We start from the raw sequence: 55,667 nt of genomic DNA on the forward strand, positions 1-55,667 counted from the left end.
ACTTCTCGTCGGGCTCGTGGAAGAGCTTCGCATCGTCGGCCACGGGCGTGCCGAGCTCGTGCAGCCACACCGTGTCGGGGCGCCATGCGTCGTCGACGGTCGTGTAGACGATGAACCGGCCGTCGGGGGAGAAGGTCGCGCCGGCGAACGTGTCGGGGATCTCGTCGGCGAGTTGCTCGCCCGTCGCCAGGTCGCGCACGCGCACCGTGTACCGCTCGTCGCCGGCGACGTCGACGCCGTAGAGCATCAGGGTGCCGTCGTTGGAGACCTCGAAGCTGCCGAGCGAGAAGAACTCGTGCCCCTCCGCCTCGACGTTGCCGTCGAGGAGGATCTGCTCGCCGGCCACCTCGACGTCGGGCGAGAGCTCGGGCGGCGTCCAGTCGTCGGGCGAGGCGAGCGGCGCGCGGCACTGGATGCCGTACTGCTTGCCTTCGAGGGTGCGGCCGTAGTACCACCAGTCACCGCGACGGGTGGGCACCGAGAGGTCGGTCTCGAGCGTGCGTCGCTTGATCTCGTCGAAGATCCGGGTGCGCAGTGTCTCGAGGTGCTCGGTCCGCTGCCGGGTGTACGCGTTCTCCGCCTCGAGATGGGCGATGACCGCGGCATCCTCCTTCTCGCGGAACCACTCGTACCGGTCCTCGACGTCGTCGCCGTGGTGGGAGCGGACGGTCGGACGGATGCCGGCGACAGGGGCGGAAGGGACGGGGACGGAGTCGCTGAGAGTCACCGTTCCACGCTAGTCGCCCTGGAGTTGACCGTCAGGGTCGCCGATGTAGGATTCTTCCTGGCCGGTTGCCGGTTCCTGAATCCTTGGTGAACTGTTCGTTCGTCGCGCCGATCCCGTCGGCACCTCTCCTTTCACACCCCTCACCGAAAGCGAACGGTGGAAACCGCAACCCTCATCATCGTTCTGGTGATCGCGCTGGCGCTGTTCTTCGACTTCACGAACGGCTTCCACGACACGGCGAACGCGATGGCCACGCCCATCGCCACCGGTGCGCTCAAGCCCAAGACCGCGGTGCTGCTCGCCGCGAGCCTCAACCTCGTCGGCGCGTTCCTGTCCACCGAGGTCGCGCAGACGATCTCGGGCGGGATCATCAACGAGGACCAGATCTCGCACGACATCTTCCCCGAGATCATCCTGGCGGGCCTGATCGGCGCCATCACGTGGAACATGCTCACGTGGCTGCTGGGCCTTCCCTCCTCGTCTTCGCACGCCCTGTTCGGCGGGCTCATCGGCGCCACGATCGTGGGCGTCGGGGTCAGCGCCGTCAACTTCGGCGTGGTGATGTCGAAGGTGATCCTCCCCGCGTTCATCGCGCCGGTCACGGCAGGGATCATCGCCTTCACCGCCACCAAGCTCGCCTACGCGCTGACGCGTCGCTACGACAGCAAGCCCGACGGACGCGACGGCTTCCGGTTCGGCCAGATCTTCACGTCGTCGCTGGTCGCCCTCGCCCACGGCACCAACGACGCGCAGAAGACGATGGGCATCATCACGCTCCTGCTCATCACCGCCGGGGTGCAGTCCGCCTCGGACCCCGAGCCGCAGACCTGGGTGGTGTTCGCCTGTGCGATCACGATCGCGCTCGGCACCTACATGGGCGGCTGGCGCATCATCCGCACGCTCGGCAAGGGGCTGACCGAGGTCAAGCCCGCGCAGGGCTTCGCGGCGGAAGCGTCGACGGCATCCACGATCCTCGCCTCCAGCGCCCTCGGCTTCGCGCTGTCGACCACGCAGGTCGCCTCCGGGTCGGTCATCGGCTCGGGCCTCGGGCGCCGCGGCTCGCAGGTGCGCTGGCGCACCGCCGGGCGCATCATGGTGGGCTGGGTGCTCACGCTCCCCGCCGCGGGTGCGGTGGGTGCGGCGGCCGCGCTCATCGTGGTGTGGCTCCCGGTGTGGGGCGTCATCATCGACGCCGTGCTCGCGGTCGTGATCATCCTCTTCCTCTTCATGCGCTCGCGTCGCGATGAGGTCACCGCGTCGAACGCGATGAGCGAGGTCGCCGACTCCGGCCGGGCGGTCAAGGTCAAGCGCAACCCGCCCCCCACCCGCCGGCAGCGTGCGATCGCGCGTGACGAGGCGCGTCGCGTGGCCGCGGCGCAGGCGGCGGAGAAGAAGGCGGCCAAGGCGGCGAAAGCGGCAGAACGACCTTCGCGCGGACCGAAGGACGGTGGCTCGCGATGACGATCAACTGGCTCGCATTCGTTCAGGTGTTCATCGCCGCCTTCGCGTCGGCCGTGCTGGTCGTCGGGTTCTACGCACTCGGACTCCGGCTGCTGGTGCGGGCAGGGCGCCCGCCCGTGGTCGCCCCTGCCGAGTTCACCGACGCGATCACGGTGATCTCCGAGAAGGAGGCGCGTCGGGCGGAGAAGGCCGCGGCCAAGGCGGCCAAGCGCAACCCGCTCACCGACGGGCAGAAGCGTCTCGCGCTCGCCGGTGCGTACCTGTCGTTCGCCGTCTGCGGTGCGGCGGTGCTGGGCGGACTGCTCCTCATCGTCTTCAACCACTGACGTCCCCGCGCCGCAAGAGCGCTGTCGCCGCCAGCGCCTAGGCTGAGCGCATGGTCGCCATGCCCCCTGCGCCTGTCCAGTTCGGTCACCATCCGCCCGCGCGACGCACGCTGCTGCACATCAGCGACACGCATCTGCTCGCCGGCAACCCGCCGCTGGGCGGGCGCTTCGACACCGCGGCGAACCTCACCCGCACGCTTGCGGCGGCCGAGGCCACCGGCATCCGTCCCGATGCGATCGTGTTCACCGGCGACCTGACCGATCTCGGCGAGCCCGAGGCGTACCTGGCGCTGCGTGAGGCGGTGGAGCCGGTCGCCGAGCGGCTGGGGGCACCGGTGGTGTGGGTCGCGGGCAACCACGACGAACGTCCCGCGCTGCGGCGCGACCTGCTCGGTCTCGCGCCCACACAGGAGCCGATCACCGGCGTGTGGGACCTCGGCGGGCTGCGGCTGATCGCCCTGGACTCGACGGTTCCGGGGTGGCATCACGGCGACCTCGACACCGCCCAGCTCGACTGGCTGCGCGCGATGCTGGCGACCCCGGCCCCGCTGGGCACGATCCTCGCCCTGCACCACCCGCCGCTGCCCAGTCACGTCCCCTTCTTCGACATCCTCGAGCTGCGCGATCAGGGGCGACTGGCCGAGGCGATCGCGGGCACCGATGTGCGCGCCATCCTCGCCGGGCACCTGCACTACTCGACCAGCGGGACGTTCGCGGGCGTGCCCGTCAGCGTGGCCGCCGCGACCTGCTACACGATGAACCTCGCCCGGCCCGCGGCCGAGGTGAACGGCATGGACGCGGGGCAGTCGTTCCATCTCGTGCACGTGTACGACGACACCATCACCCACGCCGTGGTGCCGGTGGTCGAGGCGCCGACGGCCGACCTGTTCTCCGCGGAGTGGGTGGAGCGGATGTCGCGCCTGACGCCCGAGGAGCGCCTCGAGGCGTTCTCCCGCAAGCGCGCGTGAGCACCGTCACCGGGTGCGTCGTCGACCTCCCCGGTGTATGACGGAGGGGGGTGGGATGTACGCCGCGTACAGGCCGGTGCACCCGAGGCGCGGGTAGGGTCGAAGGCATCCCCACACCGCTGTGAACTACCCACGAGGACTGCAGACATGGCTCTGGACGCAAAGATGCGAACCCGCACCGAGACCGACTCCCTGGGATCCATGGAGATCCCCGCCGACGCGTACTGGGGCATCCACACCGCCCGCGCGCTGGAGAACTTCCCGATCTCGAAGCGACCGATCTGGGTCTACCCCGATCTGGTGCGCGCGCTCGCCATGGTCAAGCAGGCCTCCGCCCGCGCCAACAAGGAGATCGGCGTCCTCGACCCGGTCAAGGCCGACCTCATCGATCGCGCCTCGCAGCTGGTGATCGACGGCCAGTACCACGACGAGTTCGTCGTGGGCGTCATCCAGGGCGGCGCCGGCACGTCGACCAACATGAACGCGAACGAGGTCATCACCAACATCGCGCTCGAGCTCGCCGGCCGCGAGAAGGGCGACTACGCCTTCCTGTCGCCGATCGACGACACCAACCGCAGCCAGTCGACCAACGACGTGTACCCGACCGCCATCAAGGTGGGTCTGGGACTCGACCTGCGCACCCTCCTGGAGGAGCTGGACCTGCTGCGTCAGTCGTTCCTCGCCAAGGCCGTCGAATTCCACGACGTGCTGAAGGTCGGTCGCACGCAGCTGCAGGATGCCGTGCCCATGACCCTCGGGCAGGAGTTCCACGGCTTCGCGACCACGCTCGGCTACGACTACCAGCGCCTGAACGAGAACGCGTACCTGCTGTACGAGATCAACATGGGCGCCACGGCGATCGGCACCGGGATCACGACCCACCCCTCGTACGCGCCCGCCGTGCTGCGGCACCTCCGTGCGATCTCGGGCCTGGACCTGGCCACGGCGAACGACCTGGTCGAGGCGACGAGCGACACCGGTTCGTTCATGTCGTTCTCGGCGTCGCTCAAGCGCAACGCGATCAAGCTCTCCAAGATCTGCAACGACCTGCGACTGCTGTCGTCCGGTCCGCAGGCGGGCCTCGGCGAGATCAACCTCCCGGCGCGCCAGGCCGGCTCGAGCATCATGCCGGGCAAGGTGAACCCGGTGATCCCCGAGGTCGTGAACCAGGTGGCGTTCTCGATCGCCGGCGCCGACCTCACGGTGACGATGGCCGTCGAGGGCGGGCAGCTGCAGCTGAACGCGTTCGAGCCGGTGATCGCGCACTCCATCTTCCAGTCGATCACGTGGCTGCGCCAGGCGATGTACACGCTGCGCGTCAACTGCGTCGACGGCATCACGGCGAACCGCGAACGCCTCGGCGCGATGGTCGGCGCCTCCGTCGGAGTGGTCACCGCCCTCACCCCGTTCATCGGGTACGCCGCGTCGGCAGCCCTCGCGAAGACCGCCCTGCTCACCAACCGCAACGTCGCCGACCTCGTCGTCGAGGCGGGCCTGATGTCGCGCGACGAGGTCATGAAGCAGCTCTCGCCCGCTCGTCTGTCTGGGCTGGAGACCGTCACCGCCGCGATCCCGATCGTGCAGGCCGCGGAGGACGTCGTCGCGGACGCCACCGCCGACACGCACTGACGCGGTTGCCGCGGCCCGCTCCGGATCGATAGCGTCGGGGGGACTCGAACGAAAGGCGAGAAATGACCGATCCGCAGAACCCGGCCGCACCCGAGCAGCCCGAGCAGCCCGCGTCGCAGCCGTCTGCGCCTCAGGAGCCCGTCGCGGCCCCCGCGCCCGCCGAGGCTCCGGCCGCACCGGCCGAGCCCCAGCCGGTGGCTCCCGCCGCCGCGGAGCCGGTGGCCCCGGCCGCCGCCGAACCGGTGGTCCCGGCCGCCGCCGAGCCGGTGGCTCCCGCTCCGGCCCAGCCCGAGTACGCCGCCGCGGCTGCCGCCGCTCCGGCCGCCCCCGCGTACGCCGCGGCCCCGCCCGCGTACCCCGCCGCACCGCCGGCCGCATATGGCGCCCCGGCCGCGGATGCGCCGGTCCCGGGAAAGACGCTCGGCATCGTGGCGTTCATCCTGTCGTTCTTCGTGCAGCTGGTCGCGCTGATCCTCGGCATCGTCGCGCTCGTGCAGAGCCGCAAGGCGGGCGTGAAGAACGGTTTCGCCCTCGCCGCGATCATCATCTCGGCAGTGCTCATGGTGGTGGCGATCATCGTCACGATCATCATCGTCTCGGTCGTCGTCGGCGGTCTCGCCGCGGCGTGCAGCGAGCTCGGGACCGGTGTCTGGGTGCTGGAGAACGGCGCCACCATCACCTGCAGCTGACGCAGATCTCATCGTCGAAGGGCGGGTCCGCATCGCGGGCCCGCCCTTCGCGTGTCCACGCGGGGGGTGGCGGGCTCAGTCGAGGATGCGGCAGTGCGTCGTGAGCGCCCCGATGCCGTCGATGCCCACGGTGACCGTCGAGCGGTCGCGCAGGAAGACCTGCGGGTCTCGCGAGTACCCCGCCCCGCCGGGGCTGCCGGTGGAGATGAGCGTGCCGGGCAGCAGCGTCGCCGAGCGCGACAGGTGCGAGATGAGCGTGGACACCGGCCGCACCATCTGCGCGGTCGTGGCATCCTGCAGGGTCGTGCCGTCCAGCACGGTCCAGATGTGGAGGGCCTGCGGATCGGGCACCTCGTCGGCGGTCACCACGAACGGCCCGGTCGGGGTGAATCCGTCGAACGACTTGCAGCGCGACCACTGCGCCTCCGAGTACTGGATGTCACGCGCGGTGATGTCGTTGACCACGGTGTACCCCCACACGTGGTCGAGGGCGTCCTCGGGGGAGACGTCCTTCGCAGGCGTGCCGATGATGACGCCGAGCTCGGCCTCGTAGTCGACGGATTGGCTGAGCGCGCGAGGCCAGACCGTGGTGCCGTCGTGCCCCGCGAGGGAGTTCGGCCAGAGCACGAACACCGTCGGCGTCGAGTCGGTCTTGAGCCCGAGCTCGCTGGAGTGCGCCGCGTAGTTCAGCCCGATCGCGAGGATCACCGGAGGAGCGAGCACCGCCGAGGCGAAGCCCATGCCCTCGAGCGGATGCCGCTGCCCGAGCGGCGCCGTCTCGCGCACGCGCGCGAGCAGTTCGTCGCCGCCGGCGATGAGCGCCTCGAGCGTGCGCGGCGCCCCGTCGAAGAGGCGCTCCACCAGGACCGCCTCGTCGCCGTCGATCACCGCGAGCCGCGGCTCGTCCGATCCGGGCGGCACGACGTGGGCGAAGCGCATGCTCCCAACCTAGTCGGGGGTGCACCGCGACGTGCTGTCCACAGCGCGGGCATCCGGGGTCGGACGACGGCTCTAGGCTGTGCGCATGACGGTCGATCCCGGCGCCGCACCACAGCGGCCCTCGCTCACTCCGCCGGAGTTCGCCTCCGCTCTCGCGCAGCCCCGCCTCGCCTCGCCCGCGGCCATCGTGCCGCCGGCGACGTCGCCGGCACCGGTGCAGGTGCCCGCCGCGGTCGCGGCACCGCGCCGGGGAGTGGCGGCGTCGGTGTGGATCGTCGGCATCCTGGTGCTCGTCCTCGTCGTGCTCGTCGCATACTTCCTCAACGCGATGGGCCCGGGCGCGTCGTTCGTGGGGATGCTGCTGGCCGTCGTGCCGCTGGTGGGCGTGGTGTTCGCCGTGCGCATCGTGGACCGCTGGGAGCCCGAGCCCCGCGGGCTGCTGGTCCTCGCCGTCGCGTGGGGGGCGATCGCCGCGGTCGGCATCGCGCTGGGCGTCGACTGGGTGCTCGCATCGCTGTTCGGCCCGGCGGTCGGCGCACGCGAGGTGCTGCAGACCGTCGTCCAGGCCCCCGTGGTGGAGGAGTTCGCGAAGGGTCTCGGCGTGCTGCTCATCTTCGCCACCGCGCGCCGCGCGTTCGACGGCCCGGTCGACGGCATCGTGTACGGCGCCCTCGTGGGTGCCGGGTTCGCGTTCACCGAGAACATCCAGTACTTCGCGCTCAGCTTCATCGAGGGCGGCGCGGCCGAGACGACGTCCACCTTCTTCCTGCGCGGCATCCTGTCGCCGTTCGCGCACGTCATGTTCACCAGCGTCACCGGGTTCGCGCTCGGACTCGCGGCGCGCCGCGGCCTGACGACCGGGCAGGCGATCGGCCCGTGGCTGCTCGGCCTCGCCGGCGCCATCGCCCTTCACGCGTTCTGGAACGGCTCCGCCATGTTCGGCGACTTCTTCTTCCTCTACCTGACGCTGCAGGTGCCGCTGTTCATCGGGTTCATCCTCGGGGTCGTGGCGCTGCGGCGCGAGGAGTCGCGGCTGACGAAGCGGCGACTCGGCGACTACGCCGCCGCCGGCTGGTTCACGCCGCAGGAGGTCGACATGCTCGCCACGTCGTCCGGCCGCAAGGCCGCGCTGGCGTGGGCGCGGACCCTCCGCGGCGACCGCACGGCCCTCATGAAGAGCTTCATCGCCGACGCCACGGCGCTGGCCGCGACACGGCAGCGCGCCCTCACCGGGCGGGACCCGCAGGCGGCCGGTGAGGAGAGCGAACTGCTCGCACGGACCACGGCGACACGCGCTGCGATGTTCGCGCCGTAGTCCGGGCGGGACGCCCCCGTACAAAGACTCAGCGCTCGGTGCCGCGGCGATGCCTGCGTGTCTACCGAGCGCTGAGTTGACCTGAGACCAGGATGCCGGGTGCCTCGCGCGAGTGTCAAGGGAGCCGCGCCGGTTCCCCTGACGGCGAACTCACATGATCCCGGACGGCTGCAGATGGTTGGATGGTGGCATGACTGACGACCGCACCAAGCCTGAGATCGACGCACCCGCCGGCCCGGCTCCGGCCGAGCTCGTCGTCCGCGACATCGTCGTGGGCGAGGGCGCCGAGGCGAAGCCCGGCGACACCGTGACCGTCCACTACGTGGGCGTCGAGTACGAGACCGGCGAGGAGTTCGACTCGTCGTGGAACCGTGGCGAGAGCATCCAGTTCCCGCTGCGCGGCCTCATCCAGGGCTGGCAGGACGGCATCCCGGGCATGAAGGAGGGCGGCCGTCGCGAGCTCGTCATCCCGCCCGCGCTCGCCTACGGTCCGGCCGGCGGCCACTTCCTGGGCGGAAAGACCCTCATCTTCGTCATCGACCTCATCAAGGTCGGCTGACAGAGACCGATCGATCCAAGGGAGCGGGTGCTGCGGCATCCGCTCCCTTCGTCATGTCCCGCGCGAGGAATTTTGCATTCACGGGAATAGACATGACCTGTGCACGCGTTGTCACCCATCGAGCCTGTCGTCGCACCCGCGACGACCACCCCCCATCAGAAGGACGACAATGACCGACACCACCACGATCGACGTTCCCGGCTACAAGGCGGGCACCTGGGTGCTCGACCCCGCGCACAGCGAGGTCACCTTCAGCGTGCGCCACATGATGATCTCGAAGGTGCGCGGCACGTTCGGGATGAAGAGCGCGACGCTCATCGCGCCGGAGAACCCGCTCGAGGCGCGCGTCGAGGCGAGCGTGGACGTCACCTCGCTCGACACCAAGGACGAAGGCCGCGACAACCACCTGCGCTCGGTCGACTTCTTCGACATCGAGAACCACCCCACGATGGAGTTCCGCTCGACCGGTGCGCGCGTCCAGGACGGCGACTTCCTCGTCGACGGTGACCTCACCATCCGCGGCGTCACCAAGCCGGTCACCTTCGAGTTCGAGTTCGGCGGCTTCGGCACCGACCCGTGGGGCAACTACAAGGCCGGCGCGACGGCCAAGACGGTCGTGAACCGCGAGGAGTTCGGCCTCACCTGGAACGCCGCCCTCGAGACCGGTGGCGTGCTCGTCGGCAAGGACGTCACGATCACGCTCGACCTGCAGGGTGCGCTGCAGCAGGACTGACCCGCACCGTCGGGCGAAGAGCGGATGCCTCCACGGCATCCGCTCTTCGCATTGCTCGCGCGGGCGAGAGTCAGGTGCGGCGGCGCGGGCGCAGGCGGTCCTGAGCGAGCAGGATGCCGAGGAACACGATGAGCGCGCCGGCCGGTTCGTTCCACGTGATGGTCTCGCCGAGGATGAGGATGCCGAGCACGACGCCGACGACGGGCGTGATGTAGGTCACCGTCGATGCGCGGGTCGGCCCCCACGCGCGGACCGTGTTCTGGTTCCACACGTAGGCGATGCCGGTCCCGAGGCAGCCCAGCAGCACGAGACTGATCACGATCGGGACGTCCAGGCGCACGGGCGTGAGCACCAGGAACGGTGTGAGGATCGCCATCACGAGGCCCGCCATGGCGATGTAGCCGAAGGTGAAGGCCAGGGCCGACATCCCGGTGTTCGAGACGAAGCGCCGCATGTACGCGAAGCTGAAGCCGTAGCTCGCGGTCGCGCCCAGGATGGCGAGCTCGGCGACGAGGCTGCCGTCCAGCGCGACGCCCTGCCAGGGTGCGATGATCACGATGACGCCGAGGATGCCGACGCCGATGCCGACGACCTGCAGCGCCTTGAGCCGCTCGACGCGGAACACGAGCCACGCCATGATCGCGGTCATGATCGGGGTGGTGGCGTTGAAGATGCTGGCCACGCCGGAGCTGACGTGCTGCTGCGCCCACGAGAACAGCAGGAACGGGATGACGCAGAAGGTGAGTCCCAGCACCAGCAGGTGGGCCCACACGCGCAGACTCCGCGACAAGTGCTCGCGGCGCAGCAGCACCAGGATGCCGAGCGTGAGGGTGCCCAGCAGGATGCGCGTCCACGCGACCTGGGCGGGCGAGATGCCGGTGAGCGACACCTTCATGAACAGGAAGCTCGACCCCCAGACGATGCCGGCCAGCACGAACTGGACCGTGATCCAGCGCGGTGCGGGCAGACGGTCTGCGCGCACCGGTGCGGTCGTCCGAGTCGAGGTCACGGCCCCACGGTACGCGCGCCTGCCGACGCCGACGTCCGCGAGCGGCTGCGACGTCCGAAATCCGCCGATGTGCGGCGGTCAGGCTACGGCGCGGGGTTCTCGGCGTCGTAGGCGCGGAAGCGCGGACTGAACCGCACCAGCGTCGCGACCAGGGCGATGATGACGAAGCCGCCGAGCAGCGGCGGGAACCACAGCGCGGTGAGCGTCGCGAGGGTGCCGGCGTACAGCGCCCCCAGTCGCGGGCCGCCGGCCACCACGACGATGAAGATGCCCTGCAGTCGCCCGCGGATCGCGTCGGGCACGGCGGCCTGCACCATCGTGTTGCGGAAGATCGAGCTGATGTTGTCGGCCGCCCCCGATACGGCCAGCACCAGGCAGGCCAGGGCGATGAGGACGAGGTTGGGGGTGCCGGGCTCGCTGCCGGCGGGGGCGAACCAGCCGAGCGCCGCGGCGCCCAGTACGAGCCCGAGCACGGCGATCGTCCCGCCGTACACGAGGATCGCGCGCTCGATGCCCCGCCCCTGGCGCCGGACCGCGCCGACGCGGCCGGAGAACAGGCTCGAGGCGAACGCTCCGGCGGCGACCGATGCGGTGAGCACACCGGTCGTGATGGGACCGCCGCCCAGGAGCACCGCCCCGATCGCGGGGAACAGCGACAGCGGCTGCCCGAAGGTCATCGCGATGATGTCGAGGATGAACTGCAGCCGGATGTTCGAGGCCCGCTTCAGGAACCGCCAGCCGTCGCGGAGGGACTCCAGCCCTGGCCGGACCGTCTCACCCTCGGGGCGCAGCCGCGGGAGCGTCCACAGACCGAGGAACAGCGACGTCATCAGGATCACGTCGAGCGTGTACGTCCACGCGTAGCCGGTGAGCGCCACCAGCACGCCGGCCAGGGCCGGCCCGGCCATCACCATGATCCCGACCGTGATGCCGCCCAGCGCGGAGGCCGCGGGAAGCAGGTCGCGGGGGAGGAGGCGGGGCACGATCGCCTGCCGCGTCGCCAGCACGATGGAGTTCGCGGCGGAATTGACGATGCTGAGGGCGTACAGCCACCACACCGTCTCGAGCTGGGCCCACGCGAGCACCGCGAGCAGCGCCGTCGAGCCGAAGGTCACGGTCGCGGCGATGAGCGCGACCGCCCGGCGGTCGAAGGCGTCGGCGAGCATGCCCCCGTAGATGCCGGCGACGATCATCGGCACGAGGCCCGCGACCGCGATCATCGACACCGCGAACGTCGACCCGGTGAGGTCGTACATCTGCAGCATGATCGCGACGATCGTGAGCTGCCCGCCGAGGCCGGCGAGCGTGGATCCGATCCACATGCGAGTGAAGGCGGGACTGGTGCGGAAGGGACGCAGGTCGATGAAGTGGCTGCGATGCTCCCCGGCGCTCACTCCTCGACCTCGACGCGCTTGATGCGCGCGGTGTGCCCGCGGAGGATGCGCACGCGGCTGGGCGGCACCTCGAAGTGGTCGGCGAGCGCGCGGATCACGCCCTCGTTCGCGGCGCCGTCCACGGCGCGCTCCTCCACGAAGACGACGAGGCCGTCAGCGCTCTCTTCGACCAGCGGTCCGCGCCGGCTCCCGGGCTTGACGCGGACGGTGTACTGCACGGATCCGAGCGTACCCGGGCCCGACGGTGCCGGTTCGCCGCGGCATCCTGCGGCTGGTAGACTCTTCAGGTTGCCGTTGGATCGGCCGCGGAGAAAGAGAGCTCGCACATCGGGTGACGAGCACCGCGCAACAAGCAGAGAGGGGATCACCTATGGCACTGGAAGCAGACGTCAAGAAGGCGATCATCGAAGAGTACGCGACGCACCCCGGTGACACCGGATCCCCCGAGGTGCAGGTCGCGATGCTGACGCAGCGCATCAAGGACCTCACCGAGCACCTCAAGGAGCACAAGCACGACCACCACTCGCGTCGTGGGCTGTTCCTGCTCGTCGGTCAGCGCCGTCGTCTGCTCGGCTACCTCCAGGACATCGACATCAACCGTTACCGGTCGCTGATCGAGCGTCTCGGACTCCGCCGCTAATCGCAGCCAGCGTTCAATCGCGCAAAACATTCTTGGAAGGCCTCCCCACGGTGTGGGGAGGCCTTCATCCATTCCGCCGTGCGCCGGACGTCAGGCTGATGCCGCCGCTCGCGCCGCGACGAGATCCGCGTGATGGATGGCTGCGACGTCGGGGTGCGCGCGCAGCCGGGACTTCAGCGCGTTCTCGCCGTAGAGGGCGTGGATCGGGTTCGACGGATCCTGTGTGACTCCGCGCGCCTGCGCCGCGAGCTCGTCGGGCAGCTCGATGAGCGGCAGGCGCTTGTCGAGCGCCGGGTTGAAGAAGAACGGCACCGAGATGCGGTCGTCGGGGTAGCGCGGCGAGATCACGCGGTGCTTCGTCGCGATGAGGTAGCCCTGCGTCGCGTACTCGAGGAGCTCGCCGATGTTCACGACGAACGCTCCGGGCACCGGGGGAGCGTCGACCCATTCCCCGTCGCGCTCGACCTGGAGGCCCCCCTTGCCGGGCTCGACCCACAGCAGTGTCAGGACGCCCGAGTCCTTGTGGGCGCCGACTCCCTGCTGGGGCGTCGGATCCTCCTTGCCGGGGTACCGGACGATCTTGATGAGCGTCGACGGCTCGCCGAAGTGCTCGTCGAAGTAGTTCTCGGGTGCGCCGAGCGAGAGCGCCCAGGCGCGCAGCAGCTTGCGCGCGACACCCGACAGGTGGTCGTGCCACTCCGAGACGACCTCGCGCAGCTCAGGCTGCGCCTGCGGCCACAGGTTCGGCCCCACCAGGCGCGCGAAGTCCGGTGCCTGCGGGTCGGTGACCGCGTCGCGCTCGGGACCGATGTCGATCTGCTCGCGCCAGTCGACCTTGCCCTGCGTGCGCTCGCCGCCCACGCGCGTGTAGCCGCGGAAGTGAGGGCTGTTGACGTTCTCGATGGCGAGCTTGTCGGCCTCGGGGAGGGCGAAGAAGTCGCGTGCGGCCTGGTGCAGCCGGGCTTCGAGCTCGGGCGAGACGCCCGTGCCGGTCAGGTAGAAGAACCCGACGTCGTGCGTCGCGGCGCGCAGGTCGTCGCGGAACCGCGCGGCCGCCGCCGGCCCCGCGTCGAGCCGGGAGAGGTCGAGGATCGGCAGGTTCAGGTCGGTCATGAGGCGAGGGTAGGCGGATGCCGCGGCATCCGCCCGTTTGTTGCGAACGGTTAAGCGGGGGCCGCGCGGACGCTGCCGCGCGACCCCCGTGGCCGTCATGACCGGGCGAAGAACGCGCGGATGTCGCCGACGACGAGCTCGGGGACCTCGAGCGCGGCGAAGTGCCCGCCCCGCTCGAAGCGGCTCCAGTGCACGATGTTCGAGTTGTCGCGCTCGGCGAAGACCTTGATGGTCTGGAAGTCGTCCTTGAACACCGCGACGCCGGTGCGGGCGTCGCTCACGCGGGGCTCGGCATCCGCCAGCGCGTTCTCGCGGTACGCGCGGCTCATGCCGGCAGACGCGTTGGCGAACCACGCGACGCTGACCTCGGTGAGGATCGTGTCCAGCGGCACCAGCGAGGTGCCGTTGCCGAACGAGTTGAACAGCTCGGCGTACGCGAGGTGGCCGACGGGGGAGTCCGACAGGGCGGCGGCGATCGTCTGCGGACGCGACGCGTTCATCGTGTTGTACGCGCCCACCGACTGGAACCACTGCATGTGCTCGAGGCCGGCGTAGTCCTGCGGCTCGAGCTTCTCGAACTCGGCGGGGTCGCCCGAGGGGAACGAGAACAGCTGCAGCACGTGCAGCCCGAGGAAGCCCTCGGGGGCGAGCAGCCCCAGCTCGCGCGCGACCATCGCGCCGTTGTCGCTGCCGTGGATCCCGTAGGAGTCGTAGCCGAGCCGGCGCATCAGCGCGTCGTACGCGGCGGCGACGCGGGCGGTGGTCCACCCGGACTCGGCGACCGGCTGGCTGAACCCGAAGCCGGGCGCGTCTGGCACGACCACGTCGAACGCGTCCTCGGCCCGCCCGCCGTGGGCGACCGGGTCCACGAGCGGGCCGATCATGTCGAGGTAGTCGACGAACGAGCCCGGGTAGGTGTGGGCCAGGAGCAGCGGCGTCGCGCCCTCGTGTGGCGAGCGGACGTGCAGGAAGTGGATCGTCTGCCCGTCGATCTCGGTCGTGAAGTGCGGGTGCTCGTTCATCCGCGCCTCGGCGGCGCGCCAGTCGAAGCCGTCGCGCCAGCGGGCGACCGCCTCGGCGAGGTAGGTGTTCGGGGTGCCCGACTCCCAGTCTTCGGACGGCGCGGGCTGGGGGAGGCGGGTGCGGGCGAGACGGTCGGCGAGGTCGTCGAGGGCGGACTGGGGGACGTCGACGCGGAACGGACGGATGACGGCGGTGTCTGCGGTTGCGGTGTTCATGTCTTCGACGCTACGGTCTAAACAGGCAGGTTTTCTTCCTGATAAACGAACTCTTCACGAAAGCGCGAGATGGCGGACACCTCGGCGCGGATGCTGGCGCTCCTGGCTCTGCTGCAGTCGCGCCCGCGATGGCCCGGGCCGGAGCTGGCGGCCCGCCTGGACGTTTCGGTGCGCACCATCCGCACCGACATCGAGCGCCTGCGATCGCTGGGCTATCCGGTGGAGGCGGAGCGGGGGCGTGCAGGGTCGTACCGGCTCGCGGCCGGTGGCAAACTCCCGCCGCTGCTGCTCGACGACGAGGAGGCGGTGGCGGTGGCGATCGGCCTGCGCGTCACGCGCGGTGTCGCCGGCGTCGACGAGGCCGGCGCACGCGCGCTCGCGAAGCTGCTGCAGGTGCTGCCGGAGCGGCTGCGCCCCACCGTCGACGCGGTCGCCGCGACGATCGACAGCGGGCCGGAGAACATCGGCACCGACGCCCCCGACCCCGAGGTCGATCCGCGCGTGCTCAGCGCCGTGGCGCAGGCCGTGCACGCCGGCGAGTGGCTGCGCTTCGACGACCGCGGAGTCCCGCGCCGCGTCGAGCCGTACCGGCTGCTCAGCTGGCAGCGTCGCTGGTACCTCGTCGCCCGTGATGCCGACAGCGAGGAATGGGAGACCTTCCGGCTGGACTGGATCCAGCCGCGCATGCCCACCCGGCGCCGTTTCGAGCCGCAGCAGGTGCCGGGCGGCGACTTCACGGCGTTCGCGCTGCGCTCGATCGCGGCGGGCGGCTGGAACGTCCACGCCCGGCTGCGCATCGCCGCGCCGGCCGAGCGGGTGATCGCGCGCATCAACCCGACCGTCGGGGTGGTCGAGGCGGTCGACCACGACACCTCGGTGCTCGTCACCGGCGCCGACAGCCTCGAGACGATCGCGGCCTACATCGGCATGCTCGGCATGGACTTCACCGTCGACTCGCCCGTCGAACTGATCCCGCACCTGCAGCTGCTCGCCGAGCGATACGGTCGCGCGATCGCACCCTGACCCCGGCGGAGAGGGGATGCCGCGGCCCCGGCTGTCCGGTTTTCTCCGGCCCGTTCGAATGGACAATCCGCCGTCGGGTGGGTAACTTCGAAGGTAAGGCTCACCTTACGTTGGACCGTGCCTGACGGGCGGCGGGAAGCCGAGGTGCAACGAAGCGCCGTGTCATCCGCACGAACTTGGGAACCCCGTTGCTCGCCACCTTCCTCATCGGCCTGCGTGAAGGCCTCGAAGCCGCGCTCGTCGTCGGCATCCTCGTCGCCTACGTCACCCGCCTCGGCAGACGCGATGTCCTGCCGCGCCTGTGGGCCGGCATCGGCCTGGCCGTCGCCCTCGCGGTCGCGATCGGCGCGATCCTCACCTTCGGCTCGTACACGATGACCTTCGAGGGGCAGGAGATCCTCGGCGGCACGCTGTCGCTGGTGACCGTCGCGATGGTTACCTGGATGATCTTCTGGATGCAGCGCACCGCGCGCACCCTCAAGCGCTCGCTCGAAGGGGGCCTCGACCGCGCGCTCGCCGCCGGCAGCCTGTGGGCGCTCGTCGCGATCGGGTTCGTCTCGGTCGCCCGCGAAGGCGTCGAGACGACGCTCCTGCTGTGGTCGATGGTGCAGTCCTTCGGCGATGCGCCCGCCGCGCTGGCCGGTGCCCTGCTCGGTCTCGGAGCCGCCGTCGTGCTCGGCTGGCTGCTCGCCCGCGGGATGCTGCGGCTCGACCTGCGTCGCTTCTTCACGTGGACCGGTGCGTTCCTGATCATCGTCGCGGCCGGCGTGCTCGCCTACGGCATCCTCGACCTGCAGGAGGCGGGCGTCCTCCCCGGCCCGTTCACCGACGCCGCCCCCATCGACCCCGTCACCGGCGCCGTCGCCGTCGGCTGGGCTGCGTTCCCCTTCGGGTGGGCCTTCGACGTCACCGCCGCCATCCCGCCCGGGTCCGTGCTCGCGACCGTCCTGCAGGCCACCGTCGGCTTCATGCCCCGCATGTCGTGGATCCAGGTCGTCGCGTGGGTGCTCTACGTCGTGATCGTCGGCATCGTGTGGGCGCGCGGACAGTTCGCGCCGCGCAAGCCCGCGTCCGCGGCATCCGCTGCTCCCGCCGTCTCCACCCCCTCCGATGTCGAGGCGGCGGTCGCCGCTGCCTCGCCCCGTACGTCCACCACGCCCTCGCAAGGAGAAGCATGACCGTCCGCCGCCTCATCCCGGCTCTCGCTGTCGCCGGCCTCGGCGCCCTCGTCCTGTCCGGTTGCGTCGCCAAGAGCGACGTCGCCACGTCGGACGCGCTCACCGTCTCGTCGACGGGCTCGGCCTGCGAGGTCTCGGGCGACTCGGCCGCCAGCGGCACGCTGACGTTCTCGGTGAGCAACGACGGTGACGACGTGACCGAGTTCTACCTGCTCGCCGACGACGGCCTGCGGATCGTGGGCGAGGTCGAGAACATCGCGCCGGGCGCGTCGCGCACCCTCACCGTCGTCGCGCAGCCGGGCGACTACTTCACGGTCTGCAAGCCGGGCATGGTCGGTGACGGGATCGGCCGCGCGGCCTTCACCGTGACCGGCGATGCCGTGGAGCTGACCGGTGAGGACGCCGAGCAGAAGCAGCAGGCCGTCGACCTGTACGCCGCGTTCGTGAAGGACCAGGTCGGCCAGCTGGTCCCTGCCGTCTCCGGCTTCGTCGCCGCGTACGAGTCGGGAGACGACGAGACCGCGCGCACGCAGTTCCCGCAGGTGCGCGCCTACTACGAGCGCATCGAGCCGGTGGCCGAGGCGCTGGGCGACCTCGACCCGCGCATCGACTTCCGCGAGGTCGACGCGGTGGCCGACGGACTGGACTGGACCGGGTTCCACCGCATCGAGAAGGACCTGTGGGTCCCCGCCGCGGACGCGCTCAACGCCGACGGCGAGACTCCGGCCTGGCAGGACTGGGCGCCGTCCACGACCGACGAGCGCGCCGCCTACGGCGACCAGCTGATCGCCGACGTGCAGGAGCTGTACGACTACGTCCACTCGGACGAGTTCCAGGAGAACCTCGACGCGCAGGGCATCGCCGGGATCTCCAACGGCGCCATCGCGCTGCTGGACGAGGTCGCCACCGGCAAGATCCAGGGCGAGGAGGACTGGTGGTCGCACACCGACCTCTCCGACTTCGCCGCCAACGTCGAGGGCTCGAAGATGGCCGCTTCGCTGGTGCGCGACTTCGCGGTGGCGCAGGGCGACGAGGGCGAGGCCCTGGCCGATCGGATCGACGCCGGGTACGCGGACCTCGAAGCGGCCCTCGCCCAGTACGGTTCGCTCGAGGCGGGCTTCGTGCCGTACACCGATCTCGACGACGCCCAGAAGCGCGAGCTCACCGACCTCATCAACGCCCTGGCCGAGCCGCTCGCGCAGCTCACGGACACCGTCCTCGCGTGACCGGAACGGAGGACGGCGGGGCGCCCGCGAACGTCGAGGCTCCCGCAGCCGCGGCGGGGCTGTCGCGCCGCGGCGTGCTCGGGCTGGCGCTCGGGGCAGGGGCGGCGGGTCTCGCACTCGGCGCCGGCGCGGGCGCGGCGGCAGGCGTGGCGGTCGGGCGCGCGCGTGAGCGGGATGCCGTGGCATCCGCCTTCGACTTCTACGGCACACATCAGGCGGGCATCACGACCCCGGTGCAGGACCACCTGCACTTCGCGTCGTTCGACATGATGGCCCGCACCGATCGCGACGACCTCATGACGCTGCTGCAGGACTGGAGCTACGCGGCGGCGCGCATGACGCGAGGCCTCGACGTCAGCGCCACCGGCGCCGTCGGCGGATCGCCCGAGGCGCCGCCGGACGACACCGGCGAGGCCCTCGGGCTCCCCGCCAGCGGCCTGACGATCACCATCGGCTTCGGCCCGACCCTGTTCGAGAACGAGGACGGCGACCGCTACGGCATCGCCGCCCGGCGGCCGGCTCGGCTCGAGAAGCTGCCGGCGTTCCTGGGCGACGACCTCGACCCCGCGCGCTCGGGCGGCGACCTGTTCGTGCAGGCGTGCGCCGACGACCCGCAGGTCGCCGTCCACGCGGTGCGCAACCTCAGCCGCATCGCGTTCGGCCGGGCGCGGCTGCGGTGGTCGCAGCTCGGGTTCGGGCGCACCTCGCGCACCACAGCCGCGCAGGCCACCCCCCGAAACCTCTTCGGGTTCAAGGACGGCACGGCGAACATCCTGGCCACCGACACCGCGGCCCTCGACGAGAACGTGTGGGTGGGGGCCTCCGACGAGCCCGCGTGGATGGCCGGCGGGTCGTACCTGGTCGCGCGCAAGATCGCCATGCTGATCGAGACGTGGGACCGCGTGCGCCTGTCGGAGCAGGAGTCGATCATCGGCCGCTCCAAGGGGGAGGGCGCACCGCTGTCCGGCGGGGACGAGTTCGCCGAGCCCGACTTCGACGCGACCGGCAAGGGCGGCGAACCGGCGATCCCGGTCACCAGCCACGTGCGCCTGGCGCATCCCGAGCTCAACGGCGGCATCCGGATCCTCCGCCGCGGCTACAACTACGTCGACGGCAACAACGACCTCGGACGCATGGACGCCGGACTGTTCTTCCTGTCGTACCAGCGCTCGCCCGAGCAGTTCGTGACGCTGCAGCGGTCGCTCTCGACCGACACCATGAACGAGTACATCCGCCACGTCGGATCGGGCCTGTGGGCCGTGCCCGCCGGCGCCGCACCGGGCTCGTACGTCGGCGCGCCGCTGTTCGCCTGAGCCGGCCGCGGCTCAGCCGTTCTGGCGCGGATCGGGGCGCGGCGTGCGCGGCTTCTCCCGCGGCCGCCGCGAACCGGTGGGGTCGCTCCGGCGCCCCTCGCGGCCGGCGAGCGTGGGGTCGGCGAACAGCCAGGCCGGGCGCGGTTCGACCAGCGGGCGGAACAGCCACCGCACCGGCCTGGTCGCAAGCCCCAGCGCGATGACCACCGACAGCACGATCACCAGCGGCAGCCAGAACCAGGTCGGCTCCGCGTTGCGCAGCAGGCCGTTCTCGCGGAACGGGTAGAGCACGAACGAGTGCAGCAGGTAGACGTACATCGTGTAGCGCCCGAAGTGCGTCCACCAGTGGGAGCCGCGCGGAACGAGCGCGAAGAAGGCCGCCGACAGCACCACGGCCACCAGCATGAGCGCCAGGCGCACCCCGCCCGCCCACCACTGCGTTCCGCCGATCGCCGCGTAGTTCTCGTCGTAGAACAGCCACTCGCGCAGGTTCATGGCGCGCCAGTCGTCGACGAAGAACCACGCCGCCCAGGCGGCCACGGCGAACAGGCCGACGCCTCCCGCGGTCACCCACCAGGGGCGACGGTCGAGCAGGCGCAGGCGCGCCACCACGTCGTGCTGGCGCAGCCACCAGCCCAGCGTGAAGAACGGCAGCAGGCCCAGGGTGCGCGACAGCGAGAAGGTCGAGTCGATGTTGGGCAGGTACCCGGCGCCGATCGAGATCGCGATCGTCCACAGCAGCGGCCAGCGCAGCAGCGCGAGGTAGGGGAGCACGAGGCGGAAGATGCCGAGGGCGAGCAGGAACCACAGCGTCCACGACGGCTCGGTGAGGTTCGGGTTCGCGCTGCCCTCGACGAGCCACTTCGTGAGCGTCCACAGCCCTTCGAAGATGACGTACGGCACCAGGATGTCCGTGATCACGCGCGCCATCTGAGTCTTGGTCGGCGCATCGGACTTGGAGAAGTATCCCGAGATCACGGCGAACGCCGGCATGTGGAACGCGTAGACGACGAGATACAGGCTGAGTGCGATGTCGGAGTCGTACGTCAGTCGCTGCACCGCGTGCCCGAGCACGACGAACACGATGCACGCGAAGCGCGCGTTGTCCCAGAACGGGGTGCGGCGCGGCGGACGGGGGATCGATCCCGTCCGGGGCGCGCGCGTGGGTGCGGCGGGGCTTCCGGTCATGTCCTTCTCCTCCCGGGAGCGATGACCAGACTATCCGGACACGGCGCGACGCCCCCGCCTTGACACTGAGTCCCACGGTGGCTGAGTCTGAGTACGAGCGGGCGAAGATGCACGCAGGAGGAGACGCACGATGACGGATGCCGCGACCGAGCATCGCCCGGGTGACCCGGCCGCAGATGCGCCCCGCGCGACGGTGGGTTCCGGCGTCGTGCAGGGTGTGCGCGAGAACGGGATCGACCGCTTCCTCGGCATCCCGTACGCGGCGCCGCCGGTGGGCGAGCGCCGCTTCCGCGCGCCGCAGCCGGCCGCGCCGTGGACGGGCGTGCGAGCTGCCTCCGCCTTCGGGGCGACGGCGCCGCAGGCGCCCTACGGGGGCGGCCTCGAGAAGTACCTGCCGACCGTCTCGATCCCCGGCGACGACATCCTCACCGTCAACGTCTGGACGCCCGCGGACCGCACGCCGGACACCGCGCTGCCGGTGCTGGTGTTCGTGCACGGCGGCGCGCTGGCGCGAGGCTCCGCGGCGCTGCCGGCGTACGACGGGGCCGCATTCGCCCGTCACGGCATCGTCTACGTCTCGGTGCAGTACCGGCTCGGGCAGGAGGGCTTCGGCGTGCTCGACGGTGTGCCGCACAACCTCGGCGTGCTCGACCAGGAGGCGGCGCTGCGGTGGGTGCGTCGCGAGATCGCCGCGTTCGGCGGCGACCCGCAGCGGGTGACGGCGATGGGTCACTCGGCGGGCGCCAACACGCTGACCGCACTGCTCGCACTCCCGCATGCCCGCGAGCTGTTCGATCGCGCGATCCTGCAGAGCGGTCCGCTGGTGGCCCAGCCTCCGAAGAAGGCCGGCCGGATGACGCGCGAGATCGCCAAGCGGCGGGGCGTCGCCGCGACCGGGGACGGCTTCGCGGGGGTCGCCGCGGCCGACCTCGTCGCGACGCAGACCGCCGTCGCCGCGGGTGGGTCGCCGCTCGGCGGCGGGCCGTCGGTCGCCCTCGCGATCGGGGGAGACGCGGTGCCCCGCAATCCGCTCGACGCGCTCCTGGACGACGCCGGGCGCGGCATCCCGGTGCTGATCGGCTCGACGAGCGAGGAGTACCGGCTGTGGTTCGTGCCGACCGGGGCGATCGCGAAGATCCGCTGGTCCACGGTCGCCGTGGCGCGCCTGGCCGCCCGCGTCCCTGCCCGCATCGTGCGCGCCCACCGCGCACGGCGCCCCGACGCGCTGCCGGGCGAGGTGCTCGGCGAGATCGTCGGCGACATACTGCTGCGCGCCCCGATCACCCGCTTCGCGGACGCGCGGACGGATGCCGCATCGCCGACGTGGGTGTACGAGTTCCGCTGGCGGAGCCCCGTAGGCGGGCTCGGCGCCGCGCACGCGATGGAACTGGGCTTCGTCTTCGACGATCTGACCTCGGCCGATTCGGTGGCCCTCGGCGGACCGGACGGGCCGCAGCGCCTCGCCGACGCGATGCATGGCGCATGGGTGTCGTTCGTGATCGACGGCGATCCGGGATGGGAGCCGTGGTCCTCCCGGCGCCCGGTGCAGGCCTTCGACGCGGACGGCGGCCACATCGACTACGCGCCGCGTCAGGACGAGCTCGCCGGCCTTCCGGAGGGGTAGTCTCGCAGGCGCGATGACGACGATCGACGACGCGCTGGAGCGCGACCAGGCCATCCCCGACTTCGACTGGCACGTCTTCCCGGACGGCACCGAGCACGATGTGTTCCCGGCCCCCAGCGGTGGACTCGCCCGCGTGCGTCTGGGCGACCCCGCTGCGCCGCGGGTCGTGCTGGTGCCCGGTGTCGCGGGTTCGAAGGAGGACTTCGTCCTACTGCTGCCTCTGCTGGCGGCGGCCGGGTACCGCGTGGAGGCGTTCGACATCTCGGGGCACTACGAGTCGGTCGACGCGGGCCCGCAGCACCTGGATCCGCCGCGTGAGCACTACGACTACGACCTGTTCGTGGACGATCTGGTCGCCGTGCTCGAGGACGGCGGTCCGGCGCACGTGCTCGGCTACAGCTTCGCGGCGCTGGTCACCGAGCTGGCCCTGGTCGCCCGCCCCGATCTGTTCCTGAGCCTCACGCTCATGTCGGCGCCGCCGGCGACAGGCCAGGTGTTCCGCGGCGTCAAGCACATCGGGCCGATCTCCGACATGTCACCGCACCGCGCGGCAGGTCTCATCCTGTGGGGCATCCGCTACAACCTCAACCGCACCCCGCCGGGCCGCATCGCCTTCGTGCGCGAACGGCTCGGCGTGACCGGGCGTGCCTGCATCGACGACGTCGTCGGGCTCATGATGACCACGCCCGACTTCGCCGACGCGGTGGCGGCCGTCGACATCCCCAAGCTCATCGCCGTCGGCGACCAGGACCTCTGGCCGCAGCCGCAGCACGACGCCTACGCCGTCCGCATCGGCGCCCGCGTCGCGACGTATCCCACCGGGCATGCCCCGTGCGAGACCGCGCCGCACCAGCTCGCGCGCGACATGCTGGCGCTGTTCGCCGACGCACGGCGATGAGCGGATGCCGAGGCCAACGGCATCCGTTCCGTCATCCGTGCACGCGACCCGGGAATAGTCTTGGTGCGCACGCGTTGCACGAGATACATTCATTTGCATAGATTCGTCCGCGACGGAGAACCCGCACGGCGAACGGAGCCCTCAACCAGGGGAAGCGGAGAAGGATCGTGAGCGAGAGCACCACGTGGTCGGGAATGCAGTTCGGCATCTTCACGGTGAGCGACATCACCGAGGACCCGACGAACGGCACCACGCCCAGTGAGGCGGAGAAGATCCGCAATGCCGTGACCATCGCCAAGCACGCCGAAGAGGTCGGGCTCGACGTCTTCGCGATCGGGGAGCACCACAACCCGCCGTTCTGGTCGTCGTCGCCGACGACGACGCTCGCCTACATCGCCGGTCAGACCGAGCGGCTCATCCTCTCGACCGCCACCACGCTCATCACCACGAACGACCCGGTGAAGATCGCCGAGGACTACGCGATGCTGCAGCACGTGTCCGGCGGTCGCATGGACCTCATGCTGGGCCGCGGCAACACCGGCCCCGTGTACCCGTGGTTCGGCAAGGACATCCGTCAGGGCCTGCCGCTGTCGATCGAGAGCTACAACCTGCTGCACCGCCTGTGGCGTGAGGACGTCGTCGACTGGGAGGGACAGTTCCGCACCCCGCTGCAGGGCTTCACGTCGACCCCGCGTCCCCTGGACGGCGTCGCGCCGTTCGTGTGGCACGGCTCGATCCGCACTCCCGAGATCGCCGAGCAGGCGGCCTACTACGGCGACGGCTTCTTCGCGAACAACATCTTCTGGCCCAAGGAGCACTACCAGCGCCTGATCCAGCTGTACCGCCAGCGGTACGCGCACTACGGCCACGGCACGCCCGAGCAGGCGATCGTCGGCCTCGGCGGCCAGGTGTTCATGGCCGCGAAGTCGCAGGATGCCGTGAACCGGTTCCGGCCGTACTTCGACAACGCGCCGGTCTACGGCCACGGGCCGTCGCTGGAGGACTTCAGCGAGATGACCCCGCTGACCGTCGGCTCGCCGCAGCAGGTCATCGACCGGTATGCCGCGATGCGCGAGACCTTCGGCGACTACCAGCGCCAGCTGTTCCTCATCGACCACGCCGGCCTGCCGCTGAAGACCGTGCTCGAGCAGCTCGACATCCTGGGCGGCGAGGTCGTGCCCGTGCTCCGCAAGGAGCTGCAGAAGAACCGCCCGGCCGAGGTGCCGGATGCCCCCACCCACGCCGGTCTCGTGAAGGCGGCGTACGGCGACGGCCCCGCCCGTCAGGCCGTGCCCGGTGCGAACCGCGGCGACAACCTGACCGCCGGGTCGCCTTACCAGGATGCGCCCGCACCCGCGGGTGCGGCGTTCGGCCTGGGCCGGAAGGAGGCCTGAGATGACCACGGCATCGCCCCGCCGCATCGCGGTGATCTCGTCCGGACTGTCCAATCCGTCCTCGACGCGCATGCTCGCCGACAGGCTGGCCGCCGCGACCGCGAAGCAGCTCTCCGAACGCGGCATCGAGATCGAGGTCGACGTGTTCGAGCTGCGCGACTACGCGCACGACATCACCAACAACCTGCTCACCGGGTTCGCGCCGCCGGCGCTCGAGTCGATGGTGAACGCGGTCGTCTCGGCCGACGCGATCATCGCGGTGACCCCGATCTTCTCCACGAGCTACTCCGGGCTGTTCAAGTCGTTCATCGACGTGCTCGACCCCGACGCGCTCACCGGCAAGCCGGTGCTGATCGGCGCGAACGCGGGGACCGCCCGCCACTCGTTGGCGATCGACTACGCGATCCGGCCGCTGTTCACCTACCTGCACGCCGAGCCGGTCTCGACCGGGGTGTTCGCGGCGTCCAGCGACTGGGGTGCCACCGCCGACAGCGTGGCCCCGCTCGGGGAGCGCGTCGAGCGCGGCGCCCGCGAGCTGGCGGAGGCGATCGCACGGCGCGAGCCGGCGAAGGACAGCGACCCGTTCGATCCGGCCAACTACCTCGGCGAGGGCCGCTCCTTCGGTCATCTGCTCGGCGGGCTCGCGGGGGAGTAGCCCCGCACCTCACCCGAGATATACGTCCTCCGGTGCGCGGAGGGGGCGCCAGGCGCCCTCTCCGCGCACTGTCGGCTGCGGCAGCACGTCGGCCTCGACCAGTGCGCCGAGGTCGACCCCCGCGATCGTCTCGATGTCGCCGATGGGCACCTGGAACGTGCGGAAGCCCCCGAGCGGCGGCACGGCGAGGGAGCCGTCGCTCACGTCGATGAGGGACGACTGGTCCAGCACGAAGCCGGCTGCCGCGAGCACGGGCGGCCGCGCGGGTGACGGGTCGCCCGGCGCGGGCGGCGGCATCCTGTTGTCCTCCCTCGCCCACGCGGCGACCTTGAAGAAGCGGCGGGGGACCTGGATGCCGCGATACGGCGGATCGTCGTCGGCCAGGACGGGTGCGGTGAACACGCTGATGCGCTGGTCCGTCGCGTCCGCGTAGGCGAGAACGTGGTCCTCCAGCCCGAGCCACAGCTGCGGGGACTGGTTGAACCCGCTCGCCTGCGGTGCCGCGTTGGGGTAGACGAAGGTCGCCTCGCTGCCACGCCGCGCCTGTGCCTCGGTGCCCCACCCGGGATCGCGGCGACGCACGAGATGCCCGCGGTCGAGGTCGTTGTCGGCGTAGACGACCGGACCGGCCTGCTCCGCGGCCGGGACGCGCGCATCCAGGCGCCATCGTCCGGTGCGGGGCAGGTCGAGCAGCGCGGCGCCGTCGATGTTGACGCCGGTCATGAGGGCGAGCCTGCGCTGCGGCTGCAGCAGCACCGAGAACCGCGGGTAGGCGAGCCTGTGCACCGGCTGCCCTTCCGCCGGCCCCGGAAGGGGGAGCGGGATGCCGAGGAAGCCGTCGTCGTATCCGCCCGCTGTCGCCTCTGTCACGCGTCCATCCTGGCGCTCGTCGGCGACATCGCGCAGGTGTCGTCACCGGCCGCCCGTCGATCGCGGATCGCCCAGCCGGCGGGCGAGCACCGCGTCGACCGCCAGCCCCAGGCCGATCGCGAGCGCGACCGACACCACCACCGCCACCACCGGGCCGCCGGGAAGGAGGGCGGCCACGAGCGCACCGATGAGCGCCTGGTAGAGCGCCCACGCGAGGGCGGCGAGCCCAGCGACCGCGAGGTAGCGCGGTGCGGCGAGCCGGGTGGCGCCCGCGGTGAGGTTCACGGCGAGGCGGGCGAACGGGATGAAGCGGGCCGTGAACAGCACCAGCGCGGCCCGGCGCTCCAGCCGCAGCCGCGCCCACGTGAACGCGGCCTGCGCGCGCTGCGCCCGCATCCACCGCCACCGCTGCAGGCCGATGGTGCGGCCGAGCAGGTAGCAGGCGGCATCGCCGGACAGTGCGGCGGCCGCGGCGACGAGCACGATCGCCGCGAGCGAAGGCTCGCCCTGCGAGACCGCGAGCGCGCCCAGCGCGGTCACGGCCGCCTCGCCGGGCAGCACCACGAGGAACGCGTCGCCCAGCACGAGCGCGAACAGCAGCGGCAGTGCCCATGCGCTCTGCGCCACTGCGGTGAGCAGGTCCTCGACCACGCTCTCCTTGGTAGCGACCGGCGGTGAACGGCGACGGAACGGGGCACGTCCGGTGACCTGACGTCGTGCATCGGGTGAACTCTTCCGGCGACCGGCCGATTCGCGGCATCCGGTCGCTCCCGGCCCGTCACGCTGGGAGGGTGAGAGTCGCGCTGCTCGCCGAATCGTTCCTGCCCCACATGAACGGGGTGACGGGGTCGGTCCTCCACGTCCTGCGTCACCTCGCCGCCGAAGGTCACGAGACCCTCGTGATCGCCCCGCGCGCGGGGGAGATCACGGCGGACCTGCACGGCGCCCGCACCGAGCTGCTGCGCTCGGTGCCGCTGCCGTCGTACCCCGACGTGCGCGTCGTGTTCGCCCGTGCGGCGCGCCTGACCGCGATCCTGCGCGACTTCCGTCCGGACGTCGTGCACCTCGCCTCGCCGTTCGTGCTCGGCTGGAAGGGGCTCGCCGCCGCCGACGCGCTGCACACCCCGACGGTGGCCGTGTACCAGACCGACGTCATCGCGTATGCCGAGAAGTACGGGATGCCGCAGGCCTCCGCCCTCGTCGGGCGCCACGTCGCCCGCCTGCACCGACGTGCCACGCTGACCCTCGCGCCGTCGACGGCGTCGCTGCGCCAGCTCGACGAGCTCGGCGTGGACCGCCTGCGCCGCTGGGGCCGAGGCGTCGACACGGCCCGCTTCGGCCCGGAGCGGCGCAGCGAGGCGTGGCGGGCCGACATCGCCCCGGGGGAGAAGGTCGTCGGGTACGTCGGCCGGCTCGCTCCAGAGAAGCAGGTCGAGGATCTGGGTGCGCTCGCCGGGCTCGACGGCACCCGCCTCGTGATCGTCGGCGACGGACCGGCGCGTCCCGCGCTCCAGAAGGCGCTCCCGGACGCCGTGTTCACAGGCCATCTCAGCGGCCCGGCGCTCGCCGAGGCGCTGGCGAGCTTCGACGTGTTCGTCCACCCCGGCGAGAGCGAGACGTTCGGGCAGACGATCCAGGAGGCGCTGGCCAGCGGCGTGCCGGTCGTCGCGACGGGTACGGGCGGCCCGGTCGACCTGGTGCGCTCGAGCATCGACGGCTGGCTCTACCGCCCCGGCGACCTGCGCGACCTGCGCGCCCGTGTCGCGGATCTCGTCGGCGACGACGGCAAGCGGCGTGCCTTCGCCGCCGCCGCACGCGAGTCGGTGCGCGATCGCACGTGGGATGCGGTGTGCCGGCGGCTGGTCGGCCACTACGAGGAGGCGCGGATGCTGCGCCCCATCGACGACGCGCTGCTGCAGCGCGCTGCGACCCGGCCGGCCGTGCCTGCGGCAGCGCCGCGGCGGGGGTGGTCGCGCTACGTCGCGCTGGGGGACTCGATCACCGAGGGACTCTGCGACGCGTCGCGCATGCCGTCGGGGGAGTACCGGGGGTGGGCGGACCGGCTCGCGTCGCTGCTCGCCCATGCCGGCGGCACGGGCTCGACGTTCCGGTACGCGAACCTCGCTGAGCGCAGCCGCCGGGTCCGGCACCTCGTCGAGGAGCAGGTGCCCCGGGCGCTCGCCCTGCGTCCGCAGCTGGTGTCGATCCTCATCGGCGCCAACGACCTCGTGGGCCGCGCTGCGGATCCGTTCGCGCTCGCCGGCGACGTCGAGGGGGCCGTCCGCACGCTGCGGCATGCCGGCATCGACGTGCTGCTGGTGACGCCGTTCCTGCCGCGCCGGCGGGCGGCGATGCTGTTCGCCCGGCGCTTCGCCGCGTTCGCCTCGGAGCTGCGACGGATCGCGGCGCAGACGGACGCCGTGCTGCTGGACCTCGAGGCGCTGCCCGCGATCGGCGACCTGGACCTGTGGGCCGACGACAAGGTGCACCTGCGCCCCCGCGGCCACCGGTTCCTGGCCTACCGCGCCGCCGAGGCCCTGGGCGTGCCGGACGCCGAAGCGGTCGGCGACCTGGACGCCTCCCTCCACGCCGACGGAGATCCGGTCGCGTCGGGCTCGTGGCTGCGCCGCGACGCGCTCCCGTGGGTGTGGCGGCGGCTGCGCGGACGCACCGCCGGCGACGGCCTGGCCGCCAAGCACGTCGACTACGTGCTCATCGGCGGCCACGGCGACGTGCGCACAGCGGTCGACGCCGGCTGAGGCATCCGCTCAGTCGTCGGCGGTGATGGTGCGCCGAGCGAGCAGCGCCGCCACGAAGAAGCACAGCGCGCCCAGCGCCGTGCCGAGGTTCGCCCAGCGCTCGTTGGCGAGGTCGCCCGTCGACGGCAGCACGTAGGCGCCGACGGCCGAGATGCCGAAGGCGATCGATCCCAGCAGGTTCAGCCCGGTCCCGTGCCACGTGCGGGCATCCCGGTCCCACAGCTGCCCGCGGTCCTTCGTCGCCAGCACCGCGAGGACGCTCGAGACGAGGAAGGCGGCCGATCCCCAGGCGTCGGGGCGCCAGCCGACCCCCACCTTGTCGGGCGCGGCGATCGCGGCCGCGAGGGCGAACCCGGTCGAGAGGTTGAACAGGAGCGTGCCGGCGAACTGGATCGCCGCGGCCCACCAGTCGACGCGGTCCGGACGGTTCATGCGCGCATGCGGCGTGCGCCGCCCGCTGAGCGCGAGCTGGATGAATCCCGCGGCGGTGAAGAACAGCGAGCCGACGAAGAAGGTCAGATTCGTGACGACCGCGCCGGTCCACTCCGCGTACGACGGCAGGGCACCGACGAAGAACAGCACCGAGCCGACCGCGAACCCCCACGACTCGCGCCGCAGCCGCCGCACCCGTGTGGTCGCGGGATCCGCCGGGCCGTGCGCGGTCATCGGACGACGTCCGCATCGATCGCCGGGTGAGGGGGCATGCGTCCTCCGTTGCAGGTCCGTCGTCGGTGGGGCACTGCGGACCGGCCGCTCCGGCAGATCCCGTAGGCGCGACACTATTCCCTCGGGGTCGGACTCGTCACCCTCGCGCGCCGAGTCCGCCGCCGGGGCGAGGACGGATGCCGCGTCCCGCGCCCGCGTCAGAGCCGGCCGGACTGCGAGCCCCAGCCGTACTCGGACTCCGGGCGTCCGCGCGTGCCGTAGCGGGCGGTGCGCTGGACGCGCCCGGCGGCCACCAGGTGCTCGAGGTAACGCCGCGCGGCGACCCGCGACATCCCCAGCCGGTCCGCGGCCTCGGCCGCCGAGACGGGCCCTCGCTCCCGCACCTCGTCGCTGATGCGGGCGAGCGTGTCGGGCGAGAGCCCCTTCGGCAGCGCGACCGGCGCCGCGGGTCGCAGCGCGCCCAGGAGGGCGTCGATCTCGGCCTGCGTCGGCGCACCGGCCGCCTCGGCCGCGCGCCGGCGGAACTCGCGGTACTGCTCGAGCCGATCGCGGAACACCGCGAACGTGAACGGCTTCACAAGGTACTGCGCCACGCCGAGCGAGACCATCTGCCGCACCACGTCGGCGTCGCGCACCCCCGTGATCGCGATGACGTCCACCGCCGCACCGCGCGCCCGCACGTGCCGCAGCACGTCCAGGCCCGTCCCGTCGGGCATCGTGACGTCCAGCAGCATCAGGTCGATCTCGTCGCCGCGGTCGAGCACCGCGTCGATGGCCGCCCGTGCCCCGGTGCACTCGGCGACCGCAACGAACCCGTCGAGCCGGTCGAGGTAGTCGCGGTGCAGCTCGAGGGTGAGGGCGTCGTCGTCGACGAGGAGCACGCGGATCATGCCGGCCTCGCGGGCAGGGTCACCACGAACACCGTCGGGTCGTCCCGCAGCTCGATGTCGCCGTCCGCGCTGGCCACGATCAAGCGGACCAGCGCGAGACCCACGCCGCGCCCTTCGGAGCCGGAGGGCTTCGTCGAGAAGCCGTGCTCGTAGATCCGCTCCCGCAGCGCAGCGGCAACCCCGGTCCCGCTGTCCGAGACCTCGATGCGCAGCGCCGCGGGGGAGGCATCCGTCGCGGCGAACACCACGCGGACCCACCGCGGCGCTCGGGCGGAGGCCGCGGCATCCATCGCGTTGTCGATGAGGTTGCCGACCACCGACACCGCGTCGACGGGGGAGAGCACGCTGCGCGGAGCGTCGGGAGAGATCTCGGCCGTCCACTCGATGCCGCGTTCGCGGGCCTGCGCCGCCTTGCCGAGCAGCAGTGCACCGACCGTGGGATCGCCACCCCGGCGGGCTGACACCTGGTCGACGAGCTCCTGGCTCTGCCGCGACGTCTCGGTGAGGATCTCGATCGCCTCGCGCGTGCGCCCCAGCTCGAGCAGCGACACCGCCGTGTGCATGCGATTGCCGTGCTCGTGCGTCTGCGCGCGCAGCGCCTCGCCCAGCGTGCGCACCGACTCGTACGACGCGACCGCGTCGCGGATCGTCCCGGCGGGCAGGTCGCCGGCGACACGTCGCGTCGTGCGGCGAGCCAGCCACGCGCCCACCAGTCCCGCCGCGAGCAGCGCGAGGGCGATCGACACCACGAAGGGCAGCCGCGGCAGGATCTTGCCCCAGATGCTCCCGAGCGTCACGCCGACCGACACCCACCCCGCCGTCCGGCCGCCCACCGTCACCGGGACGATCGTGCGCACCGACGGTCCGAGCGTCCCGGTGAACTCCTCGGTGACGACGGTCGGCGTCGCGGGGATCGTGCCCAGATAGTGGCGGCCGATCTCGGCGGGATCGCGATGGGTGACACGGATGCCGTCCGGCGTCATGATCGTGACGAAGTCGAGGCCGGTGCCCCTCATGACCTCCTCGGCCAGCGGCTGCAGCCGCTGCGAGGGGTCGGACCCGCCCAGCGCATCGGCGACCTCCGGGAGCGCCGCAAGCGACGTCGCCACGGCGCGCGTCACCTCCTCGGCCTCGCTGCGCTCGGACCGCTCCGCGTCGAGGACGAGCACGGCGGCCAGGGCCGCGACGATCACCGCGGCCGACACGGCGACGACCGCGAACACGCGGGCTGCCGCGCTGCCCTGCTCCGTCCGCGATGACATTGGCTCTCCTCGTCGATGCCGCCGCATCCATCCTCGTCCGTGCACGGCGGGATCGGCGAGACCCGGAGCGCGACCAATACGACCACAAATGGCTCCCGACGCCCGGCGCGCGCACGCTGTGGTCACGCCGCTCGACCGTGCGGCGCACGGACACGACGCCGTTCCGCTCCGCAGGAGGCAATGATGGCTCTCTCGACCCGCACCACTTCGTTCACGCTCCCCGCCTTCAACTGGCGGCGCGGCAAGCACTCGTGGGACAAGCACACCTGGCTCTACGTCGCCGTGATCGTCGCGGTGGCACTCGGCGCGATCGTCGGCCTCGTCTGGCCGGAGGTCGGCGTCGCCCTCAAACCTCTCGGCGAGGGGTTCGTCGCGCTCATCAAGATGATGATCGCGCCGATCATCTTCTGCACGATCGTCGTGGGTGTCGGCTCGATCGCCAAGGCCGCGACCGTCGGCAAGATCGGCGGCCTCGCGCTGCTGTACTTCATGGTGATGTCGACCTTCGCACTCGCGATCGGGCTCGTGGTCGGCAACCTCCTCCACCCGGGCGAGGGCCTGAACATGGCGAACGCGACCTACGAGGCCGCCACCGCCGAGGCCAAGATCACGCAGGAGTTCGTCCTCGGGATCATCCCTGCCACGTTCTTCTCGGCGTTCACCGGCGAGAGCGTGCTGCAGGTGCTGTTCATCGCGCTGCTCGTCGGATTCGCGCTGCAGCAGATGGGGGACAGGGGCGCGCCCATCATGAGCGCGGTCAAGCACCTGCAGGCGCTCGTCTTCCGCATCCTCGGCATGATCCTGTGGCTCGCGCCGATCGGGGCGTTCGGCGCGATCGCCGCTGTCGTGGGCACCACCGGGGTCGCGGCGATCTGGGCGCTGGGCACCCTGATGGTCGCCTTCTACATCACGTGCGTGCTGTTCATCGTGGGCGTCCTCGGCACCCTGCTGTACGTCGTCACCCGCGTGAACGTCTTCCGCCTCATGAAGTACCTAGCACGCGAGTACCTGCTGATCGTCGGGACCTCGTCGTCCGAGTCCGCGCTGCCGCGGCTGATCGCCAAGCTCGAGCACCTGGGCGTGTCGAAGCCGGTCGTCGGCATCACGGTCCCGACCGGGTACTCCTTCAACCTCGACGGCACCGCGATCTACCTGACGATGGCGTCGCTGTTCATCGCCAGCGGCATGGGCGCGCCGATGTCGATCGGCCAGCAGATCGGACTGCTCGTGTTCATGATCATCGCGTCCAAGGGCGCGGCGGGCGTGACCGGCGCGGGCCTGGCAACGCTCGCCGGCGGGCTGCAGGCCTACCGTCCAGACCTCGTCAACGGCGTCGGGGTGATCGTCGGGATCGACCGGTTCATGTCGGAGGGCCGCGCGCTCACGAACTTCACCGGCAACGCCGTCGCCACGGTGCTCATCGGCACCTGGACGAAGCAGTTCGACGCAGCGCGCGCCCGCCGCGTGCTCGCCGGAGAGCTGCCGTTCGACGAGACCACGCTGTCGGGCGACGACCACGACGGCATGTCGGCCGCGAACGACGCGGTCGGGGTGCAGGGGCTCGAAGAGGCCGCGGTGGCCGAAGCCGAGGCCAAGGAGCAGCGGGCACGCGACCACCGCGAGGTGCTCTCGCGCTGAGCCGGACGACGACGGGTGCGGGACGATGCGTCCCGCACCCGTCGTTCAGTCGCCCGGGTCGATCTCGCCGGCCTCGATGGCCGACTCGTGCTCCTCGAGGGCGAGCTCGTCGACCTCCGCCTCGACCGCCTCGAGCGGATCGATCGTCGGAGGCGGGAGTTCGAGCTCCACCTCGTCGTCGATGGGCACGTCCCGCTCGTCGTCGGGGATGCGTTCGCGGAAGTCGCTCATGTCGGTCTCGCGATCACTCCTCGCCGTACGGCGGCAGTTCGTCCTCTTCGATGTCGCCCTCCAGCGGAGCGGCGTCCGCAGAGCCGTCCAGGTCGGGCAGCTCGTCGGCCTCGTCCGAGATCTCGTGGAACGTCGGGTCGAAGACCATGTCGTCCTCCTAGCCGCTCTTGCGGCGGAACTCGCGCTTGGTCATCGCCCCGTGGGTGTTGTGGATCGCCGAATCGGCGTTCATGTGCGACTCTCCCGAGCGCTGGTGAGCGTTCTTCTTCTCGAGGGCCTCCTTGAACTTGCGCTTCATCTCATCGGATGCCGAAGACGCCGGCTTCTCGTCGGTGCTCATGCCCACCACCCTACGGGCGGCCTCCGACGCCCGCCAGAGTGGGGGCATTCCGGCGGCCCGCTGATAGGCTTGTGCAGGTTGCCTTGCGGCATCCGCTCAAATTACATATGAGCTGCACGGAGCAGGCCGGCAGGAAGCTGGTCCCCTGTGGTGGGTTCCCCGACATCTCGTGGCGGGTGATCTTCGACTGGTGACCAGCGCTGGCGAGTCCCGCGGCATCGCCGCGCGCCGAGATCTGCCTGTTCCTGCTCCTTCGATTGACCCTCGCCCGGCACACGGCCGCGCGAGGCTAAACAAAGAAGGAGAGACCTCTTGGAAGGTCCTGAAATCACCGCCGCCGAAGCCGTCCTCGACAACGGCCGCTTCGGCACCCGCACCGTCCGGTTCGAGACCGGACGACTGGCGCAGCAGGCACAGGGTGCCGTCGCCGCCTACCTCGACGAGGAGACGATGCTCCTCTCGGCCACCAGCGCCGGGAAGCACCCTCGTGAGGGCTTCGACTTCTTCCCGCTGACCGTCGACGTCGAAGAGCGCTCGTACGCCGCCGGAAAGATCCCCGGATCGTTCTTCCGCCGCGAAGGACGCCCCTCCACCGAGGCGATCCTCGTCTGCCGTCTGATCGACCGTCCGCTGCGTCCGTCGTTCGTCGACGGCCTGCGCAACGAGGTCCAGATCGTCGTCACCGTCCTGTCGATCGCTCCGGGCGAGTTCTACGACGCGCTGGCGATCAACGCCGCCTCGCTGTCGACCCAGATCTCGGGCCTGCCGTTCTCGGGCCCGATCGCCGGTGTGCGCCTCGCGCTCATCCCCGGCCACGGCGACCACGCAGACCAGTGGGTCGCGTTCCCGAACGTCAAGCAGCTCGAAGAGGCCGTCTTCGACCTCATCGTCGCGGGCCGCGTGCTCGAAGACGGCGACGTCGCGATCATGATGGTCGAGGCCGAGGCCACGGAGGGTTCCTGGAACCTCATCAAGGGCGGCGCCACCAAGCCCAGCGAAGAGATCGTCGCGCAGGGCCTTGAGGCGTCCAAGCCGTTCATCAAGGAGCTCGTCGCCGCGCAGAACGTCGTGGCCAACACCGCCGCGAAGGAGATCCAGGAGTACCCGGTGTTCCCGGCGTACGGCCAGGAGACCTACGACTTCGTCGCCGGCCGCGCATACGACGAGCTGGTGGGCATCTACCAGATCGCCGACAAGCAGGAGCGCCAGAACGCCGACGACGCCGTCAAGGACCGCGTCAAGGCCGAGCTGATCGCCGCCGTCGAGGCGAACGAGCTGCCCGCCGTGGCGACGCTGGAGTTCTCCGCCGCCTACAAGTCGGTCACCAAGAAGATCGTCCGCGGCCGGATCCTCAGCGAGGGCGTCCGCATCGACGGTCGCGGCCTGGCCGACATCCGTCCGCTCGACGCGGAGGTGCAGGTCATCCCGCGCGTCCACGGCTCGGCGATCTTCCAGCGCGGCGAGACCCAGATCCTGGGCGTCACCACGCTGAACATGCTCAAGATGGAGCAGCAGATCGACTCGCTGTCGCCCGTCACGCACAAGCGCTACATGCACCACTACAACTTCCCGCCCTACTCGACGGGTGAGACCGGTCGTGTGGGCAGCCCGAAGCGCCGCGAGATCGGCCACGGCTTCCTGGCAGAGCGCGCGCTCGTGCCGGTGCTGCCCAGCCGCGAGGAGTTCCCCTACGCGATCCGTCAGGTGTCCGAGGCCCTCGGCTCCAACGGCTCGACGTCGATGGGCTCGGTGTGCGCCTCGACCCTGTCGCTGCTGAACGCGGGTGTGCCGCTGCGCGCCCCCGTCGCCGGCATCGCCATGGGCCTCGTGTCGGACCAGGTCGACGGCCAGACGCGCTACGCCGCGCTGACCGACATCCTGGGCGCCGAGGACGCGCTCGGCGACATGGACTTCAAGGTCGCCGGCACGAGCGAGTTCGTCACCGCGATCCAGCTCGACACGAAGCTCGACGGCATCCCGTCGTCGGTGCTCTCGGCCGCGCTGACGCAGGCCAAGGAGGCGCGCCTGACGATCCTCGGTGTGCTCAACGCCGCGATCGACGGCCCGGACGAGATGGCTCCGACGGCGCCGCGCGTGATCAGCGTGCAGATCCCGGTCGACAAGATCGGCGAGCTCATCGGGCCCAAGGGCAAGACGATCAACGCGATCCAGGACGAGACCGGCGCCGACATCTCCATCGAGGAGGACGGCACCGTCTACATCGGCGCCGTCGACGGCCCGTCGGCCGAGGCCGCCCGTGCCCAGGTGAACGCCATCGCCAACCCCACCAACCCTGAGGTCGGCGAGCAGTTCCTCGGAACTGTCGTGAAGATCGCGACGTTCGGCGCGTTCATCTCGCTCCTGCCCGGCAAGGACGGCCTGCTGCACGTCAGCGAGGTCCGCAAGCTCGCCGGCGGCAAGCGCGTGGAGAACGTCGAGGACGTGCTCAACGTGGGCCAGAAGCTGCTCGTGAAGATCACGAAGATCGACGACCGCGGCAAGCTCTCGCTCGAGCCGGTGCTCGAGGAGGCCGCCGACCAGGAAGGTCGCGCCGCGGCCAGCGAGGGCCCGGAGGCTCCCGCCGAAGGCTGATCCGCCCGGTTCCGCACGGATGCCCGTCCCTCATCGAGGGGCGGGCATCCGTCGTCCGGTGAGCTTTTTGCATGTTGTGTCCTCCGAACGGAGGACAAAACACCGGCGATAGGCGGTTCGTGACCGAAGCGTTATGTAATGTTTATCGACAGTTCGCCTGTGCGCGCGGTGTCTTGTCCGGAGTGTCCTACCCTCTAAGTACGCGCCGGGGGGTGCGTGACAGTGATCACGAAGGTTCCGCAAGGACCGACGTGAGGGGGTGGCACATGGCTTATTTCGGCGTTGACTCGACGCTTCCCGCGATGAGCGCGGATGCCGATGCCTCTGTCGCGCGCGCTCCGCACCCGTCCGCACCGATCCCGGTGCAGGGTCCCGCGGTCGGCAGCAACGTGCGCGTCGCGCTCGGCGAGGGCGGGCCAGACGTCTTCCCGCTGATCCTCGGAGCCGCGGAGTTCGGCTGGAACGTCGACCTCGAATCGAGCCACGCCATCCTCGACGCCTACGTCGAGCTGGGCGGCAACGCGGTGCACACCGCAGACAGCTACTCCAGCGGGCGCAGCGAGCACATCATCGGCCAGTGGCTGCGTTCACGCGGCCTGCGCGACGACGTCGTCCTCGGGGTGCGCGTCGGCGGCCACGCCGACAACCCGGGGCTGGGCCCGGTCAACCTCATCCGCGCCGTCGAGGCGTCGCTGACGCGCCTGGGCACCGACCGCATCGACGTGCTGTACCTCGACGCCACGACCGACTCGGCCTCGGCGCTGGAGGACACGCTCGCGACGGCCGAGTGGCTGGTGGAGACCGGCAAGGCCCGCGCGCTGGGCGCGATCGGGTACACCGCGGCGCAGCTGGTCGAGGCGCGCATCTTCGCCTCGGCGGGGTACCCGCGCATCACCGTGCTGGACGTTCCGTTCAATGTGCTGAGACGTCACGAGTTCGACGCCGACCTGCGCCTGGTCGCCGGCGCGCAGGGGATGGCGGTGACGCCCTCCCACGCGCTCGAGCACGGCTTCCTGGCCGGACGCCAGCGGTCGAAGCTGCGCGGCGCCCTGTCGGTGCGCGGCGCGCAGCTGGCAGCCAACCTCAACCGGCGCGGCAGCCGCACGCTGCGCGCGCTGGACTCGGTCGGAGGCGAGCTGGGCGTGCCGGACGCAGCGGTCGCGGTCGCGTGGCTGCTCGCGCAGAAGCTCGTCACGGCCCCGATCGTGAACGCGTACGCGCCGCAGCATGTCGAGGAGCTCGCGCAGGGCGTGGGTGTGCGGCTGAGCCGTTCGCAGCTGGCAGACATCGCCCGCGCCGCCGAGTAGGCCCGACGCGGCCGACGCTGTCCACAGGTCAGGGAGGCGGCATCCGGTCGTGGCATAGGGTGGAGGTCGTGCCTTCCCCAGGGCACGCAACCCCGACGGAGTGAGCTGCGTGACGCACTACATCTACCTCGTGCGGCATGGTGAGCATCAGGATGCCGAGCACGGACTCGTCGACGGGCCCCTGTCCCCGCGCGGTCGACGTCAGGCCGCCCTGCTGGCCGATCGCCTCTCGGGCGTGCCCTTCGACGCGGTGTGGCACTCCCCGCTCGAGCGGGCGAGCCAGACCGCACGTGCGGTGGCCGAGCGGATGCCGTCGCTGAAGCCGGAGCCCTCCGCGCTGCTGTTCGACTGCGTGCCGACCGGGATGACCGATCAGACGCCGGCGGCGTTCGAGCCGTTCTTCGGCTCGGTGACCGAGGCCGAGATCGAGGCGGGCAGCGCCCAGATGTCGGACGCCGTCAGCGAGTTCCTGGTGCGCAAGCGCGGTGAGGTGCACGAGCTCCTGATCACCCACAACTTCGTGATCGCGTGGTTCGTGCGCGAGGTGCTGCAGGCGCCGGACTGGCGGTGGATGACGCTCAACCAGGCGCACTGCGGGCTGTCGGTCATCGCGCAGAAGCAGGGTCGGCCGTGGACCCTGCTGTCGCACAACGACATGGCCCACCTGCCGGTCGAACTGCGCACCGGGCTGCCCGAGGTCTACCCCGTCTGACGCTTCGGTAACGGTTGGGCAACGGTTCGCCGCCGGATGTCAGGATGCGGCCCGTTGCGGACATTTCTCAGTGACGGAGTGCTCGATCGCTGTGCCGGATCGTGCCTGGCGACGATGCGCGCCGTTGCGACAGCGGTCGCCGTCCTCGGGTGACGATCGCTGCGCGTCCGCCGTTCTCGCCCTCCCCAGACGGAGTCGCCATGCGCCGTACCGCCCCCCTCGCCCTGTTCGCCACCGCCGCCCTCGCCGTCGCGCTCGCTGCGTGCTCCTCGCCGTCCGACGACGGCACGCCCGACCCGGCCGACTCGCCGCTGAACAAGTACATGATGGCCGTGTGGGGCGGGGACCTGTCCGAGGACGAGCAGCAGGCGCGGTTCGACAAGGAGAACAAGCAGCGAGAAGAGCTCATCGCCGAGTGCATGGCAGAAGAGGGCTTCGAGTACATCCCCAACGTCGGCAACGGCAGCGTCGTGATGTCCTCGGGGGAGGAGTGGAAGCCCGACGACCGCACCTGGGTCGCACAGTACGGGTACGGGATGGTGAACTCACCCGGTCGCGATGAGCCCGTCTCCGACGAGGGCTCGTACGTCGACCCGAACCAGGACTACGTCATGAGCCTGTCGGAGTCCGAGCAGCAGGCCTTCTACGAGACGCTGAGCGGACCGCCCATCCCGGAGGACCAGCTCAACGAGGACGGCTCCTACGAGTACGACTGGGAGCAGGCGGGCTGCTCGGGCTACGCGCAGCACGAACTCGACCAGAAGAACCCGGCGATGTCGGACGAGTTCAAGCCGCTCATGAAGGACCTCGAGGAGTTCTGGACGAAGATGCAGAAGTCCGACGCGTACGGCGACATCGACCAGGCCTGGGCCTCCTGCATGGCCGACGCGGGGCACACCGGCTACAAGGCGCAGGCCGACGCGCAGACGCAGTTCAGCGAGGAGCTCAACGCCTACTACGAGAAGCAGACCGAGTGGGTGGAGGACGACCCCGAGCTCGCCGAGCTCGGTGAGAAGGAGATCGAGGTGGCGCTGGCCGACCTCGACTGCCGCAAGAAGACCGACTTCCGCGCCGCGCAGACCAAGCTGCAGTACGCGCTGGAGGAGGAGTTCATCGCCGACCACAAGGCCGAGCTCGACGCGCTGAAGGCGGCGGCGGAGCAGGGCCGCTGACGTGGAGCGTACGACCGACTCCGCGCCCGACGGTGACCGTGCCGACGTCGCCGGCCCTCCGCGGGGAGACGAAGGCCCGGCCCTCGATCTCGACCCGGGTGGCGCGCCCGCCGCATCGGAGGGGGCGGATGCTGCACCCGACGGGTTCGCCCAGCTGATCGCCCCCGAACCCGACGCCGACACGGGGGCCGCACCCGCTGCGCGGGAGGGAATCCGCGCGCGCTGGCGGCGCGTCTTCGACGGCAACCGCGCGCTGTGGATCGTCGCCGGCATCGCCGTGGTGAGCCTCGTCGCCGGTCTGCTCGTCGGCAGGTTCGTCGTCTCGCCGGCGGATGCGGCCGCTCACGCGGAACCGCCCGAGCCCGGCCTCGTCACGGTGCCCGTGGAGTTCGGCGAGCTCAGCAACGACGTCACCATCCGCGGCGAGGTCGGGTACGCCGACGCGACGGATGTGACCCTCGACACCTCGTCGCTGTCGGGGCCGGCGATCGTCACCGGTCGCGTGCCGGAGGCCGGTGCCGAGTTCGGGCCGCTGTCGATCGCACTGGAGATCGCCGGGCGGCCGGTCATCGTGCTGCCGGGCGACCTGCCCGCGTACCGCACGATCCGGATCGGGATGTCGGGGCCCGACGTCGCGCAGTTCAAGCAGGCGATGGCGGGGCTCGGCATCGACGTGGGGGATCCGGCATCCGATGTCTTCGATGCGGCGGCGGCGCGGGCGGTGACCGCGCTGTACGAACGCGTCGGCTACCTGCCGCCGGCCGCGGTGGAGGGGAGCGCGGAGGCGCTGCGCGGGGCGCAGGACGGCGTGACGGCCGCGCAGCAGGCGCTCGCCGCGGCGAACGACGAGCTCGTGCGCGCCGGCGCCGGGGCGTCGGCGGTCGCGCTGCGGGAGGCCGACAACCAGGTCGCCCGCGCGCAGCGGCAGCTCGACGCCGCGCGGGCGGAGGATCCGGTGGATCCCCTGCAGGTGGCCGACCTCGAGGATGCGCTCGCCCTCGCCAAGCTGCAGCGCGCGGAGGTCGCGACGCCGCCGGACGTGCGTTCGCAGCGCGCCGCGGTCGATTCGGCCCGCGCGCAGCTCACGCAGGCGCAGGAGGCACTCACGCGAGCGCGCGAGGAGACGCTGCCGTCGCTGCCGTCGAGCGAGATCCTCTACCTGGGTGCGCTGCCGCGCCGCGTGGACGAGGTAAAGGCGACGCGCGGGGCGCTCCTGCAGGGTGTCGCGATGACCGTGTCGGGCGCGTCGCTCGAACTGACGGGATCGGCCGCCGAAGCCGACGCGAAGCTGCTCGAGGTCGGGGGAGAGGCATCTTTCGAGCTTCCGGACGGATCGCGTCATCGTGCCGTGATCGCCGAGGTCGCCCCGGGGAAGGAGTCGAGCGCCCGGTGGAGCATCGGCTTCACGCCGGATCCGCTGGCACCCGAGCAGGTCCAGCAACTGCAGGGGGCGAACGTCCGGGTGTCGATCCCCGTCGGGGCCACCGAGGGCGAGGTGCTCCACGTGCCGCTCGCGGCGGTGACCGCGGGGCCAGGCGGCGAGAGCCGCGTGGAGGTCGTCGAGGGCGATCCGCGCGACGGCGATCGCGCCGAGACCCGGCTCGTGGTGGTCGAGACGGGCCTCGCGGCCGATGGTGCGGTGGAAGTGCGCGCCGTCGACGGCGGCCTCGAGGAGGGCGACCTGGTCGTGGTGGGCCGATGACGGCGCCGCTGATCGAGCTGCGGGACGTCACGCGATCCTTCCCGGGACCGCCCGAGGTGCAGGCGCTGAAGGGCGCGTCGCTGCGCATCGACGCGGGCGACTACGTCTCGATCGTCGGACCGAGCGGATCGGGCAAGTCCACGATGCTCAACATCCTGGGCCTGCTGGACCGGCCGAGCGTCGGCGAGTATCGCATCGAGGGGCACCTCACCGGTGCGCTGACCGAGGACCAGCGCGCGACGGTGAGGGCGCACCGCATCGGCTTCGTGTTCCAGTCGTTCCACCTCATGGCGCGGCGCACGGTGCTCGACAACGTGCTCATGCCGATGCTCTACAGCGGCGTGCCGCGCGCCGAGCGCGAGCCGCGAGCCCGAGAGGTGCTCGACCGCGTCGGCCTGGGTCATCGCGTCGAATTCCTCCCGGGGACGCTTTCCGGCGGCGAGCGGCAGCGGGTCGCGGTGGCGCGCGCGGTGGTCAGCCGGCCGAGCCTGGTACTGGCCGACGAGCCGACCGGCAACCTCGACGCGAACACCACCGGCGGCGTGCTCGACGTCTTCGACGAGCTGAACGCCGACGGCCTGACGCTGGTCGTCATCACGCACGACCCGAACGTCGCCGCCCGGGCGGGGCGCACCCTGCGCATCTCCGACGGACGCCTGCAGGAGGTCGCGTGAGCACGCTCCTGGAGGAGGGCGTGACGGATGCCGCGCCCGACGACGCCGTCCTCGTGCCCAAGGTGCCGCGCGCCGACCGCTTCCGGTTCGGCGATCTGCTCGCCGAGTCCACGGCCGACATCGGCACCCGCCCGGCCCGGCTGGTCATGACGCTGCTGGGCACGGTCCTCGGCATCGGCGCGCTCGTGGCCACGCTGGGATTCGCTCAGACGGCGGCAGGACAGATCGCCCGTCAGTTCGACGCGGTCGCGGCGACGCAGGTCGTCGTGGAACCGGCATCCGCCCGCACTGCCACCGGCAAGACCGTCGCGACGTCCATGCTCCCATGGGATGCCGCCGATCGCGTGGCGCGTCTGGTCGGCGTCGAGTCGGCCGCGCTCGTGGGCGAGGTCGACCTCGGCGACGAGACCATCACCGCGGTGCCGGTGAACGACCCGTCGGCGCCCGCGACGGCGTCGCCGCCGCTGTTCGGCGCGACGGCGGATCTGCTCACGGTGACCGGTGCGCGACTGGTGACGGGACGCATGTTCGATGAGGGCCACGACGTCCGCGGCGACCGTGTGGCGGTGCTCGGCGCTCGCGCCGCGGAGCGCCTCGGCATCAACCGCGTCGACAGTCAGCCCTCGATCTTCATCGCGGGGCTGGCATACGCCGTCATCGGCATCTTCGACGACTCCGAGCGCCGGGCGGACCTGCTCGACGCGGTGGTGGTGCCGATGTCGACCGCGAGAGCGGATGTCGCGCTCGGCGCCGCGGAGCAGCTGGTGATCCGCATCGTCCCCGGCGCCGGCCCGCAGGTCGGCGAGCAGGCGGCCGTCGTGCTCGCCCCCGACGTCCCCGACGCGTTCGAGATCTCGGCGCCGACCACGCGCTCGGATCTCAGCGAGAACGTGCAGGCCGACGTGAACGTGGTGTTCCTCATCCTGGGCGGCATCGTGCTGCTGGCCGGAGGGCTGGGCATCGCGAACGTGACGATGCTGACCGTCATGGAGCGCACTCCCGAGATCGGCCTGCGACGCGCCCTCGGCGCGACGGGGCGCCAGATCGCAGGACAGTTCATGGTGGAGTCCGTCGTGATCGGCCTGCTCGGCGGCCTCATCGGCGCCTCGGTCGGCGTGATCGCCGTCGTGGCCGTCTCACTCGTGCAGCAGTGGACGCCGATCGTGGATCCGTGGGTCGCGGTCGGCGGCGCGCTCCTGGGCGCGGTGGTCGGCCTCGTCGCCGGCGGCATCCCCGCACGCCGCGCGGCACGCATCGAGCCGGTCACCGCGCTGCGCTCGACCTGAACGGCGGCCCGCGGGGCGGTCAGAGCGCCAGGGCGTACCAGCGGGTCGCGTTGGGGTTGTCGTTGTACGGCTCGATCGCCGTGAAGCCCATACGGGCGTACAGCGCGCCGGCGGCCCCGAGCGAGTGATGGGTGTCGAGCACGAGCTCGGCGGCGCCGAACGCGCGGGCGCGCTCGACGAGGTCCTCGACGAGCAGGCGCCCCCAGCCGCGCCCGCGCGTGATGGGACGCAGGTACAGGTGCTTGAGCTCGTAGCGGGTGCCGAGCGGTCCCGGGGCGATGAGGCGGATGCCGCCGCAGCCCTGGGCGACGCCCTCGTCGTCGTCGACCACCACGAAGACCCCGGCGGGCGGGACGAACGCAGCGGGGTCGGGGAACGTCGTGCGGTAGGAGACCCCCTGGAGGGCGAAGCCGTCGGTGCGCGACCGGAAGTACTCGGCGAGGAGCTCGTGCGCGTCGGGGGCGTCGACGGGGGAGGGGCGCAATGTCACCACCTCTTCAGCGTAGGCGTCATACCGGCCCGCTCCGGCCGGCCGGCCACAGGGCCCCGCCTAGGATGGAGCCATGACGACTCGCGTGGCCATCGTCGGCGGTACCGGAAAGCTCGGCGGCATCATCCGCGACGCGGTCGAGGCCGAGCCCGGGTTCGAGGTGGCCGCCGTGCTGTCGTCGCGCTCGGAGCTGTCGGAGCTCGAGGGCGCCGACCTCGTCGTCGATGCCTCCACTCCGGCCGTGTCGGTCGACGTCGTCCGCGCGGCGATCGAACGCGGCATCAACGTGCTCGTCGGCACGTCGGGCTGGTCCGCCGAGCGCATCGCGCTGGTGCGCCCGCTCGTCGAGGCCGCAGGCACCGGCGTCGTGTTCATCCCGAACTTCTCGCTCGGCTCCGTGCTCGGATCGGCCCTCGCCGCCGCGGCGGCGCCGTTCTTCCCGTCGATCGAGATCGTCGAGTCGCACCGCGAGACCAAGATCGACTCGCCCAGCGGCACCGCGGTGCGCACGGCCGAGCTCATCGCCGCCGCCCGCGAGGACGTCGGACCGGTCGAGTCGCCCCACATCGACCAACGCGCCCGCGGCCAGCAGGTCGCGAGCGTGCCGATCCACTCGCTCCGCCGCCCCGGCGTCGTCGCCCGTCAGGAGACGATCCTCTCCGGCGCGGGGGAGTCGCTCACGATCGTCCACGACACGGTCGAGCCGGCGCAGGCGTACGCCCCCGGCATCCGCATCGCCCTCGCGGCCGCCCGCGACGCGCGCGGGGTGATCGTCGGCCTGGACAGCCTCATCGACATCGGCATCGGTCGTCCCGCCGCACGCGCCGACCGCCCGGTCGACGAGGGCGGCGTGCCCGGTCAGGTCGCGCGCACCACCGGCGCATGAGCGCGCGCATCGGCGTCGCCGTCATGGCGGTGCTCCTCGCGCTGTACATCGCCCTCGTCGGCCAGCGCGCGTGGCTGCTCATCGCCAGCGGTGACGGCATCGGCATCGCGATGGGCCTGGGGCTCATCGTGCTGCCGCTGATCGCGGCCTGGGCGCTCGGTCGCGAGCTGTGGTTCGGCGTGCGCGCGCAGCAGCTCGGTCGCCGGCTCGAAGCCGAGGACGCCCTCCCGCAGGAGGAGGTCACCGTGCGGCCCAGCGGCCGCGTCATCCGGGAGGATGCGGATGCCGTCTTCCCGGCGTACCGCGCCGACGTCGAGGAGCACCCCGACGACTGGCGCGCGTGGTACCGCCTGGGTCTCGCCTACGACGCCGCCGGCGATCGCCGCCGGGCTCGCGAGGCCGTGCGCACCGCCATCCGCCTCGAGACCGCCGACCGCCCGCGCTGACGCGGATCGCCGACGCCGGGGCTCAGGATGCCGCCGGCACCGCGGCCGCGACGGCGTCTTCGACCGTCGCGTGCGAGAACGTGAAGCCCGAGGCCGTGAGCGCGTCCGGGACGACGTCCATATCGGCGGTGAGGATGGCCTCGGTCGCGTCGGCGCCGAGCACCAGCTTCATGCCCCACACCGGCGCGCGCAGCAGGAACGGCCGATTCATGCGCACGGCGAGGGCGAAGCCGAGGTCGTTCGCGGTGGCGCGCGTCGGTCCGGTGAGGTTCACCGGTCCGGTGAGCTTCGCGTCCAAGACATGGCGGATGGCGCGTACCTCGTCGTCCAGCGAGATCCACGGCCACACCTGCGTCCCACGGCCGATGGGGCCGCTGACCCCCAGGCGCGTCAGGAGGAGGAGCGGCTTGAGGACCCCCTCCGCGTGCACGATCGGGGCGGTGCGCAGCACGGCGACCGCGGCATCCGCTCCGGCGCCGAAGGCGGCCCCCTCCCACTCGCCGCACAGGTCCGCCAGGAACGACTCGCCGCGTGGGGCGTCCTCGGTCAGGCGCACGCCCGGCGCCGTGCCGTAGTAGCCGACGGCCGACGCCGAGACGAGATGCGGTGCATCCGCTCCCAGCTCGCGTACGGCGCGGGCCAGGGCACGGGTCGGGGTGACGCGCGACCACAGCAGCGTGCTCTTGTACGACGGGGTCCAGGGGAACCTACCGATGCTGGCGCCGTTGAGCCCGACGACGGCGTCGGCGCCGGCGAGCACGCTGGGGTCCAGAGGCTCGTCGGTGGTGAGCCACTCCACCTCGTGCGCGGCCTCGGCGGGCCGGCGCACGAGCGTCGTCACCTCGACGCCGTCGGCGCGCAGGCTCTCCACCAGCGCCCCGCCGATCAGCCCCGACGCGCCGGCGACGACGACGCGTCCGCCGCTGTCACCGGCCGCACGGCGTTCAGGCAAGCGTCGCCTCGAGCGTGATCTCGATGCCCGCGAGCGCCTGCGAGACCGGGCAGCCGACCTTGGCGCTCTGCGCGATGCGCTCGAAGTCCTCGGGCTCCAGCCCCGGTACGACGGCGTTGACGTTGAGGTGGCTGCCGGTGATGCCGGTGCCCGGCTTGAAGGTGACGGATGCGGTCGTCTCGACCGACTCCGGCGGGGTGCCGTTCTCGGCGAGCGCGCTGGACAGCGCCATGCTGAAGCAGGACGAGTGGGCCGCGGCGATGAGCTCCTCCGGCGTCGTCACCGAGGTCGAGCCCTCGCTGCGCGCCTTCCAGTTCACGGGGAAGGCGCCGATGCCCGAGGAGACGAACGCGACCTCGCCCGAGCCGTCGATGAGTCCGCCCTTCCAGGCGGTGGTGGCTTCGCTCGTGACGGTCATGGGGGGCCTCCTCGCTCGTCGCGCCCGTGTCCCGGGCGTCGAGCGCCAGCCTAACGGCGCGGGATGCCGCGACGCGACGGGTTGACGGCCGTTCGCCGCGTGTTCAGGCCGCCGCGGGACGGGCGCGCCCGACGATGCCGGCGCGCTGCAGCAGCAGGTAGAGCTGGCAGCCCAGGCACAGCCCGAACACGGCGTTCAGGAAGGCGGCCACGAACGCGGCCGCAGCGGCGATCGTCAGCCCCCACGGAACGCCGGCCAGCTGGAGGACGAGACCGATCGCGGAGACGAACAGTCCGACGCCCTGCGCGAAGCGCGGCGGGCGCGGGTCTTCGAACTCGCTCGGCGGCGCCAGGCGCGGTGCGACCGCCTTGCGGTACAGCACGCCCCACGGCGCCGTGCGGGGGGACAGCACCGCCCACAGGAACAGCAGCGCGATGACCAGCAGCAGCAGGAACGCCGGGTCGAGGAAGCGCTGCGCGACCGTGGCGTACGAGATGAGCCACGGGCTGGCCTCGGGGGCGAACACGGCGCCGGCGAGCGGCTGGTACGCGAACCAGCCGAAGGAAGCCACCGTGCCCTCGGGGACCTGGGCGGTCGAGAGCCCCGTGAGGCCGAGGAACACGTCGATCAGCAGCAGCACCGATGTGATGGCGGCGACGAAGCGGGGACCGCGGGGATCGATGCCGCGGGGGGCGGCATCCGCCTTCTCAGACACTGGCGTCCTCCGCGATCAGGCGGTTGAGCTCGAGCTCGAGCACGTCCCGGCCGGGGGTGCCGCCGAACCGTGTCTGCACGACGCCGTTGCGGTCGAGCATGAGCGTCGTCGGCGTCTGCAGCACGCGGAAGTGCTTCGCGATGTCGGGGCGGTGCGTGAGGTCGACATCGAGGTGCCGCACGCCGACGTGGTCATCGGCGATCGCCGAGAGGGTGCGGTGCACGCCAGGGCAACGGGCGCACATCTCGGTGCTGAACTGCAGCAGCGTGGCGACCTCGCCGAGGCCGTCGGCGCCCAGCCGGTGCGGCTCGATGACCTCGTGCTGGACGTCGTGGCGGGCCCGCCCGGTCCGCGCGTTGAGCACGATGCCAGCGACCAGCGTCGCCGCGAGGAGCGCGGCGATCGCGATGAGGGCTCCGACCAGGGTCACAGCAGATCAGGCTAACCCCTTTCGGCTGTGTGGGGACCGGATGCCGCAATATGACGATTCCGGCGTAACACGGGGCGGTGCGCGACGGTGTCGTCTCGGCGTGCGCACGGCCTCACTGCGCGACCCGCGGGTATCGTGGCAGCCGTGACGAGCCCGACGATCCCGACCCCGTACGAGGACCTGCTGCGCGACGTGCTCGAGCACGGCACGCACAAGGACGACCGCACCGGCACCGGTACGACCAGCGCCTTCGGCCGGCAGATCCGGTTCGACCTGTCGCAGGGGTTCCCCCTCATCACGACCAAGCGCGTCCACTTCAAGTCGATCGCCTACGAACTGCTGTGGTTCCTGCGCGGCGAGTCGAACGTCGGGTGGCTGCAGGACAACGGCGTGACCATCTGGGACGAGTGGGCGGACGCCCACGGCGAGCTCGGTCCGGTGTATGGCGTGCAGTGGCGCTCCTGGCCGACGCCGTCGGGGGAGCACATCGACCAGATCGCACTCGTACTCGACCAGATCCGTGCCAACCCCGACTCGCGGCGCCTGATCGTGTCGGCGTGGAACCCGGCCGACATCCCCGACATGGCGTTGGCCCCGTGCCACGCGCTGTTCCAGTTCTATGTGGCCGACGGAAAGCTGTCCTGCCAGCTCTATCAGCGCAGCGCCGACCTCTTCCTCGGTGTGCCCTTCAACATCGCCTCGTACGCGCTGCTGACGCTCATGGTGGCGCAGCAGGCCGGGCTCGAGCCCGGCGACTTCGTGTGGACCGGCGGCGACTGCCACATCTACGACAACCACCTGGAGCAGGTGCGCGAGCAGCTGACGCGCGAGCCCTACCCGTACCCCACCCTGCGCTTCGCGCGGAAGCCGGCGTCGATCTTCGACTACGAGTACGACGACTTCGTCGTCGAGGACTATCAGCACCACCCGGCGATCCGCGGCGCGGTCGCGGTATGACCGCTCCCGTCGGCCTCATCTGGGCCGAGGCGCACGACGGGGTGATCGGGGCGGACGGCGGCATGCCGTGGCATGTGCCCGAGGACCTCGCCCACTTCAAGGCGGTGACGCTCGGCGCGCCGGTGGTGATGGGCCGGCGCACGTGGGAGTCCTTCCCTGCGCGGTTCCGCCCGCTTCCCGGGCGGCGCAACATCGTGATCACCCGGCAGGAGGACTGGTCGGATGCCGGCGCCGAGCGTGCCGGATCGCTCGAGGCCGCTCTGGTGACGGCCTCCGAGGGGGAGCCCGAGCGGATCTGGGTCATCGGCGGCGGTCAGCTCTACCGCGAGGCCATCGCGCTGGCGGATCTGCTGGAGGTCACCGAGCTCGACGTCTCGGTGACCGGCGACACCACCGCCCCCGACCGCACGTCCTGGCGGACCGTGGCGGCCGCACCGGCCGAGGGCTGGGCGACCTCGGGCTCCGGCATCCGCTATCGCTTCCTGACGCTCGTACGCGCCTGACGCCGCCGCGTAGGCTGGCGCGCATGGCGAAGACGGCACTCATCACCGGCGCGAGCTCGGGACTCGGCGCGGAGTACGCACGGCAGCTCGCGTCCAAAGGGGCCGACCTGGTGCTCGTCGCACGCGACAAGGCGGCGCTCGACGAGATCGCGACAAGGCTCCGGGCGACATACGGCGTCAAGGTCGACGTGCTGGCGGCGGATCTGCTCAAGCCCCGCCAGCGCGAGAAGGTCGAGGCGCGCATCACCGACGCCGAGCGGCCGATCGAGATCCTCGTCAACAACGCCGGCTTCGGGCTGCCGCTCGCGTTCGAGCGCAACGACATCGACGACGAGGTTCGCCACCTGCAGCTGCACGTCGAGGTGCCGATGCGCCTCACGCACACGGCGCTGGGCGCGATGCTGGCCCGCGGGCACGGCCGCATCGTCAACGTCGCCTCCGTCGCCGCGTTCATCCCTCGCTCCACGTACGGGGCGTGCAAGGGATGGCTGGTGAGCTTCAGCCGCTGGGCCAACGGCCGCTACCGCCCGCGCGGCGTGACGGTCACCGCGGTCTGCCCGGGCTACACGCACACCAGCTTCCACGAGCGGATGGGGCTGGCGCCCGGCAGCGAGGGCGTCCCGGCGACGATGTGGCTCGATGCGCGCGACGTCGTGGCCGAGTCGCTGCGCGACGTCTCGCGGGGCGCGGCGGTGTCGATCCCGTCGCTGCGGTACAAGGCGCTCGCTACGCTCGCGCGCCTGGCGCCGCCCTCCGTGGCGGCGCGCATCGGCGAGCGGGGGCGCTGACACAAACGGCCCGCTGCGGTCATCGGCTGACACGGCGGCACGCGCAGGGCTCGGCATCCCGATAATCTGAAGGCATGACGCATACGGGCAACCCCTTCGGACAGGTGCTCGTCGCGCTCGTCACCCCCATGACGGCCGACGGCGAGGTCGACTGGCCCGCTGTCGAGAAGCACATCGACGACGTCATCACCGCGGGAGCCGACGGCATCGTCGTGACCGGCACCACGGGCGAGACGTCGACCCTCACCGACGCGGAGAAGATCCGCCTGGTCGAGGTGGGCAAGGATGTCGCGGCCGGCCGCGCCAAGATCATCACCGGCGGCGGGTCCAACGAGACCGCGCACGCGATCGAGCTCTACAAGGCCAGCGAGAAGGTCGGCGCCGACGGCATCATGATCGTCACGCCGTACTACAACAAGCCCACGCAGGCCGGCATCCTCACGCACTTCCGCCTCGTCGCGGACGCCACCGACCTGCCGGTCATCCTCTACGACATCCCCGGTCGCACCGGTGTGCCCATCAAGTACGAGACGATCCTCCGTCTCGCCAAGCACCCGAACATCCTCGCCATCAAGGACGCCAAGGGCGACTTCAGCGAGGTGAGCCGCGTGCTCAACCAGACCGACCTGATGTACTTCTCGGGCGACGACGCCAACGTGCTGCCGCACCTGGCGATCGGCGCGACGGGGCTCATCGGCGTCACGGCGAACATCGCCCCCGCGCCGTACCGCGCGATCGTCGACGCCGTCAACGCCGGCGACCTCAAGACCGCCACCGCCGCGCACCAGCAGCTGGAGCCGCTCGTGCGCGCCGTCATGACGCACGTGCCCGGCACGGTGTCGGCGAAGTACATCCTGCACGGCCTCGGCCGCATCTCGAGCCCGCGGGTGCGCCTGCCGCTGGTGGGCCCGGAGGAGTGGGAGGCCGCGAAGATCGAGGACGAACTGGCCCTGGTGACGGATGTGCCCGGTGCCGACTTCTCGAACTTCCGCCCCGACCGCAACGCCGCCGCCGGCGGCGCGCTGCCGAAGGTCTCGGGCACCACGAGGTGACCGCAGTGCCGGTGCTGTGCCGGGGCGCCGCCGCGACAAGCGAGCGGATGCCGTACCCCGCCGCACCGGCCGCCCCCGGGCCCGTGCACACAAGACGTTGAAACAGGCCGCCCGGAGGCGGTGAACCGAGATCCTCCCGAGGAGGCCCCATAATGCCCACCACTCCCTACGATCCGCCTGAGCTGGAAGCCGGCACCCTGCGCATCGTCCCCCTCGGCGGGCTCGGCGAGGTAGGACGCAACATGACAGTGTTCGAGTACGGCGGGAAGCTGCTCGTCGTGGACTGCGGCGTGCTGTTCCCTGAAGAGCACCAGCCCGGCGTCGACCTGATCCTGCCCGACTTCGAGCCCATCAAGCACCGGCTGAACGACATCGTCGCCGTCGTGCTCACGCACGGTCACGAGGACCACATCGGCGCGGTGCCGTATCTGCTCAAGCTCAAGGGCGACATCCCCATCATCGGCAGCGGTCTGACGCTGGCGCTGACCGAGGCGAAGCTCAAGGAGCACCGGATCAAGCCGTTCAGCATGACGGTCACCGAGGGGCAGCGGGAGAACCTCGGGCCGTTCGAGCTCGAGTTCGTCGCGGTCAACCACTCGATCCCCGACGCGCTCGCGGTCGCGATCCGCACGCCCGCGGGGCTCGTGCTCGCGACCGGCGACTTCAAGATGGACCAGCTGCCGCTGGACGGCCGCATCACCGACCTGCGGTCGTTCGCGCGGCTGGGCGAAGAGGGCGTCGACCTGTTCCTCGTGGACTCCACCAATGCCGACGTGCCGGGCTTCACGCCCACCGAGCGCTCGATCGGACCCGTGCTCGACCAGGTGATCGCCAAGGCGCCGCGCCGGGTGGTCGTCGCGAGCTTCTCCAGCCACGTGCACCGCGTGCAGCAGGTGCTCGATGCCGCGGCCGCCCACGGCCGGCGGGTGGCGTTCCTCGGTCGCAGCATGGTGCGCAACATGACCATCGCCGACGACCTCGGGTACCTGAACGTCCCCGAGGGCGTGCTCATCGACTACAAGAAGGCGCGCGACCTGCCCGACGACCAGATCGTCTACATGTCGACGGGGTCGCAGGGGGAGCCGATGGCCGTGCTCAGCCGCATGGCGAACCTCGACCACGCGATCGAGCCGGGCCCCGGCGACACCGTCATCCTCGCTTCGAGCCTCATCCCGGGCAACGAGAACGCGGTCTACCGCGTGATCGACGGGCTCACCAAGCTCGGCGCGAACGTGGTGCACAAGGGCAACGCCAAGGTGCACGTGTCGGGCCACGCCGCCGCCGGCGAGCTGCTGTACTGCTACAACATCCTGAAGCCGAAGAACGTGCTTCCCGTGCACGGCGAGTACCGCCACCTGATGGCGAACGCGCGCCTCGCGCAGGACACCGGCATCGCGCCGGAGCGGACGATCCTCGCCGAGAACGGCACCGTCATCGACCTCAAGGACGGTGACGCGCGCGTCGTCGGCCAGCTGGACCTCGGCTTCGTGTACGTCGACGGCTCGACCGTCGGCGAGATCACGGATGCCGACCTCAAGGATCGCCGCATCCTCGGCGAAGAGGGGTTCATCTCGGTGATCGTCGTCGTGGACGCCTCGACGGGCAAGATCATCTCGGGACCCGAGGTGCACGCCCGCGGCTTCGCCGAGGACGACGCCGTCTTCGAGGACGTCAAGCCCAAGATCGCGGCGGCGCTCGCCGAGGCGGCGAAGTCGGGTGTGCGCGACCAGCACGCGCTGTCGCAGGTGGTGCGCCGCACCATCGGCCGCTGGGTCAACCAGTCGCTGCGCCGGCGGCCGATGATCGTCCCGCTCGTCATCGAGGCCTAGCCCGGGTCGCCGACGCCGCGCATCGCGTCGGCGTCGGCGTCGGCCGGGTGAGCGACCCTGACGGCGCCTCGGCGCGGGCGGGGTCGCGCCGGCCGTCATCGCGCCGTAACACGCGGGCCGTACGATCGCGTCGTGGCCTCCACCTTCCGCATCCGCGACGCCGTGCCCGCCGACGGCGCGTTCCTCGGCGACATGGTCGTCGAAGCCGCCAACTGGCGGCAGGGCGGCGCGCGCCCGCGGCACGAGGTGATGGCGGGCGCCGATCACCGGCGGTACGTCACAGGATGGATGCGTCCGGGAGACGCCGGCTTCGTCGCGGAGGACGCCAACGGCGAGCCCGTGGGCGCAGCCTGGTACCGGATGCTGCCCCGCAGCGACCCCGGATTCGGCTACGTCGGCACGGGCGTCCCGGAGCTCATCATCGGCGTGCGACCCATCTGGCGCGCGCACGGCGTCGGCCGTGCGCTGCTGCAGCGCCTGTGCGAACGGGCGCAGTCCCAGGGGTATGCGCGGATCAGCTTGAGCGTCGAGCGCGGGAACTTCGCCGCCACCCTGTATCGCAGCGAGGGGTTCGCGGTGACCCAGAGCGGGGTGGGCCGCGACACCATGGTCAAGCGCCTGCGCTGAGGCATCCGTCGTCCTGCGCGCTGGGCGCGCGGCGGCGTGGTTCCGCGGAAATGTCGGGGCACAGCCGTACCGTGGAGAGATGGCCAGGAGCTCAAGCCCGACCAAGGGGTCGCGCGCGTCTTCGAGCGCGTCGACGAACGCGCGTTCGAGCGCGTCGTCGAGCGCGCGCAAGCCCGCGGCCACGAAGCCCGCCCCCGCACCCAAGCGGTACGTGAACGAGCCCGACCGGCCGCCGGTCGTCGCGCGCGCGTGGCTCGGTCTCGCGCACGCCGTCGGCGGGCTCTTCCGCGCGTTCGGTCCGGAGTCGCTCGAGAAGGAGCAGCGCCGCGACGGATTCCCGTTCCTGCTCGTGCTGCTGGCGGTCGCCGGTGCCGTCAACGAGTGGTTCTTCATCGGCAACGACGTCGCTCAGAACATCAGCGCCTACACGGTGGGCGGTCTGCTCGGGCGCGAGGCGTTCGTGCTCCCGGTGCTGCTGCTGATGCTCGCGGGCTGGATGTTCCGCCACCCCTCGTCGGTGCACGACAACGGGCGCGTCGGCATCGGCTTCGGCCTGCTCATCGTCACGATCGCCGGGTTCTGCCACGTCGCCGGTGGCCGGCCCCAGCCCAACGAAGGACTCCCGGCGCTGAGCAAGGCGGGTGGTCTGTTCGGCTGGATGCTGGGGGAGCCCCTCGCCCTCGTGCTCACCGACGTCGGCGCCTACATCGTGCTGTCGCTGCTGGCGGTGCTCAGCATCCTCATCATCACCAAGACGCCGCCCAACCGCATCGGCCGCCGGCTCGGCGAGCTGTACGCGTGGATGTTCGGCGACGAGCCGCGCGAGCCCAAGCCGGCGAAGGATGCCGCCGCCGAGACGGCCGCCGAGGACGAGGCCGACTCGTCGCTGCCGTTCTGGCGCCGCAACAAGACCGGTCGCGAGAAGGACCCGGAGGGCGGCATCGGCTCGCAGGACCTCACCGAGCTGCTGCCCGTCGGCTCGACGCAGGGCGGGTTCGACCAGGCCATCGCGCCACCGGTGCCGCCGCCGCCGATCGCGGCCGATGCGCTCACCGAGGTCATCGACCCGGCGGTGCTGTCCGCCGCCAAGGCGGCGACCTCGTCACGCACGTCGCTGCGCGACGACCACGAGGTCATCGAGGACGACGGACTGCTCCCGGGTCTCGACGGGATCGGCTCGGCCGCGGCCGTCGACTCGCCGTCGGCGCCGTACCGGCTCCCGTCCGTCAACGCGCTGGCGGCGGGCTCGCCGCACGTCGCCCGCTCCCAGGCCAACGACGACACCGTGCGCGCCATCACGAGCGTGCTCGACCAGTTCTCGGTCGACGCGCGCGTCACCGGCTTCTCGCGCGGCCCGACCGTCACGCAGTACGAGATCGAGCTCGGTCCGGGCGTCAAGGTCGAGCGCATCACCGCGCTCACGAACAACATCGCCTACGCGGTCGCGTCGAACGAGGTGCGCATCCTCGCCCCGATCCCCGGCAAGAGCGCGATCGGCGTCGAGATCCCCAACACCGACCGCGAGATCGTGACGCTCGGCGACGTGCTGCGCTCGCAGGCGGCGACCAACCAGACCCACCCCATGACGATCGGCGTCGGCAAGGACGTCGGCGGCGGCTACGTCGTGGCCAACCTCGCGAAGATGCCCCACCTGCTCGTGGCCGGCTCGACCGGCTCGGGCAAGTCGAGCTTCGTGAACTCGATGATCACGAGCCTGCTGATGCGGGCCAAGCCGGCCGACGTGCGCATGGTGCTCATCGACCCCAAGCGCGTCGAGCTGACCTCGTACGCCGGGGTGCCGCATCTCATCACGCCCATCATCACGAACCCCAAGAAGGCGGCCGAGGCGCTGCAGTGGGTCGTGAAGGAGATGGACATGAGGTACGACGACCTCGCGTCCTTCGGATTCCGCCACATCGACGACTTCAACAAGGCCGTCGTCGCGGGCGAGATCACGCTCCCGCCGGGCAGCGAGCGCGTCCTCAAGCCCTACCCGTACCTGCTGGTCGTGGTCGACGAGCTCGCCGACCTCATGATGGTCGCTCCGCGCGACGTCGAGGACTCCATCGTCCGCATCACCCAGCTCGCGCGTGCCAGCGGCATCCACCTCGTGCTGGCGACCCAGCGCCCGTCGGTCGACGTCGTCACGGGCCTCATCAAGGCCAACGTGCCGTCCCGTCTCGCGTTCGCGGTCACCAGCGTCACCGACTCCCGCGTCATCCTCGATCAGCCCG

General features: G+C 71.3%; 56 protein-coding genes (2 of these 56 running past the window's edge). 35 read left to right on the top strand and 21 right to left on the bottom strand.

The window, feature by feature from the left end; all coding sequences use genetic code 11:
- Window positions 1-727, bottom strand: partial view of a S9 family peptidase gene (locus AC1DDU_RS13725; protein WP_477434993.1) — the beginning only. The gene continues 1,397 nt to the left of window position 1, outside the view; 727 of the gene's 2,124 nt are visible here — the first part of the coding sequence; its start codon is at window positions 725-727; its stop codon lies off the left edge, out of view.
- A 156-nt stretch (window positions 728-883) separates the two neighbouring features.
- Between AC1DDU_RS13725 and AC1DDU_RS13730 the strand changes: the two genes are divergently transcribed.
- From AC1DDU_RS13730 to AC1DDU_RS13750, 5 genes are all read left to right on the top strand, one after another.
- Complete coding sequence (locus AC1DDU_RS13730) at window positions 884-2,188, top strand: inorganic phosphate transporter (protein WP_477434995.1); 1,305 nt, start codon at window positions 884-886, stop codon at window positions 2,186-2,188.
- Window positions 2,185-2,514: a peptidase gene (locus AC1DDU_RS13735; protein ID WP_477434997.1), complete on the top strand. Its 330-nt coding sequence runs from the start codon at window positions 2,185-2,187 to the stop codon at window positions 2,512-2,514. The genes AC1DDU_RS13730 and AC1DDU_RS13735 overlap by 4 nt, the downstream gene beginning before the upstream one ends.
- 59 nt (window positions 2,515-2,573) lie before the next feature.
- On the top strand, window positions 2,574-3,482 hold the full coding sequence (locus tag AC1DDU_RS13740; RefSeq protein ID WP_477436831.1) for a phosphodiesterase: 909 nt from the start codon (window positions 2,574-2,576) through the stop codon (window positions 3,480-3,482).
- A 147-nt stretch (window positions 3,483-3,629) separates the two neighbouring features.
- Window positions 3,630-5,111: an aspartate ammonia-lyase gene (locus tag AC1DDU_RS13745; RefSeq protein ID WP_477434999.1), complete on the top strand. Its 1,482-nt coding sequence runs from the start codon at window positions 3,630-3,632 to the stop codon at window positions 5,109-5,111.
- Between the two features lie 62 nt (window positions 5,112-5,173).
- Complete coding sequence (locus tag AC1DDU_RS13750) at window positions 5,174-5,800, top strand: DUF4190 domain-containing protein (protein WP_477435001.1); 627 nt, start codon at window positions 5,174-5,176, stop codon at window positions 5,798-5,800.
- A 75-nt stretch (window positions 5,801-5,875) separates the two neighbouring features.
- On the opposite strand, the gene AC1DDU_RS13755 is transcribed toward AC1DDU_RS13750, so the two are convergent.
- Window positions 5,876-6,739, bottom strand: a complete 864-nt coding sequence (locus tag AC1DDU_RS13755) for a fumarylacetoacetate hydrolase family protein (protein WP_477435003.1) — start codon at window positions 6,737-6,739, stop codon at window positions 5,876-5,878.
- Window positions 6,740-6,824: 85 nt separating this feature from the next.
- Here AC1DDU_RS13755 and AC1DDU_RS13760 point away from each other — a divergent pair, with 85 nt between their 5' ends.
- From AC1DDU_RS13760 to AC1DDU_RS13770, 3 genes are all read left to right on the top strand, one after another.
- Complete coding sequence (locus AC1DDU_RS13760; protein ID WP_477435005.1) at window positions 6,825-8,054, top strand: PrsW family intramembrane metalloprotease; 1,230 nt, start codon at window positions 6,825-6,827, stop codon at window positions 8,052-8,054.
- A gap of 190 nt (window positions 8,055-8,244) precedes the next feature.
- Window positions 8,245-8,613 (top strand): FKBP-type peptidyl-prolyl cis-trans isomerase, encoded by a 369-nt coding sequence (locus AC1DDU_RS13765; protein ID WP_477435007.1) that lies wholly within the window; start codon window positions 8,245-8,247, stop codon window positions 8,611-8,613.
- A 169-nt stretch (window positions 8,614-8,782) separates the two neighbouring features.
- Entirely contained in the window at window positions 8,783-9,346 is a 564-nt protein-coding gene (locus AC1DDU_RS13770) for a YceI family protein (RefSeq protein ID WP_477435009.1), read from the top strand.
- A gap of 70 nt (window positions 9,347-9,416) precedes the next feature.
- On the opposite strand, the gene AC1DDU_RS13775 is transcribed toward AC1DDU_RS13770, so the two are convergent.
- The 3 genes from AC1DDU_RS13775 to AC1DDU_RS13785 all read right to left on the bottom strand — a co-directional run bounded on the left by AC1DDU_RS13775 (window position 9,417) and on the right by AC1DDU_RS13785 (window position 11,967).
- The gene (locus tag AC1DDU_RS13775) at window positions 9,417-10,355 is read right to left on the bottom strand and encodes a DMT family transporter (protein WP_477435011.1); all 939 of its coding nucleotides are present in this window, start codon (window positions 10,353-10,355) and stop codon (window positions 9,417-9,419) included.
- A gap of 83 nt (window positions 10,356-10,438) precedes the next feature.
- Window positions 10,439-11,749: an MFS transporter gene (locus AC1DDU_RS13780; RefSeq protein WP_477435013.1), complete on the bottom strand. Its 1,311-nt coding sequence runs from the start codon at window positions 11,747-11,749 to the stop codon at window positions 10,439-10,441.
- A complete protein-coding gene (locus AC1DDU_RS13785; protein WP_477435015.1) occupies window positions 11,746-11,967 on the bottom strand; it encodes a DUF167 domain-containing protein in 222 nt (73 codons plus the stop codon). The genes AC1DDU_RS13780 and AC1DDU_RS13785 overlap by 4 nt, the downstream gene beginning before the upstream one ends.
- Before the next feature lie 152 nt (window positions 11,968-12,119).
- Between AC1DDU_RS13785 and rpsO the strand changes: the two genes are divergently transcribed.
- Window positions 12,120-12,389: a 30S ribosomal protein S15 gene (rpsO, locus tag AC1DDU_RS13790; protein ID WP_005048780.1), complete on the top strand. Its 270-nt coding sequence runs from the start codon at window positions 12,120-12,122 to the stop codon at window positions 12,387-12,389.
- 90 nt (window positions 12,390-12,479) lie between these two features.
- On the opposite strand, the gene AC1DDU_RS13795 is transcribed toward rpsO, so the two are convergent.
- Together AC1DDU_RS13795 and AC1DDU_RS13800 are read right to left on the bottom strand one after the other, a co-directional pair.
- Window positions 12,480-13,502 carry an isopenicillin N synthase family dioxygenase gene (locus AC1DDU_RS13795; protein WP_477435017.1) on the bottom strand — a complete coding sequence of 341 codons (1,023 nt, stop codon included), beginning with the start codon at window positions 13,500-13,502 and terminating at the stop codon, window positions 12,480-12,482.
- Between the two features lie 95 nt (window positions 13,503-13,597).
- Window positions 13,598-14,740 (bottom strand): epoxide hydrolase family protein, encoded by a 1,143-nt coding sequence (locus AC1DDU_RS13800; protein WP_477435019.1) that lies wholly within the window; start codon window positions 14,738-14,740, stop codon window positions 13,598-13,600.
- Between the two features lie 69 nt (window positions 14,741-14,809).
- Here AC1DDU_RS13800 and AC1DDU_RS13805 point away from each other — a divergent pair, with 69 nt between their 5' ends.
- From AC1DDU_RS13805 to efeB, 4 genes are all read left to right on the top strand, one after another.
- A complete protein-coding gene (locus AC1DDU_RS13805) occupies window positions 14,810-15,763 on the top strand; it encodes a helix-turn-helix transcriptional regulator (protein WP_477435021.1) in 954 nt (317 codons plus the stop codon).
- Window positions 15,764-15,951: 188 nt separating this feature from the next.
- Window positions 15,952-16,941, top strand: a complete 990-nt coding sequence (gene efeU, locus AC1DDU_RS13810; RefSeq protein ID WP_477435023.1) for an iron uptake transporter permease EfeU — start codon at window positions 15,952-15,954, stop codon at window positions 16,939-16,941.
- Complete coding sequence (efeO, locus tag AC1DDU_RS13815; protein ID WP_477435025.1) at window positions 16,938-18,167, top strand: iron uptake system protein EfeO; 1,230 nt, start codon at window positions 16,938-16,940, stop codon at window positions 18,165-18,167. The genes efeU and efeO overlap by 4 nt, the downstream gene beginning before the upstream one ends.
- Window positions 18,164-19,480 (top strand): iron uptake transporter deferrochelatase/peroxidase subunit, encoded by a 1,317-nt coding sequence (efeB, locus tag AC1DDU_RS13820; RefSeq protein ID WP_477435027.1) that lies wholly within the window; start codon window positions 18,164-18,166, stop codon window positions 19,478-19,480. The genes efeO and efeB overlap by 4 nt, the downstream gene beginning before the upstream one ends.
- Before the next feature lie 12 nt (window positions 19,481-19,492).
- Here the strand turns inward: efeB and AC1DDU_RS13825 are convergent, their stop codons facing one another.
- A complete protein-coding gene (locus AC1DDU_RS13825) occupies window positions 19,493-20,668 on the bottom strand; it encodes an acyltransferase family protein (RefSeq protein ID WP_477435029.1) in 1,176 nt (391 codons plus the stop codon).
- Window positions 20,669-20,798: 130 nt separating this feature from the next.
- On the opposite strand from AC1DDU_RS13825, the gene AC1DDU_RS13830 reads away from it, so the two are divergent.
- From AC1DDU_RS13830 to AC1DDU_RS13845, 4 genes are all read left to right on the top strand, one after another.
- Window positions 20,799-22,292 carry a carboxylesterase/lipase family protein gene (locus AC1DDU_RS13830; protein WP_477435031.1) on the top strand — a complete coding sequence of 498 codons (1,494 nt, stop codon included), beginning with the start codon at window positions 20,799-20,801 and terminating at the stop codon, window positions 22,290-22,292.
- A gap of 13 nt (window positions 22,293-22,305) precedes the next feature.
- A complete protein-coding gene (locus AC1DDU_RS13835; RefSeq protein WP_477435033.1) occupies window positions 22,306-23,190 on the top strand; it encodes an alpha/beta fold hydrolase in 885 nt (294 codons plus the stop codon).
- A 194-nt stretch (window positions 23,191-23,384) separates the two neighbouring features.
- The gene (locus AC1DDU_RS13840) at window positions 23,385-24,584 is read left to right on the top strand and encodes an LLM class flavin-dependent oxidoreductase (RefSeq protein ID WP_477436833.1); all 1,200 of its coding nucleotides are present in this window, start codon (window positions 23,385-23,387) and stop codon (window positions 24,582-24,584) included.
- A gap of 1 nt (window position 24,585) precedes the next feature.
- Window positions 24,586-25,239: an FMN reductase gene (locus tag AC1DDU_RS13845; protein WP_477435035.1), complete on the top strand. Its 654-nt coding sequence runs from the start codon at window positions 24,586-24,588 to the stop codon at window positions 25,237-25,239.
- Between the two features lie 9 nt (window positions 25,240-25,248).
- Here AC1DDU_RS13845 and AC1DDU_RS13850 read toward each other — a convergent pair whose 3' ends face one another.
- Window positions 25,249-26,109 (bottom strand): DNA/RNA non-specific endonuclease, encoded by an 861-nt coding sequence (locus AC1DDU_RS13850; RefSeq protein ID WP_477435037.1) that lies wholly within the window; start codon window positions 26,107-26,109, stop codon window positions 25,249-25,251.
- A 42-nt stretch (window positions 26,110-26,151) separates the two neighbouring features.
- The gene (locus AC1DDU_RS13855) at window positions 26,152-26,760 is read right to left on the bottom strand and encodes a DedA family protein (RefSeq protein WP_477435039.1); all 609 of its coding nucleotides are present in this window, start codon (window positions 26,758-26,760) and stop codon (window positions 26,152-26,154) included.
- 140 nt (window positions 26,761-26,900) lie between these two features.
- Here AC1DDU_RS13855 and AC1DDU_RS13860 point away from each other — a divergent pair, with 140 nt between their 5' ends.
- On the top strand, window positions 26,901-28,868 hold the full coding sequence (locus AC1DDU_RS13860; protein WP_477435041.1) for a glycosyltransferase: 1,968 nt from the start codon (window positions 26,901-26,903) through the stop codon (window positions 28,866-28,868).
- 9 nt (window positions 28,869-28,877) lie between these two features.
- Here AC1DDU_RS13860 and AC1DDU_RS13865 read toward each other — a convergent pair whose 3' ends face one another.
- The 3 genes from AC1DDU_RS13865 to AC1DDU_RS13875 all read right to left on the bottom strand — a co-directional run bounded on the left by AC1DDU_RS13865 (window position 28,878) and on the right by AC1DDU_RS13875 (window position 31,686).
- Window positions 28,878-29,534 carry a hypothetical protein gene (locus tag AC1DDU_RS13865; RefSeq protein WP_477435043.1) on the bottom strand — a complete coding sequence of 219 codons (657 nt, stop codon included), beginning with the start codon at window positions 29,532-29,534 and terminating at the stop codon, window positions 28,878-28,880.
- A 197-nt stretch (window positions 29,535-29,731) separates the two neighbouring features.
- Window positions 29,732-30,424, bottom strand: a complete 693-nt coding sequence (locus tag AC1DDU_RS13870) for a response regulator (RefSeq protein ID WP_477435045.1) — start codon at window positions 30,422-30,424, stop codon at window positions 29,732-29,734.
- A complete protein-coding gene (locus tag AC1DDU_RS13875) occupies window positions 30,421-31,686 on the bottom strand; it encodes a sensor histidine kinase (protein WP_477435047.1) in 1,266 nt (421 codons plus the stop codon). The genes AC1DDU_RS13870 and AC1DDU_RS13875 overlap by 4 nt, the downstream gene beginning before the upstream one ends.
- A 183-nt stretch (window positions 31,687-31,869) precedes the next feature.
- Here AC1DDU_RS13875 and AC1DDU_RS13880 point away from each other — a divergent pair, with 183 nt between their 5' ends.
- Window positions 31,870-33,324: a cation:dicarboxylate symporter family transporter gene (locus tag AC1DDU_RS13880; RefSeq protein WP_477435049.1), complete on the top strand. Its 1,455-nt coding sequence runs from the start codon at window positions 31,870-31,872 to the stop codon at window positions 33,322-33,324.
- 45 nt (window positions 33,325-33,369) lie between these two features.
- Here AC1DDU_RS13880 and AC1DDU_RS13885 read toward each other — a convergent pair whose 3' ends face one another.
- Genes AC1DDU_RS13885 through AC1DDU_RS13895 form a run of 3 tightly spaced genes read right to left on the bottom strand, consistent with a single transcriptional unit; the run spans window position 33,370 to window position 33,895 of the window.
- On the bottom strand, window positions 33,370-33,555 hold the full coding sequence (locus AC1DDU_RS13885) for a hypothetical protein (protein ID WP_477435051.1): 186 nt from the start codon (window positions 33,553-33,555) through the stop codon (window positions 33,370-33,372).
- 13 nt (window positions 33,556-33,568) lie between these two features.
- The gene (locus AC1DDU_RS13890; protein WP_477435053.1) at window positions 33,569-33,703 is read right to left on the bottom strand and encodes a hypothetical protein; all 135 of its coding nucleotides are present in this window, start codon (window positions 33,701-33,703) and stop codon (window positions 33,569-33,571) included.
- A 9-nt stretch (window positions 33,704-33,712) separates the two neighbouring features.
- Entirely contained in the window at window positions 33,713-33,895 is a 183-nt protein-coding gene (locus AC1DDU_RS13895) for a DUF5302 domain-containing protein (protein WP_477435055.1), read from the bottom strand.
- Window positions 33,896-34,207: 312 nt separating this feature from the next.
- On the opposite strand from AC1DDU_RS13895, the gene AC1DDU_RS13900 reads away from it, so the two are divergent.
- From AC1DDU_RS13900 to AC1DDU_RS13930, 7 genes are all read left to right on the top strand, one after another.
- Window positions 34,208-36,487, top strand: a complete 2,280-nt coding sequence (locus tag AC1DDU_RS13900) for a polyribonucleotide nucleotidyltransferase (protein WP_477435057.1) — start codon at window positions 34,208-34,210, stop codon at window positions 36,485-36,487.
- A 266-nt stretch (window positions 36,488-36,753) separates the two neighbouring features.
- Window positions 36,754-37,794, top strand: a complete 1,041-nt coding sequence (locus AC1DDU_RS13905; protein WP_477435059.1) for an aldo/keto reductase — start codon at window positions 36,754-36,756, stop codon at window positions 37,792-37,794.
- A gap of 109 nt (window positions 37,795-37,903) precedes the next feature.
- Window positions 37,904-38,506: a histidine phosphatase family protein gene (locus AC1DDU_RS13910; RefSeq protein ID WP_477435061.1), complete on the top strand. Its 603-nt coding sequence runs from the start codon at window positions 37,904-37,906 to the stop codon at window positions 38,504-38,506.
- Window positions 38,507-38,706: 200 nt separating this feature from the next.
- Window positions 38,707-39,678 carry a hypothetical protein gene (locus AC1DDU_RS13915; RefSeq protein WP_477435063.1) on the top strand — a complete coding sequence of 324 codons (972 nt, stop codon included), beginning with the start codon at window positions 38,707-38,709 and terminating at the stop codon, window positions 39,676-39,678.
- Window position 39,679: 1 nt separating this feature from the next.
- Window positions 39,680-41,380: an efflux RND transporter periplasmic adaptor subunit gene (locus AC1DDU_RS13920; RefSeq protein ID WP_477435065.1), complete on the top strand. Its 1,701-nt coding sequence runs from the start codon at window positions 39,680-39,682 to the stop codon at window positions 41,378-41,380.
- The gene (locus AC1DDU_RS13925; RefSeq protein WP_477435067.1) at window positions 41,377-42,054 is read left to right on the top strand and encodes an ABC transporter ATP-binding protein; all 678 of its coding nucleotides are present in this window, start codon (window positions 41,377-41,379) and stop codon (window positions 42,052-42,054) included. Before AC1DDU_RS13920 ends, AC1DDU_RS13925 begins: the two co-directional genes overlap by 4 nt.
- Window positions 42,051-43,340: an ABC transporter permease gene (locus AC1DDU_RS13930; protein WP_477435069.1), complete on the top strand. Its 1,290-nt coding sequence runs from the start codon at window positions 42,051-42,053 to the stop codon at window positions 43,338-43,340. Before AC1DDU_RS13925 ends, AC1DDU_RS13930 begins: the two co-directional genes overlap by 4 nt.
- Before the next feature lie 19 nt (window positions 43,341-43,359).
- Here the strand turns inward: AC1DDU_RS13930 and AC1DDU_RS13935 are convergent, their stop codons facing one another.
- Window positions 43,360-43,833: a GNAT family N-acetyltransferase gene (locus tag AC1DDU_RS13935; RefSeq protein ID WP_477435071.1), complete on the bottom strand. Its 474-nt coding sequence runs from the start codon at window positions 43,831-43,833 to the stop codon at window positions 43,360-43,362.
- A 70-nt stretch (window positions 43,834-43,903) separates the two neighbouring features.
- Here AC1DDU_RS13935 and dapB point away from each other — a divergent pair, with 70 nt between their 5' ends.
- Both dapB and AC1DDU_RS13945 read left to right on the top strand, forming a co-directional pair.
- A complete protein-coding gene (gene dapB, locus AC1DDU_RS13940) occupies window positions 43,904-44,716 on the top strand; it encodes a 4-hydroxy-tetrahydrodipicolinate reductase (protein ID WP_477435073.1) in 813 nt (270 codons plus the stop codon).
- Complete coding sequence (locus AC1DDU_RS13945; RefSeq protein ID WP_477435075.1) at window positions 44,713-45,162, top strand: hypothetical protein; 450 nt, start codon at window positions 44,713-44,715, stop codon at window positions 45,160-45,162. The genes dapB and AC1DDU_RS13945 overlap by 4 nt, the downstream gene beginning before the upstream one ends.
- A gap of 22 nt (window positions 45,163-45,184) precedes the next feature.
- Here AC1DDU_RS13945 and AC1DDU_RS13950 read toward each other — a convergent pair whose 3' ends face one another.
- From AC1DDU_RS13950 to AC1DDU_RS13965, 4 genes are all read right to left on the bottom strand, one after another.
- Window positions 45,185-46,114 carry a TIGR01777 family oxidoreductase gene (locus AC1DDU_RS13950; protein WP_477435077.1) on the bottom strand — a complete coding sequence of 310 codons (930 nt, stop codon included), beginning with the start codon at window positions 46,112-46,114 and terminating at the stop codon, window positions 45,185-45,187.
- Entirely contained in the window at window positions 46,107-46,532 is a 426-nt protein-coding gene (locus AC1DDU_RS13955) for an OsmC family peroxiredoxin (RefSeq protein WP_477435079.1), read from the bottom strand. Before AC1DDU_RS13955 ends, AC1DDU_RS13950 begins: the two co-directional genes overlap by 8 nt.
- 103 nt (window positions 46,533-46,635) lie before the next feature.
- Window positions 46,636-47,247: a DUF4395 domain-containing protein gene (locus AC1DDU_RS13960; RefSeq protein ID WP_477435081.1), complete on the bottom strand. Its 612-nt coding sequence runs from the start codon at window positions 47,245-47,247 to the stop codon at window positions 46,636-46,638.
- Window positions 47,240-47,677, bottom strand: a complete 438-nt coding sequence (locus AC1DDU_RS13965) for a TlpA family protein disulfide reductase (RefSeq protein WP_477435083.1) — start codon at window positions 47,675-47,677, stop codon at window positions 47,240-47,242. The genes AC1DDU_RS13960 and AC1DDU_RS13965 overlap by 8 nt, the downstream gene beginning before the upstream one ends.
- A 144-nt stretch (window positions 47,678-47,821) precedes the next feature.
- On the opposite strand from AC1DDU_RS13965, the gene AC1DDU_RS13970 reads away from it, so the two are divergent.
- From AC1DDU_RS13970 to AC1DDU_RS14000, 7 genes are all read left to right on the top strand, one after another.
- Window positions 47,822-48,634 (top strand): thymidylate synthase, encoded by an 813-nt coding sequence (locus AC1DDU_RS13970; protein ID WP_477435085.1) that lies wholly within the window; start codon window positions 47,822-47,824, stop codon window positions 48,632-48,634.
- Entirely contained in the window at window positions 48,631-49,137 is a 507-nt protein-coding gene (locus AC1DDU_RS13975) for a dihydrofolate reductase (RefSeq protein WP_477435087.1), read from the top strand. Before AC1DDU_RS13970 ends, AC1DDU_RS13975 begins: the two co-directional genes overlap by 4 nt.
- A 23-nt stretch (window positions 49,138-49,160) precedes the next feature.
- Window positions 49,161-49,925: an SDR family NAD(P)-dependent oxidoreductase gene (locus tag AC1DDU_RS13980; RefSeq protein WP_477435089.1), complete on the top strand. Its 765-nt coding sequence runs from the start codon at window positions 49,161-49,163 to the stop codon at window positions 49,923-49,925.
- 74 nt (window positions 49,926-49,999) lie between these two features.
- On the top strand, window positions 50,000-50,977 hold the full coding sequence (dapA, locus tag AC1DDU_RS13985) for a 4-hydroxy-tetrahydrodipicolinate synthase (RefSeq protein ID WP_477435091.1): 978 nt from the start codon (window positions 50,000-50,002) through the stop codon (window positions 50,975-50,977).
- 152 nt (window positions 50,978-51,129) lie between these two features.
- Window positions 51,130-52,806: a ribonuclease J gene (locus tag AC1DDU_RS13990; protein WP_477435093.1), complete on the top strand. Its 1,677-nt coding sequence runs from the start codon at window positions 51,130-51,132 to the stop codon at window positions 52,804-52,806.
- Window positions 52,807-52,998: 192 nt separating this feature from the next.
- Window positions 52,999-53,433 (top strand): N-acetyltransferase family protein, encoded by a 435-nt coding sequence (locus tag AC1DDU_RS13995; protein ID WP_477436835.1) that lies wholly within the window; start codon window positions 52,999-53,001, stop codon window positions 53,431-53,433.
- A 79-nt stretch (window positions 53,434-53,512) separates the two neighbouring features.
- Window positions 53,513-55,667: the 5' portion of an FtsK/SpoIIIE family DNA translocase gene (locus AC1DDU_RS14000; protein WP_477435095.1), read on the top strand. 596 nt of this gene lie beyond the right edge of the window; 2,155 of the gene's 2,751 nt are visible here — the first part of the coding sequence; it begins with the start codon at window positions 53,513-53,515; its stop codon lies off the right edge, out of view.

Source organism: Microbacterium sp. 05T445, assembly GCF_056395865.1.

What these genes read in the sequence shown, in the direction of transcription:
- AC1DDU_RS13735 (WP_477434997.1), top strand. Translation starts at nt 2,185, where the DNA reads ATGACGATCAACTGGCTCGCATTCGTTCAGGTGTTCATCGCCGCCTTC.
- AC1DDU_RS13740 (WP_477436831.1), top strand. Translation starts at nt 2,574, where the DNA reads ATGCCCCCTGCGCCTGTCCAGTTCGGTCACCATCCGCCCGCGCGACGC.
- AC1DDU_RS13745 (WP_477434999.1), top strand. Translation starts at nt 3,630, where the DNA reads ATGGCTCTGGACGCAAAGATGCGAACCCGCACCGAGACCGACTCCCTG.
- AC1DDU_RS13750 (WP_477435001.1), top strand. Translation starts at nt 5,174, where the DNA reads ATGACCGATCCGCAGAACCCGGCCGCACCCGAGCAGCCCGAGCAGCCC.
- AC1DDU_RS13755 (WP_477435003.1), bottom strand. Translation starts at nt 6,739, where the DNA reads ATGCGCTTCGCCCACGTCGTGCCGCCCGGATCGGACGAGCCGCGGCTC.
- AC1DDU_RS13760 (WP_477435005.1), top strand. Translation starts at nt 6,825, where the DNA reads ATGACGGTCGATCCCGGCGCCGCACCACAGCGGCCCTCGCTCACTCCG.
- AC1DDU_RS13765 (WP_477435007.1), top strand. Translation starts at nt 8,245, where the DNA reads ATGACTGACGACCGCACCAAGCCTGAGATCGACGCACCCGCCGGCCCG.
- AC1DDU_RS13770 (WP_477435009.1), top strand. Translation starts at nt 8,783, where the DNA reads ATGACCGACACCACCACGATCGACGTTCCCGGCTACAAGGCGGGCACC.
- rpsO (WP_005048780.1), top strand. Translation starts at nt 12,120, where the DNA reads ATGGCACTGGAAGCAGACGTCAAGAAGGCGATCATCGAAGAGTACGCG.
- AC1DDU_RS13795 (WP_477435017.1), bottom strand. Translation starts at nt 13,502, where the DNA reads ATGACCGACCTGAACCTGCCGATCCTCGACCTCTCCCGGCTCGACGCG.
- AC1DDU_RS13800 (WP_477435019.1), bottom strand. Translation starts at nt 14,740, where the DNA reads ATGAACACCGCAACCGCAGACACCGCCGTCATCCGTCCGTTCCGCGTC.
- AC1DDU_RS13805 (WP_477435021.1), top strand. Translation starts at nt 14,810, where the DNA reads ATGGCGGACACCTCGGCGCGGATGCTGGCGCTCCTGGCTCTGCTGCAG.
- efeO (WP_477435025.1), top strand. Translation starts at nt 16,938, where the DNA reads ATGACCGTCCGCCGCCTCATCCCGGCTCTCGCTGTCGCCGGCCTCGGC.
- AC1DDU_RS13825 (WP_477435029.1), bottom strand. Translation starts at nt 20,668, where the DNA reads ATGACCGGAAGCCCCGCCGCACCCACGCGCGCGCCCCGGACGGGATCG.
- AC1DDU_RS13830 (WP_477435031.1), top strand. Translation starts at nt 20,799, where the DNA reads ATGACGGATGCCGCGACCGAGCATCGCCCGGGTGACCCGGCCGCAGAT.
- AC1DDU_RS13835 (WP_477435033.1), top strand. Translation starts at nt 22,306, where the DNA reads ATGACGACGATCGACGACGCGCTGGAGCGCGACCAGGCCATCCCCGAC.
- AC1DDU_RS13840 (WP_477436833.1), top strand. Translation starts at nt 23,385, where the DNA reads ATGCAGTTCGGCATCTTCACGGTGAGCGACATCACCGAGGACCCGACG.
- AC1DDU_RS13845 (WP_477435035.1), top strand. Translation starts at nt 24,586, where the DNA reads ATGACCACGGCATCGCCCCGCCGCATCGCGGTGATCTCGTCCGGACTG.
- AC1DDU_RS13865 (WP_477435043.1), bottom strand. Translation starts at nt 29,534, where the DNA reads ATGACCGCGCACGGCCCGGCGGATCCCGCGACCACACGGGTGCGGCGG.
- AC1DDU_RS13870 (WP_477435045.1), bottom strand. Translation starts at nt 30,424, where the DNA reads ATGATCCGCGTGCTCCTCGTCGACGACGACGCCCTCACCCTCGAGCTG.
- AC1DDU_RS13875 (WP_477435047.1), bottom strand. Translation starts at nt 31,686, where the DNA reads ATGTCATCGCGGACGGAGCAGGGCAGCGCGGCAGCCCGCGTGTTCGCG.
- AC1DDU_RS13880 (WP_477435049.1), top strand. Translation starts at nt 31,870, where the DNA reads ATGGCTCTCTCGACCCGCACCACTTCGTTCACGCTCCCCGCCTTCAAC.
- AC1DDU_RS13885 (WP_477435051.1), bottom strand. Translation starts at nt 33,555, where the DNA reads ATGAGCGACTTCCGCGAACGCATCCCCGACGACGAGCGGGACGTGCCC.
- AC1DDU_RS13890 (WP_477435053.1), bottom strand. Translation starts at nt 33,703, where the DNA reads ATGGTCTTCGACCCGACGTTCCACGAGATCTCGGACGAGGCCGACGAG.
- AC1DDU_RS13895 (WP_477435055.1), bottom strand. Translation starts at nt 33,895, where the DNA reads ATGAGCACCGACGAGAAGCCGGCGTCTTCGGCATCCGATGAGATGAAG.
- AC1DDU_RS13905 (WP_477435059.1), top strand. Translation starts at nt 36,754, where the DNA reads ATGGCTTATTTCGGCGTTGACTCGACGCTTCCCGCGATGAGCGCGGAT.
- AC1DDU_RS13915 (WP_477435063.1), top strand. Translation starts at nt 38,707, where the DNA reads ATGCGCCGTACCGCCCCCCTCGCCCTGTTCGCCACCGCCGCCCTCGCC.
- AC1DDU_RS13925 (WP_477435067.1), top strand. Translation starts at nt 41,377, where the DNA reads ATGACGGCGCCGCTGATCGAGCTGCGGGACGTCACGCGATCCTTCCCG.
- dapB (WP_477435073.1), top strand. Translation starts at nt 43,904, where the DNA reads ATGACGACTCGCGTGGCCATCGTCGGCGGTACCGGAAAGCTCGGCGGC.
- AC1DDU_RS13945 (WP_477435075.1), top strand. Translation starts at nt 44,713, where the DNA reads ATGAGCGCGCGCATCGGCGTCGCCGTCATGGCGGTGCTCCTCGCGCTG.
- AC1DDU_RS13955 (WP_477435079.1), bottom strand. Translation starts at nt 46,532, where the DNA reads ATGACCGTCACGAGCGAAGCCACCACCGCCTGGAAGGGCGGACTCATC.
- AC1DDU_RS13975 (WP_477435087.1), top strand. Translation starts at nt 48,631, where the DNA reads ATGACCGCTCCCGTCGGCCTCATCTGGGCCGAGGCGCACGACGGGGTG.
- AC1DDU_RS13980 (WP_477435089.1), top strand. Translation starts at nt 49,161, where the DNA reads ATGGCGAAGACGGCACTCATCACCGGCGCGAGCTCGGGACTCGGCGCG.
- dapA (WP_477435091.1), top strand. Translation starts at nt 50,000, where the DNA reads ATGACGCATACGGGCAACCCCTTCGGACAGGTGCTCGTCGCGCTCGTC.
- AC1DDU_RS13990 (WP_477435093.1), top strand. Translation starts at nt 51,130, where the DNA reads ATGCCCACCACTCCCTACGATCCGCCTGAGCTGGAAGCCGGCACCCTG.
- AC1DDU_RS13995 (WP_477436835.1), top strand. Translation starts at nt 52,999, where the DNA reads ATGGTCGTCGAAGCCGCCAACTGGCGGCAGGGCGGCGCGCGCCCGCGG.